The organism is Bradyrhizobium sp. (assembly GCF_035484855.1).
Classification (GTDB): domain Bacteria; phylum Pseudomonadota; class Alphaproteobacteria; order Rhizobiales; family Xanthobacteraceae; genus Bradyrhizobium.
The window spans coordinates 1-52795 of the sequence record NZ_DATHOP010000144.1; the positions used below are offsets into that span (position 1 = coordinate 1).

At 62.8% G+C, this 52795-nt stretch carries 53 protein-coding genes and 1 pseudogene; 32 read left to right on the forward strand and 22 right to left on the reverse strand.

The genetic code is table 11. From position 1 onward, the window contains the following. A partial coding sequence (locus tag VK804_RS15945) for a winged helix-turn-helix domain-containing protein (RefSeq protein ID WP_325371889.1) occupies nt 1-992 on the reverse strand: 992 nt, incomplete at its 3' end. A 143-nt stretch (nt 993-1135) separates the two neighbouring features. Between VK804_RS15945 and mddA the strand changes: the two genes are divergently transcribed. Then, nucleotides 1136-1912 (forward strand): methanethiol S-methyltransferase, encoded by a 777-nt coding sequence (gene mddA, locus VK804_RS15950; protein ID WP_325371891.1) that lies wholly within the window; start codon nt 1136-1138, stop codon nt 1910-1912. Between the two features lie 393 nt (nt 1913-2305). Here the strand turns inward: mddA and VK804_RS15955 are convergent, their stop codons facing one another. After that, nucleotides 2306-3478, reverse strand: a complete 1173-nt coding sequence (locus VK804_RS15955) for an OpgC domain-containing protein (RefSeq protein WP_325371893.1) — start codon at nt 3476-3478, stop codon at nt 2306-2308. Between the two features lie 422 nt (nt 3479-3900). On the opposite strand from VK804_RS15955, the gene VK804_RS15960 reads away from it, so the two are divergent. Further along, on the forward strand, nt 3901-5202 hold the full coding sequence (locus VK804_RS15960; protein WP_325371895.1) for an LssY C-terminal domain-containing protein: 1302 nt from the start codon (nt 3901-3903) through the stop codon (nt 5200-5202). Between the two features lie 310 nt (nt 5203-5512). Here the strand turns inward: VK804_RS15960 and VK804_RS15965 are convergent, their stop codons facing one another. Then, nucleotides 5513-7006: an FAD-linked oxidase C-terminal domain-containing protein gene (locus tag VK804_RS15965; protein WP_325371897.1), complete on the reverse strand. Its 1494-nt coding sequence runs from the start codon at nt 7004-7006 to the stop codon at nt 5513-5515. 251 nt (nt 7007-7257) lie between these two features. On the opposite strand from VK804_RS15965, the gene cycA reads away from it, so the two are divergent. Continuing rightward, nucleotides 7258-7650 carry a cytochrome c-550 CycA gene (gene cycA / locus VK804_RS15970; RefSeq protein WP_325371899.1) on the forward strand — a complete coding sequence of 131 codons (393 nt, stop codon included), beginning with the start codon at nt 7258-7260 and terminating at the stop codon, nt 7648-7650. A gap of 48 nt (nt 7651-7698) precedes the next feature. Here the strand turns inward: cycA and VK804_RS15975 are convergent, their stop codons facing one another. After that, entirely contained in the window at nt 7699-10242 is a 2544-nt protein-coding gene (locus tag VK804_RS15975; protein WP_325371901.1) for an autotransporter outer membrane beta-barrel domain-containing protein, read from the reverse strand. A gap of 272 nt (nt 10243-10514) precedes the next feature. Here VK804_RS15975 and VK804_RS15980 point away from each other — a divergent pair. Further along, nucleotides 10515-10703: pseudogene (locus VK804_RS15980) on the forward strand (c-type cytochrome); the annotation flags it as partial. Between the two features lie 4 nt (nt 10704-10707). Here the strand turns inward: VK804_RS15980 and VK804_RS15985 are convergent. Next, on the reverse strand, nt 10708-10893 hold the full coding sequence (locus VK804_RS15985; RefSeq protein WP_325371903.1) for a hypothetical protein: 186 nt from the start codon (nt 10891-10893) through the stop codon (nt 10708-10710). A gap of 225 nt (nt 10894-11118) precedes the next feature. On the opposite strand from VK804_RS15985, the gene VK804_RS15990 reads away from it, so the two are divergent. The 4 genes from VK804_RS15990 to VK804_RS16005 all read left to right on the forward strand — a co-directional run bounded on the left by VK804_RS15990 (nt 11119) and on the right by VK804_RS16005 (nt 14251). Beyond that, the gene (locus VK804_RS15990) at nt 11119-11526 is read left to right on the forward strand and encodes a VOC family protein (RefSeq protein WP_325371905.1); all 408 of its coding nucleotides are present in this window, start codon (nt 11119-11121) and stop codon (nt 11524-11526) included. Beyond that, nucleotides 11526-12116 (forward strand): TetR/AcrR family transcriptional regulator, encoded by a 591-nt coding sequence (locus VK804_RS15995; RefSeq protein WP_325371907.1) that lies wholly within the window; start codon nt 11526-11528, stop codon nt 12114-12116. The genes VK804_RS15990 and VK804_RS15995 overlap by 1 nt, the downstream gene beginning before the upstream one ends. Before the next feature lie 141 nt (nt 12117-12257). Then, on the forward strand, nt 12258-12734 hold the full coding sequence (locus VK804_RS16000) for a hypothetical protein (RefSeq protein ID WP_325371909.1): 477 nt from the start codon (nt 12258-12260) through the stop codon (nt 12732-12734). 65 nt (nt 12735-12799) lie between these two features. Further along, nucleotides 12800-14251 carry a caspase family protein gene (locus tag VK804_RS16005; RefSeq protein WP_325371986.1) on the forward strand — a complete coding sequence of 484 codons (1452 nt, stop codon included), beginning with the start codon at nt 12800-12802 and terminating at the stop codon, nt 14249-14251. Nucleotides 14252-14445: 194 nt separating this feature from the next. On the opposite strand, the gene VK804_RS16010 is transcribed toward VK804_RS16005, so the two are convergent. Together VK804_RS16010 and VK804_RS16015 are read right to left on the reverse strand one after the other, a co-directional pair. Further along, complete coding sequence (locus tag VK804_RS16010; RefSeq protein WP_325371911.1) at nt 14446-14922, reverse strand: hypothetical protein; 477 nt, start codon at nt 14920-14922, stop codon at nt 14446-14448. Between the two features lie 66 nt (nt 14923-14988). Next, complete coding sequence (locus VK804_RS16015) at nt 14989-15951, reverse strand: alpha/beta hydrolase (protein ID WP_325371913.1); 963 nt, start codon at nt 15949-15951, stop codon at nt 14989-14991. 262 nt (nt 15952-16213) lie between these two features. Here VK804_RS16015 and VK804_RS16020 point away from each other — a divergent pair, with 262 nt between their 5' ends. Further along, nucleotides 16214-16396, forward strand: a complete 183-nt coding sequence (locus VK804_RS16020; protein ID WP_325371915.1) for a hypothetical protein — start codon at nt 16214-16216, stop codon at nt 16394-16396. 73 nt (nt 16397-16469) lie between these two features. Here VK804_RS16020 and VK804_RS16025 read toward each other — a convergent pair whose 3' ends face one another. The 3 genes from VK804_RS16025 to ykgO form a co-directional block, all read right to left on the reverse strand. Then, the gene (locus tag VK804_RS16025; protein WP_325371917.1) at nt 16470-16709 is read right to left on the reverse strand and encodes a hypothetical protein; all 240 of its coding nucleotides are present in this window, start codon (nt 16707-16709) and stop codon (nt 16470-16472) included. Nucleotides 16710-16843: 134 nt separating this feature from the next. Continuing rightward, nucleotides 16844-17488 carry a tetratricopeptide repeat protein gene (locus tag VK804_RS16030; RefSeq protein ID WP_414642797.1) on the reverse strand — a complete coding sequence of 215 codons (645 nt, stop codon included), beginning with the start codon at nt 17486-17488 and terminating at the stop codon, nt 16844-16846. A 94-nt stretch (nt 17489-17582) separates the two neighbouring features. Beyond that, entirely contained in the window at nt 17583-17708 is a 126-nt protein-coding gene (gene ykgO, locus VK804_RS16035; protein WP_325371919.1) for a type B 50S ribosomal protein L36, read from the reverse strand. A gap of 328 nt (nt 17709-18036) precedes the next feature. Here ykgO and VK804_RS16040 point away from each other — a divergent pair, with 328 nt between their 5' ends. From VK804_RS16040 to VK804_RS16055, 4 genes are all read left to right on the forward strand, one after another. After that, the gene (locus VK804_RS16040; RefSeq protein ID WP_325371921.1) at nt 18037-19041 is read left to right on the forward strand and encodes an acyl-CoA desaturase; all 1005 of its coding nucleotides are present in this window, start codon (nt 18037-18039) and stop codon (nt 19039-19041) included. Between the two features lie 167 nt (nt 19042-19208). Further along, nucleotides 19209-19796 carry a hypothetical protein gene (locus tag VK804_RS16045; RefSeq protein WP_325371923.1) on the forward strand — a complete coding sequence of 196 codons (588 nt, stop codon included), beginning with the start codon at nt 19209-19211 and terminating at the stop codon, nt 19794-19796. Nucleotides 19797-20011: 215 nt separating this feature from the next. Continuing rightward, nucleotides 20012-20413, forward strand: coding sequence for a hypothetical protein (locus VK804_RS16050; protein WP_325371925.1), 402 nt, complete (start codon nt 20012-20014; stop codon nt 20411-20413). A 67-nt stretch (nt 20414-20480) separates the two neighbouring features. Next, entirely contained in the window at nt 20481-21362 is an 882-nt protein-coding gene (locus tag VK804_RS16055) for an alpha/beta fold hydrolase (RefSeq protein ID WP_325371927.1), read from the forward strand. Nucleotides 21363-22206: 844 nt separating this feature from the next. On the opposite strand, the gene VK804_RS16060 is transcribed toward VK804_RS16055, so the two are convergent. Both VK804_RS16060 and VK804_RS16065 read right to left on the reverse strand, forming a co-directional pair. After that, on the reverse strand, nt 22207-22644 hold the full coding sequence (locus VK804_RS16060) for a MaoC family dehydratase (RefSeq protein WP_325371928.1): 438 nt from the start codon (nt 22642-22644) through the stop codon (nt 22207-22209). A gap of 12 nt (nt 22645-22656) precedes the next feature. Then, a complete protein-coding gene (locus VK804_RS16065) occupies nt 22657-23133 on the reverse strand; it encodes a MaoC family dehydratase (protein ID WP_325371930.1) in 477 nt (158 codons plus the stop codon). Between the two features lie 105 nt (nt 23134-23238). Between VK804_RS16065 and VK804_RS16070 the strand changes: the two genes are divergently transcribed. Genes VK804_RS16070 through VK804_RS16085 form a run of 4 tightly spaced genes read left to right on the forward strand, consistent with a single transcriptional unit; the run spans nt 23239 to nt 26235 of the window. Beyond that, nucleotides 23239-24123, forward strand: coding sequence for an amidohydrolase family protein (locus VK804_RS16070; protein ID WP_325371932.1), 885 nt, complete (start codon nt 23239-23241; stop codon nt 24121-24123). A gap of 46 nt (nt 24124-24169) precedes the next feature. Next, a complete protein-coding gene (locus tag VK804_RS16075) occupies nt 24170-25009 on the forward strand; it encodes a dienelactone hydrolase family protein (protein ID WP_325371933.1) in 840 nt (279 codons plus the stop codon). Then, nucleotides 25006-25752 carry a haloacid dehalogenase type II gene (locus tag VK804_RS16080; RefSeq protein WP_325371934.1) on the forward strand — a complete coding sequence of 249 codons (747 nt, stop codon included), beginning with the start codon at nt 25006-25008 and terminating at the stop codon, nt 25750-25752. Before VK804_RS16075 ends, VK804_RS16080 begins: the two co-directional genes overlap by 4 nt. 15 nt (nt 25753-25767) lie before the next feature. Beyond that, on the forward strand, nt 25768-26235 hold the full coding sequence (locus VK804_RS16085; protein ID WP_325371936.1) for a YbaK/EbsC family protein: 468 nt from the start codon (nt 25768-25770) through the stop codon (nt 26233-26235). A gap of 26 nt (nt 26236-26261) precedes the next feature. Here VK804_RS16085 and VK804_RS16090 read toward each other — a convergent pair whose 3' ends face one another. The 4 genes from VK804_RS16090 to VK804_RS16105 all read right to left on the reverse strand — a co-directional run bounded on the left by VK804_RS16090 (nt 26262) and on the right by VK804_RS16105 (nt 29307). Next, nucleotides 26262-26558 carry a hypothetical protein gene (locus tag VK804_RS16090; RefSeq protein ID WP_325371938.1) on the reverse strand — a complete coding sequence of 99 codons (297 nt, stop codon included), beginning with the start codon at nt 26556-26558 and terminating at the stop codon, nt 26262-26264. Nucleotides 26559-26690: 132 nt separating this feature from the next. Next, entirely contained in the window at nt 26691-27680 is a 990-nt protein-coding gene (locus VK804_RS16095; RefSeq protein WP_325371940.1) for a tripartite tricarboxylate transporter substrate binding protein, read from the reverse strand. A gap of 121 nt (nt 27681-27801) precedes the next feature. Then, nucleotides 27802-28329, reverse strand: a complete 528-nt coding sequence (locus tag VK804_RS16100; protein ID WP_325371942.1) for an REP-associated tyrosine transposase — start codon at nt 28327-28329, stop codon at nt 27802-27804. A gap of 66 nt (nt 28330-28395) precedes the next feature. Then, entirely contained in the window at nt 28396-29307 is a 912-nt protein-coding gene (locus VK804_RS16105) for a LysR family transcriptional regulator (protein WP_325371944.1), read from the reverse strand. Nucleotides 29308-29422: 115 nt separating this feature from the next. On the opposite strand from VK804_RS16105, the gene VK804_RS16110 reads away from it, so the two are divergent. The 5 genes from VK804_RS16110 (at nt 29423) to VK804_RS16130 (ending at nt 32898) form a co-directional block, all read left to right on the forward strand. Next, nucleotides 29423-30175: an SDR family NAD(P)-dependent oxidoreductase gene (locus VK804_RS16110; protein ID WP_325371946.1), complete on the forward strand. Its 753-nt coding sequence runs from the start codon at nt 29423-29425 to the stop codon at nt 30173-30175. Nucleotides 30176-30241: 66 nt separating this feature from the next. Next, nucleotides 30242-30940 carry a pirin family protein gene (locus VK804_RS16115; protein WP_325371948.1) on the forward strand — a complete coding sequence of 233 codons (699 nt, stop codon included), beginning with the start codon at nt 30242-30244 and terminating at the stop codon, nt 30938-30940. Between the two features lie 142 nt (nt 30941-31082). After that, entirely contained in the window at nt 31083-31682 is a 600-nt protein-coding gene (gene wrbA, locus VK804_RS16120; protein WP_325371950.1) for an NAD(P)H:quinone oxidoreductase, read from the forward strand. Between the two features lie 60 nt (nt 31683-31742). Next, nucleotides 31743-31886, forward strand: coding sequence for a hypothetical protein (locus VK804_RS16125; RefSeq protein WP_325371952.1), 144 nt, complete (start codon nt 31743-31745; stop codon nt 31884-31886). Nucleotides 31887-31950: 64 nt separating this feature from the next. Beyond that, nucleotides 31951-32898: a DUF5996 family protein gene (locus VK804_RS16130; RefSeq protein WP_325371954.1), complete on the forward strand. Its 948-nt coding sequence runs from the start codon at nt 31951-31953 to the stop codon at nt 32896-32898. On the opposite strand, the gene VK804_RS16135 is transcribed toward VK804_RS16130, so the two are convergent. Beyond that, entirely contained in the window at nt 32895-34085 is a 1191-nt protein-coding gene (locus VK804_RS16135) for a GNAT family N-acetyltransferase (protein WP_325371956.1), read from the reverse strand. The two genes, VK804_RS16130 and VK804_RS16135, sit on opposite strands and share 4 nt — an antisense overlap. Before the next feature lie 186 nt (nt 34086-34271). Between VK804_RS16135 and VK804_RS16140 the strand changes: the two genes are divergently transcribed. Beyond that, nucleotides 34272-35429 carry a glycosyltransferase gene (locus tag VK804_RS16140; RefSeq protein ID WP_325371958.1) on the forward strand — a complete coding sequence of 386 codons (1158 nt, stop codon included), beginning with the start codon at nt 34272-34274 and terminating at the stop codon, nt 35427-35429. On the opposite strand, the gene VK804_RS16145 is transcribed toward VK804_RS16140, so the two are convergent. The 4 genes from VK804_RS16145 to VK804_RS16160 all read right to left on the reverse strand — a co-directional run bounded on the left by VK804_RS16145 (nt 35368) and on the right by VK804_RS16160 (nt 40807). Beyond that, a complete protein-coding gene (locus tag VK804_RS16145; RefSeq protein WP_325371960.1) occupies nt 35368-36681 on the reverse strand; it encodes an O-antigen ligase in 1314 nt (437 codons plus the stop codon). The two genes, VK804_RS16140 and VK804_RS16145, sit on opposite strands and share 62 nt — an antisense overlap. After that, nucleotides 36678-37676, reverse strand: a complete 999-nt coding sequence (locus tag VK804_RS16150) for a glycosyltransferase family 2 protein (protein WP_325371990.1) — start codon at nt 37674-37676, stop codon at nt 36678-36680. The genes VK804_RS16145 and VK804_RS16150 overlap by 4 nt, the downstream gene beginning before the upstream one ends. Nucleotides 37677-37920: 244 nt before the next feature. Continuing rightward, nucleotides 37921-38922, reverse strand: a complete 1002-nt coding sequence (locus VK804_RS16155; protein ID WP_325371962.1) for a hypothetical protein — start codon at nt 38920-38922, stop codon at nt 37921-37923. Next, complete coding sequence (locus VK804_RS16160) at nt 38909-40807, reverse strand: acyltransferase family protein (RefSeq protein ID WP_325371964.1); 1899 nt, start codon at nt 40805-40807, stop codon at nt 38909-38911. Before VK804_RS16160 ends, VK804_RS16155 begins: the two co-directional genes overlap by 14 nt. Before the next feature lie 386 nt (nt 40808-41193). On the opposite strand from VK804_RS16160, the gene VK804_RS16165 reads away from it, so the two are divergent. From VK804_RS16165 to VK804_RS16185, 5 genes are all read left to right on the forward strand, one after another. Continuing rightward, complete coding sequence (locus VK804_RS16165; RefSeq protein WP_325371966.1) at nt 41194-42150, forward strand: DUF6492 family protein; 957 nt, start codon at nt 41194-41196, stop codon at nt 42148-42150. Then, entirely contained in the window at nt 42144-43586 is a 1443-nt protein-coding gene (locus VK804_RS16170) for a lipopolysaccharide biosynthesis protein (protein ID WP_325371968.1), read from the forward strand. The genes VK804_RS16165 and VK804_RS16170 overlap by 7 nt, the downstream gene beginning before the upstream one ends. A 6-nt stretch (nt 43587-43592) precedes the next feature. Then, nucleotides 43593-44423, forward strand: a complete 831-nt coding sequence (locus VK804_RS16175; RefSeq protein ID WP_325371970.1) for a class I SAM-dependent methyltransferase — start codon at nt 43593-43595, stop codon at nt 44421-44423. Between the two features lie 361 nt (nt 44424-44784). Next, nucleotides 44785-47064: an exopolysaccharide transport family protein gene (locus VK804_RS16180; protein WP_325371972.1), complete on the forward strand. Its 2280-nt coding sequence runs from the start codon at nt 44785-44787 to the stop codon at nt 47062-47064. Further along, entirely contained in the window at nt 47057-47881 is an 825-nt protein-coding gene (locus VK804_RS16185; protein ID WP_325371974.1) for a WecB/TagA/CpsF family glycosyltransferase, read from the forward strand. Before VK804_RS16180 ends, VK804_RS16185 begins: the two co-directional genes overlap by 8 nt. 40 nt (nt 47882-47921) lie before the next feature. On the opposite strand, the gene VK804_RS16190 is transcribed toward VK804_RS16185, so the two are convergent. Beyond that, complete coding sequence (locus tag VK804_RS16190) at nt 47922-48698, reverse strand: methyltransferase domain-containing protein (RefSeq protein WP_325371976.1); 777 nt, start codon at nt 48696-48698, stop codon at nt 47922-47924. Nucleotides 48699-48842: 144 nt separating this feature from the next. Here VK804_RS16190 and VK804_RS16195 point away from each other — a divergent pair, with 144 nt between their 5' ends. The 4 genes from VK804_RS16195 to VK804_RS16210 all read left to right on the forward strand — a co-directional run. Continuing rightward, the gene (locus VK804_RS16195; RefSeq protein WP_325371978.1) at nt 48843-49814 is read left to right on the forward strand and encodes a glycosyltransferase family 2 protein; all 972 of its coding nucleotides are present in this window, start codon (nt 48843-48845) and stop codon (nt 49812-49814) included. Further along, nucleotides 49811-50572, forward strand: coding sequence for a methyltransferase domain-containing protein (locus VK804_RS16200; protein WP_325371980.1), 762 nt, complete (start codon nt 49811-49813; stop codon nt 50570-50572). Before VK804_RS16195 ends, VK804_RS16200 begins: the two co-directional genes overlap by 4 nt. A gap of 133 nt (nt 50573-50705) precedes the next feature. Next, complete coding sequence (locus tag VK804_RS16205; protein ID WP_325371982.1) at nt 50706-52211, forward strand: hypothetical protein; 1506 nt, start codon at nt 50706-50708, stop codon at nt 52209-52211. A gap of 125 nt (nt 52212-52336) precedes the next feature. Further along, nucleotides 52337-52795 (forward strand): cupin domain-containing protein (locus tag VK804_RS16210; protein WP_325371984.1); only part of this gene is annotated, 459 nt, incomplete at its 3' end.

Here is a 52795-nt window from a genome sequence, read left to right on the forward strand (position 1 = left end):
GCCCACCCCATGTGCGCGCTGAAAGTATAGCTGGTGGCGAGCACGCCAAGAGCCTGGCCGTAATTCGGATCGATCGTGATCGCCTTCTCCAGTAGCGCTTGTGCGACAACATTATCCTGTCGCGTCACCCGCCAATAATGCGACAATGCCCGCATTACTAGGTCCCACGCATCCATGTTTTCCGGCGGCTTGCGCCGGGCACGAAAATTCTCTGCGGCATAGAGTTGAGGTTCGATCGCAGCGACAATGGCCTCGGTAATTTCATCCTGCACCGCGAACACGTCCGCCATGCTGCGGTCGTACTTTTCCGCCCAAAGATGACTTCCCGTTGCCACATCGTTGAGCTGCGCCGTAATGCGCACGCGGTCGCCGCCCTTGCGGACGCTGCCCTCGACAACGTAGCCGACGCCGAGTTCCTTGGCGACCTGCTTCAGGTGAACGGCTTTGCCCTTGTAGGTAAATGACGAGTTGCGCGCGATCACGAAGAACCAGCGCAATTTGGACAGCGCAGTGATGATATCCTCGCTGATGCCGTCGGAAAAATACTCCTGCTCGGGATCGCCGCTCATGTTGGTGAAGGGAAGCACGGCGATGGCGGGCCGGTCGGGCAGTGGCATCGCCGGGCGCGGCTGCTCGTGGATTCCGTCCGGAGCTGCCGCGTGAGACGGCTCGGCACCGTTTGACCTTGTATCGACGACACCGACAAAACGCACGCCCTTGCGGGCAACGGTGCGTATCAGCTTCTGGTCTTCCCCGCTGTCGCCGACCGCCTTGCGCGCGGCGTTGATACGGCTGGTCAGCGTCGACTCCGACACGATGCGCCCGCCCCAGACCGAAGCGAACAGATCATCCTTGCTGACGACACGATCGCGGTTCTGCAGGAGGTAGATCAGCAGGTCAAACACCTGCGGCTCGACACTGATGCGCGCCGAACCCCGATGCAACTCGCGCCGTTCGGTATCAAGCCTATGATCGCCAAAGATAAACTGCAACGGCGGTGCTCCCAAACCCAAAACGCGTCTCAAGAAATAATCAAGCTCATCTCAAGCAAAAATCGGGCTCCGGGCAAAGCCTTTTGATCTCACCTCCCTGCATCTTCGTGGCTTCAGACGCAGTCCGACGAAGGAGAGAGATCATGACCCAAATCCAGGCCATAGGCGAGGAAACGAAGGGCGGTCCAGTCGGCAGGTTGCTGGCTTTCGTCTACGGATTTGCCTCCTACGCCATATTCTTTGTGACATTCCTCTACGCCATCGGCTTCGTATCGGGCCTGATGGTGCCCAAGACCATCGACTCCGGCGCGGTCGGGCCGATGCCGGAGGCGATCATCGTCGATCTTGTCCTGATGTCGGTTTTCGCCATTCAGCACAGCGTCATGGCGCGCAGGCAATTCAAGCAATGGTGGACCCGATTGGTGCCGAAGCCGGTCGAGCGCAGCACCTACGTGCTGTTCTCCAGCCTCGCGCTTGTCCTGCTGTTCTGGCAATGGCGTCCGATCCCTGCCGTGGTTTGGGAAATCACCAATCCGGTGATCGCCATGGCTATCCTGGGCCTGTCATTGATCGGCTGGCTGATCGTATTGACGAGCACGTTCCTGATCAATCACTTCGAATTGTTCGGGCTGCATCAGGTCACCAGCAACCTGACCGGCCATCCGATGCCGGAACCGCGCTTCCGCACTCCGCTTTACTACAAGTTCGTGCGTCACCCGATCTACCTTGGTTTCATCATCGCATTCTGGGCCGCCGCTGTCATGACGACAGGGCATCTTCTGTTCGCGGCGGTGACCACGGCCTACATCTTCGTCGGAATCTTCCTGGAAGAACGCGATCTGGTCGATCTCTTCGGCGACGACTATCGCCGCTATAAAGACCGCGTCTCGATGATGCTGCCCTGGCGCAAGTCGGCTTGATCGATGAATGCCGGCGCAAAGGACCGTTCGCGATGGTAGACGAAGCGCAGGCCGCAGCGATCATGATGAATGCGGATCCGGCCCTGCGCTCGTGCTGCCGCCTGGATCATGCAGCACCGGCGCGGCTTGGCGACCCAAAATCGCCGCTGGGGCAACCAGTTTCGCAGCGCTACCACCGCTCTACCCGGTTATGGTAGAACCAGCGAGCGGCGCACCGCAGGCGATCCCTCCAACTCACGCAGCACCGAAGCAATGGACTCGGTTAGAGGAAATGTCGGTTCCGGGTCAAAGGCGAAATACTCGCAGCGGGCAGATGTTTTCCGCTCTGCCCCCAACAACCGACATCGCTTAATAGGATAGGGTCGGAATGTCCGTTTCGCACCAGAAGCGAACTTATGCACCTTTGCTCTCGCCAGCAATCTTGGTGCAGAGCGGCGAGGGGCGTTTGATGGCTTTGTCGACCCGCTTCGACCAATCACCGTAGTAGGCGACGGCGCACAAAGTTGCAATTCCGCCGGCACTGGCGAGCACCTGCTCCAGAACTGTCCCGTAACTGATCGTCAGCAAAAAATAGCCGAGGAACGACAGAAATACGCCTACGCAAAATACACGCAGCGACTGCTGTCCGCATTTAATGAGTGGATCGAATGCCGCCCAATTCAGCCCCTTCCAGTCTTTGGGGAGAAAGCGTGCCACGAGCAGAGCGAGTACAACGAAATGCAAAACACGATAGGGTGCGAGATTTGTTTTGTCGTTTGGATTGAAGGTGCCATACAGCCACCCGGGAATGAGTTCGCGAAGGCCTTCGAAAGTTACCGCCAACGTCATGATCAGTGCAAAAAACAGATATGCGCCACCGAGATAGACCAGCCATTGCGAATTGATGACGGGCTGCAACTTCCTGCCCCCACCCAGTGCCGCCCACGCCCCCAGGCAAAACAACAGCTGCCAGCAGAACGGATTGAAGAACCACCGGCCTTCTGGCCATGCCGCAAGATTCCAGCCAAACTGGCGAGCCGCGAAATAAAGCGCAAACGAGCCCAGCATCGTTAATCCCGGACGTCGCAGCACGCTCCATAGTACGAATGGAAACAACATCATCAGCACGATGTAGAGGGGCAGTACGTCGAGGTTGTAAGGTTTGAACCGCAAGACGAGGCCTTCTATGATCGTCTCGATCGGATCGTGGATCAAATTCACCACATTGAATTCGTGCAGCAGGTTGTCATATTGGAAACGGAGGGCGACGTATCCAACCGCCGCGGCATAGATGACGAACAGCATTACATGCGCGACATAGAGCTGCCAAATCCGCTTCGCCAGCCGAGTTGCAGCGATCAAGAAGCCATGGTCTGCCATCATGCGACCATAGACGATGGCGGCGGTATATCCCGAAATGAAGACGAATAGATCGGCGCCGTCACTGAAACCGTAATTCCGTGTCGTGATCCAGTTGACTGCATTGTTTGGAATATGATTGAGGAAGATCGCCCAGTTGGCAATCCCGCGGAACAGATCGAGGCGCAGGTCTCGACCGTAGACTGGTAAGATGGCCCTGATTTTCATGTTCTATTCGCCGGATAGAGACTGCGTCCGGGCCGCCACCCGAGCAACCGAGAAGCGTAATGAACTCGCACCACTTCGTTGCAAGAGCGTACCATAGTTCGGGTTCTGAAGGTCGGCACGAAACAGCCCGGCTAGGGTTTTTCCAGGAGGTCGGGTAATTCCCCTGGGGGCTGATGTCCGAGAAGGGTCTTGGCTGCGTAAAAACGCAATGGCGCAGCGGTGGCATAGAACAGGCTTTCCACCAAGTATCCTATCTGGCCGTCGAAACTTCTCACTTCTGGCGGACATATGGGGCCTCGATAACCCTTCATTCTAGACACAGGCGCGGAAGGAGATATGGTCGGGCGCGCTGAAAGCGCCGAAGTACTCTTTTTGAGTAATGCTCGGTCTATCGCCGCTTCGATAGACTGCTGAGGCCGATGATGGCTGAAACGGTTCTGCGACGAATTCGGCAGGCCATGGAACGATCGCGCTGGCGGGCCGTGGCTTTGGCGGCGGCGATGCTTTTGGCGATCGCCTTGTTTAGCTGGTTCGGCGTCACGCCCCCCGATCGGACAGCAGAGCAATCATTCATGGCCCGCGCCGAAGCTCGCCGCCAGGGCGCGGTAACCCTTCGCGCGGCGGTTTTGACCGACGACGAAAGCCAACGCTACTTCGGCGCGTCTCTGGCCGACCATGGCATTCAGGCGATCTGGCTGGGCGTGGACAACGCCAGTGAATCCCCCTTGGAGTTTCTGCCGATCGTCACGGACCCGGAATACTTTTCGGAAGCGGAGGTGGAACAGATTCTTCAAGGATGGTGGCGAGGCAGCGCCAATGCGTCCATCAAGGCCGCCGTCGCCGGGGCTCGCATGCCCGATGTCGTCCTGCAGAGGCAAGCCGCGGCCGGCTTCGTCTTCACGCACCGTGAAGGTGGCTTGAAATTGTTTGGCGTGGGGTTCGAAACCGGCAGTGAGGAACTGCTGTTCAGGTTCGCCCTCCAGGTTCGCGGCGGGTCCTATGCGATCGAGAAAGTCGATTTCAGCAACATCTATCCGCCCGGATCGGTCGAGGATATCGATCTGGCGACGCTGCGCGAAAGGCTGGCGAAGCTGGCATGCTGCACCACCAACAAGAGCGGCACGGATAACGGTGATCCGCTCAATATCGTCGTCGTCGGGCGTGGACTCGACGCACTTTTCTCATTCATCGGGCGCGGATGGAGGCTCGACGAGCCGTTCGATCTTCACAGCGTTTATCGGACGATTCAAGCTTTCCTGTTCCGCAGCGAATATCTCAACGCACCGGTCAGCCCGCTGCATGTCTTCGGGCGCCAGCAGGACGTCGCATTGCAGAAGGCGCGCAACACCGTGAGCCTTCGCAATCATCTACGACTGTGGCTCGCTCCGTTCACGGTCGGTGGGCAGCAGGTCTGGGTGGGCCAAATCAGCCGCGACATCGGCATCAAGCTGACCACGCAAGTCTGGTATCTGACCACGCATCGGATTAGCCCGGCCGTCGACCAGGACCGCTTCTATCTGCTACAGGACCTGATCATGTCCGGGACCGTATCGCGCTTCGGCTTTGTGCAGGGCGTGGGTGCATCGTCCATGCCGGATCCGCGCGTCAATCTCGGTGGAGACCCGTATCTGACCGACGGCCTTCGGCTCGTTCTGTTCCTCGGCACGCCGCGACGGGCCTTCGATCAAATCGAGTTTCTCGACTGGGAGCATCCGCGCCCGTAGAAGGAAATCGAATAGATTCACAGCCTCTGAAGCGCGCCCTGCGGCGGCTCTCGCATCGGCGAACAAGTTCGGACCTGTCGTCCAGTCTCTTTCGTCAGACCCGGCTCGAGCGTCTCTAGATACACGGGACGGTTTTTTTCGCATCAACGCCCGCCCTGCTTTCAATCTCTTTCTACCGATTTTCAGGCGAAAGACGCTAAACGAGAGCAGTGCGAGGTCCGCATTACGTCAAAACCGGCAATGCTCGCAGCGGGCAGATGTTTTCTGCCCCACCCAATAGCGAACATCCATCGGTTTATGAGCAAGCGCCCTAGAACCGTGGCAGATCCGGAAACGCCAGCTTGCCGCCGTGGACATGCATGCGGCCGAGTTCGGCGCAGCGGTGCAGGGTCGGAAACACTTTTCCCGGATTGAGCAGGCCCTGCGCGTCGAAGGCGCATTTCAGGCGCTGCTGCTGGTTAAGGTCGATCTCATTGAACATTTCGCCCATCAGGTCGCGCTTCTCGATGCCGACGCCATGTTCGCCGGTCAACACGCCGCCGAGTTCGACGCAGCAGCGAAGAATATCGGCGCCGAACGCCTCGGCCCTCTCCATCTCGCCCGGCTTGTTGGCGTCGTACAGGATCAGGGGATGCAAATTGCCGTCGCCGGCATGAAACACGTTGGCGCAGCGCAGACCGTATTTTGCCGAGAGATCGCGGATGCGCGCCAGCGCCTTCGGCAACGCGCCGCGCGGAATGGTGCCGTCCATGCAGAGATAATCGGGCGAAATCCGCCCGACTGCGGGGAATGCCGCCTTGCGGCCGGCCCAGAACAGGTTGCGTTCCCGCTCCGTGGTCGAAATCTGCAGCGTGGTCGAGCCGCACGCCTTCGCGATCGCCTCGACGCGGCCGATCAGTTCGTCAACCTCGATCCCGGGACCGTCGAGTTCGATGATCAGCAGCGCCTTGACGTCCAGCGGATAGCCGGCGTGCACAAAAGCCTCGGCGGCATGGATCGCGGGCTTGTCCATCATCTCCATGCCGCCCGGGATGATGCCGGCGCCGATGATTTCGGCCACGCATTGGCCGGCGGCCTCGACTTCTGCGAATCCGACCATCAGCGCGCGCGCCGTCTCCGGCTTCTGCAGGATCCGCACCGTGATCTCGGTGATCACGCCGAGCAGCCCCTCGGAGCCGGTGATGATGCCCATCAGATCGTAACCGCTCGTTTCCGCGGACTTGCCGCCGACCCGGATGATCTCGCCCGTGATCAGTACGATCTCGCAACCCAGCACGTTGTTGGTGGTCATGCCGTATTTCAGGCAATGCACGCCGCCGGAATTTTCCGCGACATTGCCGCCGATCGAGCAGGCGATCTGCGACGACGGATCGGGCGCATAGTAGAAGCCGGCATGCGCCACCGCCTGGCTGATCGCGAGATTGGTGACGCCGGGTTCGGTCACCACCGCGCGGTTGTCGAAATCGATTTCGCGGATGCGCTTGAACTTGCCCAGGCCCAGCAGCACGGCATCCGCGAGCGGCAGCGCGCCGCCGGACAGCGAGGTACCGGAGCCGCGCGGCACCACCTTGATGCCCTGCTCGAAGCAATATTTCAGAACCTGCGACACTTGCTCTGACGTGTCCGGCAGCACCACCACCATCGGCGGCTGGCGATAGGCCATCAGGCCGTCGGACTCGTAAGGGATCATTTCGGCCGCGCTGTCGATCACGCCCTCGCCCGGCACGATCGCGCGCAAGTCAGCCACGATTTTCTCGCGGCGGTCGAGGACGGCCCGATCCGGCGCCGGCATCATGACGGCCATGTGATTTTCTCCAGAAGCGCCGCTCAAGTCCGGGCGCGGATTCCTGCTTGCTGATTTATCATGGCAAATCAAGCATGTTTGGGCCGCTTTGGGTAGCTGGTCGACGCACGAGCGGGACGAATGCCAGCCATCCGAAAGATGAAGGCGGCCGAGATGAAACCGCGACGCATTTGGCGGCTTGTCGATTGCGACCGCCCCATGCGACAACGGCGGCACCGTCATCCCTCCCCCGGAAAACCAAGAGCCCCGCCATGACAAAACTGACCCTGAGCGCGCTGGTCGTCATCGCCGCGTCGGCAGCCAGCACGGCCGCGCCGGCGCAGGACGCCGCCGCCGGCAAGACCTCGTTCAACAAATGCCTGCCGTGCCATTCGATCGGCGACGGCGCCAAGAACAAGGTCGGCCCCGAACTCAACGGGCTCGACGGCCGCAAGTCCGGCACGGCGGAGGGTTATAACTACTCCGATGCCAACAAGAATTCCGGCATCACCTGGAACGAGGCCGAGTTCAAGGAATACATCAGGGATCCGAAGGCGAAGATTCCCGGCACCAAGATGGCTTTCGCCGGCATCAAGAACGACAAGGAGGTCAACGACCTCTGGGCGTTCATTTCGCAATACGACAAGGACGGCAAGGCCAAATAGCGGCCCCCACGGACGGCTCTCGATCGCTGCAGATCAGGGCGTCTTGGGTTACCAGGCATACCGCACCACGCCCTTCCCGGCGTAGGAGTTGGTGACTTGCGAGAATTCGCCCTCGAGGGTCGCGGCCGCCGACCAGCCGTTCAGCCATTTCATCTCGGCGGACACAGTCGTCAGTGCAGAGTCATGCGCCTGCATCGCGCCGTTGACGACGAAGGAGGCGCCGGGCAGCGTCTGGAAGGTCGCGCCAATGTTGCGGTCGGGGTTGAAATCATGCGCCCAGGCAAAGCGGCCGCGCAGCGTCAGGATGCCGCTCGCCATCGCCCATGATCTGTCGGTGCGCAGGCCGAGCTCGCTACGCGTGTCGGTGACGTCCCTGGCGCCATAAGCCAGCGCAAAGGTATTGGCGCCAACGATCGCCTGCTCGGCGTAAGCCGGTAGATCAAAAGTCGTGAACTGCGCGGCCGCGTAAGGTGTGATGCCCATCCACGGCGTCGCGACGCGATAGCCGCCTTCGGCGCGGCCCGAATACGCATTGGCGTTGAACCGCGCCTGTAGCTGGTCGATACCGGCGATGGTGACGATGCGGTTGGTCGTGATGTCCTGCCAGCCATAGGCGAGCGCGGCCGAGATATAGGCAGGTCCGGCGGTGTGGCGCACGAAGCCGCCGGCCTGGAACAGGTCGGAACGCCCGGTACCGCCATCGGCGACGCTGAAATTGGTGCCGCCGCCGGCGACTGCAAAACCGGCGATGGTCGACGGCGAGAAAATGTAATCTGCGCCCACCGCGGTGCCGAACACGCGGCTCGCGGTGTTGCTCGATCCAACGGCCGCACTGCCGTCTGTCGTCTGCGATCCGCCGAATCCCGCCGCCCACACGCTCCAGCGCGGGTCGTAGCTCTGCGCCAGCGGCGCCTTGCGATAAAGCGCGGCGTAGGCATCGCGCTCGGCACCGCTACGCTGGCGGCTGGAAGAGGCATAGGCACTCGAGCCGTCGGTCTCCTCCGCATAGCCCGGCGCGCCACCCGAAGGTGGTGTCGGAATTCCGCGGCCCGCCACGAACGGGTCTGTCAGCAGGCCGAGAAATTGCGACATCGCGTCGTAGGTGGTCTGTTGCGTTCCCGTCGCCAGCTCCCCCGAAGCTTGCGTCAGACCCGCCGGCGAAAGTGCCGCGAACGCCATCGGGATGCCGCCGGTCGTATTGAAAAAATTGGTCAGGGCGTTGCCGACATTCTGCTGGTTCTGATTAAGGCCGGTTGGCACGCTGAAATTCAGCGTCAAATCGAGAAAGGCATCGTTGGCGTCGTAGCTTAGGCCGACATGAACATTCGGCGGCAGGTTGGTATCGACGAGCGCGCCGAATGTCCCGCTGACGCCGCCGGTCGCCTGCAGGATCGTATATCGCTTCGAGAGATAGCTGCCGTTGGCGTAGACGGCATCGACCGTGGCGCCGTTGAGCGCCGCCGTCCCGGTCACATTGGCAAATGACGACGTCGCGGGATTGATCTGGACTAGATATTGCGCGCCCAACTGAAATGCGAGATTGCCGGCCACCGTCATGAATGACCCCGGCGTGCCGCTGCCCGGCGCGAAAATGCCGCCGTTGTTGATCTGGGTATTGCCGACGGTGCCGCTGCCGCTGAGCGTGGCGCCGGCGTCTACCGTCGTCAGCGCCGACGCGGCGATCGAGCCGCCGACATTCAGCGTGCCGCCGTTCACCGTGGTCGCGCCGGTATAGGTGTCGACCCCGGAGAACGTCAGCGTTCCCGTACCGATCTTGACCAGCGAGCCGCTGGTGCCGCCGCCTCCGCCGAAACCGCCATCGGAAATGATGCCGGTGACGGTCGTCGACAGATTGTTGCCGCCGACGGTCAACTCATTCTGCCCGAGATAGAAGATGCCGCCTCCGGCGATCGAGCCGGCGCTGAGCTTGTGGTCGGCATTGGGCCCGCTGGATTGGCTGAAATCCGTGACCACGGGAACACGGTCGCCGTTGACGATGGCGAAGTCGCCATTGGTAATACTGGCGTTGCCGCCGGTGCTATTGTTGTGAAAATCGAGGAAAAAGTTGTTGGCAATGCTGGCGCTGCCTGCGGTGCTGGAACCCGTGAACGAGATCTCGCCAAGGTCCACCGTGACGATGCTGGCGTTGCCGGCCGTGCTCGTGTTGTTGAATTGCAACAAGCCGGCGATGCTGATGCTGGCGCTGCCGGCGGTGCTTGAATCGTTGAACCGCACCGTGCTGAGGTCGTTGGTGCCGATGCTGGCGTTACCAGCCGTGCTCGAATTGGAGAATTGCACATCGGCCAAGAACTGGGCGACGATGGTGACGCTGCCGCCATTGGTGACGATGCCGGCCCCGGTAAAGTCGATGCCAGAGCCGACCGAAAAGGTATAGGCCGGTGCCCCGGGGTTGAAGGTCCAGCCACCAACGGTAGCATTATTGAGGATGACCACCGTGGTGTTGGCCGATGCTCCGAAAAAGGCCGTGCCGCCTGGCGGTCCGGTCGGTGTCCAGTTCGCGGGGATATCGTACTCGCTTTGGAAGGGTCCGACCGGCAGGCCGCCGACCCAGGTGGCGTCTGCGGCCTGCATGGGGCCGGCTTGGATCAAGCCAGCAATCGCGACCAAAGCCGGCAAAAAGCCGCGGCCATATACCAAGGCCAGCAACCTTGTCGACAGGTCCATGCGATACCCCAGGCAATCGGCGTCTCGCCGCAACAATAAGACACATTCGGCACGGGTAGCTGCATCGTAGAGGTTCTGGAATCCGAAACCGGCCATGTGTTGCATGTCAAACACACGTTTCGCGATTGCCGATCTCAGCTTCGCGGACGCCGCGACGGCCTCAAGTCCGGGACTATCGAGGTCATTGCGACGCCAACACGAATTCCGGCATCACCTGGAACGAGGCCGAGTTCAAGGAATACATCAGGGATCCGAAGGCGAAGATTCCCGGCACCAAGATGGCTTTCGCCGGCATCAAGAACGACAAGGAGCTCAACGACCTCTGGGCGTTCATCTCGCAATACGACAAGGACGGCAATACCAAATAGCGCGTTATTCGAACGTCTTTTCCGGCTGCACCGTGAGGCGGATGGCGATTTCGGTCGAGCCGTCGAACACCTCAATGAGATGATTGCAGAGCAGGCATCGGAACTCGCCCTTCGGTCCCGGCTTGGAGACCAGCTCGATCCGGCGATAGCCGGCCCTGCATTCGGGACAGATGATATCGGATTTCTTCATGGGCAAACGATTATCACCCCGTGCCGATGATTCCAACCGAAGCGGCTGCGAACAAATCGCCGGTCTGTCGCGCTGTCGTGACATGGCGCGACGGGCGAGCAGCGATCCATCGCCCCGCACGATCGCCCTTCGCGCCGGATCGACGGCTGCAGAAACGAAACGTTGACGTATCGCTGCGATACAGTTACGTTTTACAGGTAATTTAGAGGCACGGAGGATCGTCTGATGGCAACGGTTCAGGTCCGCTACATCGTTGATGACGTCGATGCGGCGATCGCGTTCTATACCGGCCAACTGGGATTTGATCTTGTCATGCATCCGGCGCCCGCCTTCGCCATGCTTACGCGCGGCGACCTTCGGCTGGTGCTGAGCGCGCCGAATCCATCTGGCGGCGGCGGTCAATCGATGTCCGACGGTAGGCGTCCGCAGCCGGGCGGCTGGAACCGCTTTGCCATCGAGGTCGGGGATCTCGCGGCGATGGTCGAGACGCTGCGCAGCGCGGGTGCGCGATTTCGCAACGACATCGTCACCGGCGTCGGCGGCAAGCAGATCATCCTGGAGGATCCTTCCGGCAATCCGATCGAACTGTTCGAACCGCTGCTCGCCGAGGCCCGCCTTGGCTCGCGCCCATAATGGCCGGCAAGCCGCGCAAGACGGAAATCGACCCCCGGATTGAACGGTCGCAGCAACTGATCCTGCGCGCCGCACTCGACGAACTCGGCGATGTCGGCTATGGCGCGTTCGCGATCGAATCGGTTGCCGCCCGCGCCGGCGTCGGCAAGTCCACGATCTATCGGCATTGGTCCGACAAGCTTGCCCTGATCAGGGACGCGTTCATGACGTTCCACAAGCAGCAAGGACCCGACCTTTCGAGCGGCGGTCCGCGCGACCGGGTCGAGCGGATCATGCGTCACGTGGCCGAGGTGGTGGCCGGCTCGACCTTCTCTGCCTGCATCCCCGCGCTGATCGAAGGCGCCGAACGCGACCGCGATCTCAGACGATTCCACCATCGTTTCCAGGCCGAAGCGCGCAAGCCGCTGATCGCCGTGATCGCCGAGGGCATCGCCAGCGGCGATTTCACCGGCCCTGTCGATCCGGAGCTCGCTGCGCAGGCGCTGCTTGGCACGATCTTTTTCAAGCGCTTGATGACGAATACGCCATTCGAACCGGAACGAGCTGGCGAACTCGTCGACACCGTTCTCGGCCGGCCGCCGCGGGCATAGTCCTCGCGCGGGACGGCCTTGGCGAAACCCGTTTGCAACGGGGATCAGGTGGCTTATCCTCTGCGCCATCGGCTTCTTGCCGCGAGGGGGCAGCAGGTGCTGCAGTGGGGTCATCCGCTTCCGGCTCTGGCGGCAGCCGTCATGCTGACGGCGGCAGGCTGCCAGCAGGCGCGCGCGCAGCTTTCGCCCCCGCTCCAAAAGCGGACCGTCCTGGCCCAGGCCGGCAGTACCGGCGGAAGTGTCGGCAAGCGCAACAAGTCGATCTCGGGCGAGGAGGAAAGTTCTCCCGACGCCGGATCCGGCCGCTCGACGCATGCCGGCCGGGAGGACGCGCTGCCGAAAACCATTCAGCTGAACGAGCATTGGCACGGCATGAACTGGACGGTCAGCTTGCGCAATATCGGCGGCAGCAATTATCAGGGAACGTGGAGCAACGGTTATGCCACGACCTTCGCCGTGACCGGTTTTGCAGGGAACTCGATGAAGATGGAACGCAAAGACACGCCCGGGTTTGGCGCGGTGACCGGCAGCTACACCGGAACGCGCACCGGCAACCGCGCCGCTGGCGACGCGTCGATTTCAAACGGAGCAAATTCCAAATGGGACGCCTCGTGGTGAAGACGCCTTCGCGGTTGGCCGGTCGCGCGCGCCTGGCCGTCAAGCTGTCGTCGCTATTCGTCGCGATGACATGCTTTTCGCTCCTCCTCACCGCGCCCGCCGCCGCCGAGAAGCGGTTTGCGCTGGTGATCGGCAATTCGGCCTATCGCAGCGTCACGCCGCTCGACAATCCGAAGAACGACGCAGCCCTGATGGCGAGGACACTGGCCGATCTCGGCTTCACGCTGATCGGCGGCGGCGCCCAGCTCGATCTCGACAAGTCGGCCCTCGACACTGCCGTGCAAAATTTCGGGCAGCAGATTCAGGGCGCCGACGTCGCCTTGTTCTACTATGCCGGCCACGGCGTGCAGATCGGCGACGTCAATTATCTGGTGCCGATCAACGCCAATCCGACGCGGCAGACCGACGTCGATTTCCAGATGATGGACATCAATCTGGTGCTGCACCAGATGCAGGGCGCCGGCACGCGGCTCAACCTCGTCGTCCTCGATGCCTGCCGCAACAATCCGTTCGGCGGCCGCGCCTTGCGCGCGGCCAGCGGCGGACTGGCGCAGATGCGCGCGCCCGAGGGCACGCTGATTTCCTATGCCACCCAGCCCGGCAACGTCGCCCAGGACGGCAGCAACGGCGACAGCCCCTATTCGATGGCGCTGGCTGCGACCATCGTCCGTCCGGGGCTCGACATCTTCACCGCCTTCAACGAGGTCGGGTTGATGGTGAAGCGCGAAACCGGCGGCGCCCAGCAGCCGTGGGTTTCCAACTCGCCGATCGACGGCAATTTCTATTTCAAGTCGCCGCCGGCCGCCGCCTCGTCGAGCGGGCGCGCCGACCAGGACAATGTCGAAGTCACGTTCTGGAACTCGATCAAGGACAGCAAGAACCCGCAGCTGTTCGATGCCTATCTCAAGCGTTATCCCAACGGCGCGTTCGCCGACATCGCCAGAATCGATCTCGAGCAGTTCAAGGTCGCGGTGGCCCGGCCGATGGCGTCGGCGCCCGACGAAAAGCTCGCGATCGACGATCCCGGATCGTTGCGCGAAATCAGGGATCGGCTCTATGAGCTGAACTTCGATCCGGCCTCGGCCGCTGCCGGCGACATCAAGACGACGATCCGGGAATTCGAAACCCAGAGCAAGCTGCCGCCGACCGGCGAAATCACGCAAGGCCTGCTCGCGCGGTTGCGCGAGATCGGCGGCCTGAAGCCGTGGGGCGCCATCGTCTACGACAAGGCCGCCGGCCAATGGGGCATGGCGTGGGGCGAGCCGTCGCGCAAGCAGGCGGTCGCCAGCGCCCGCTCGCAATGCAAATCCGCAGGCTGCGCCGCCGAGATCAGCTTCTTCGGGACCTCCTGCGGCGCCTTTGCGCTGTCGACGGCGAGCTGGTCGATCGTGTCGCGCGACGACATCCAGAAAGCCAGGGCGAATGCGCTCGACGAATGCGGCAAGCGCGGCAAGGCCTGCCACATCGTCGGCGCCTCCTGCGCCGACGGCACCGCGCGCACGGCGTCGAGCAATTGAACTTCCGCTCTTCTCCCTCTCCCCGTACTTCACGGGGAGAGGGTCGGGGTGAGGGGCTCTCTCAGCGAACTCGACTCGCCGAGAGTCCCCCTCACCCGGATTGCTCCGGACGATGCTACGCATCGCTCGGCGCAATCCGACCTCTCCCCGCAAGCGGCCGCAAGCGGGGCGAGGTGACCAAAAGCCATCCTGGGCTAATCCTGCCCGCGGCGCGCGCCCGTGAACTTGATGCCGCCGCCCCATGGGCTGTCGACGAATATGCCGTTGCCGTCCTGCGAGACGGTGATGCGGTCGGTGCGGCTCGATCCGCCATTGCCCCAGACCACACTGACGGTGTCGCCGGCGCAGGTCCATTTGCCGTTGGTGCCGCTGGCAGGGTGGAAGGCGGTGCCGTCCTTGTGGAACACCGAGTCGCTCACTCCGAGATACCATGACCACCTGCCGACGATCCGGCCACAGCCATGACTGGAGGCGCTCTCCTGCGTCTTTGCAGCCGCCCGCTTCGGCTGCGGCGCCGTGCGAGGCGTGCCCGGCTCCGCGCCACCCGAGATCGATTTGTCCAGCTTGCCGACGCTGCCCCCAATGCTGCCGGACTGGGCCAGTGCCGAAGGCAAAGTTGTGAATTGCGACATCGCCAGCAGGGCAATCCCGATCCACGCGCACTGCCTCATGCCGCCCCCCAGACTTCGTCACCGGCAGTGTAACCGTCGAACAGGGGTGCGGAAAGACCTCACGTCCTAATTCGCCGCGGCGGCCGCGCGGTGCGCGATGCTTGCGCTCATCGCCTCGATCTCCGAGATCACGAGGTCCGGCGCGGCGTTCTGGATCATGTGGCCGGTGCCGGGCAATACGATCAGTTTTGCATCCCGCACCGCTTTCGCGAACGGCCGCGAGTGAATGCCGGTCGACACGGTCTTGTCGACGTCGCCCGAGATCACCACCACCGGCAGCTTGATCTCGCCATAGCGCGGTGCCTGCGCGATCACGGCTTGCTTCAACGTCACCAGATCGTAGGCGTTGGCGAGGAACTCGCGCGGCCGCAGCAGCAGGCGGGTCGCGGTGCTGCCCACATAATTCTCCGGCATGGCCTGCGGCAGGAATACGTTTCGCGCACCGGGCTCGGTGAGCAAAAGCCCGAGCGGCAGCGTGACGGTATAGGCGAGCAGCTTCCCGATCAGGGGCGTGGTGACGAGCGTGTTGTACCAGCCGACCCCGCCCGGCCAGGGATAGGCGACCGGGGCCAGCATCACGAGGCCCGCGACGCGGCCGGGATAGTCCAGCGCCATGCGCGCGCCGAGCGCGCCGGCCCAGGAATGCACCACCAGGATCACCGGCCCGACGCCGAGTTTTTCCAAAACCTCGTCGATCATCCGGCCCTGGATATCAGGCGTCGAATCCTGCAGCCGCGCGCGCGTGCTCCAGCCGTGCCCGGGACGGTCGATCAGGATCACGCGATGTGTGGCGGCGAGTTTGTCGCCGAGCGGCTGACGCATGGCCTCGAGATTGGAGCTCGCGCCATGGATCATCACAATCGGCGGGCCTTTGGCGTCGCGCGGCCCGAGGTCGAGGACGTGCAGCGTTGCGCCTTCAACCTCGATCATGCGGCCTTGCGCAGGATGGAGCCGCTGCAGCGCAAAAACTCCCGCTTGCGTGACCAGCGCCAACAGCGCGAGCGCGGCCACGACGACGATGGCTATCATGTTGAAGGTCCGGATGGGCCTGGGCATCCCCGAGGTACGGTTTTACAGCCGTCTGGTTTCGAAAGCCAAAAGGCAGTTATCCCGCATGACGGTACGCACCGTCATATAAGCATCATCGTGAGCTTCATATAACGACATATCCTCAACGCAGTTTTGCCATGTGGCGAGGGCACCCCATCGAGGCCGTCGCCTGTCCACGCAATCCACAGGAACGCGGATCAGACGCCAAGAGTTTACGTCACATGAAATTGGAGGTTTTTCGATGAGTTCCAAACCGGTCGAAGCTGCCATCGACCAGATTGTGGCGAGTTGCAATGGCGACGTCCACAGTGCGCTGAAAGCGCTGCTGCTGGTCAACGAGCATCTGGAGGCGGAGTTGCAACAGCTCTATGCGGCCGTGGCGCTGGGCGGGACGTTCGAGCGCGGCGACAACGTCCTGCATTAGATTGACGCATTTTCTTCACGTGAACCGGTGCCCACTTCGCTCTAAATCGCTTCAGGCCCGCACTCCGCCTGCCTCATTTGGCGGTCGGGTCCTTTTCAGGACAGACGGTAATGGTCGAGCGGGCGAGCTTGGCGTCGGCGAGCGAATTATAAGGGCCATCCTCGAACCAGATGTCGCCTGTGATGACCGGATTGCTGGTGACGATATCGCACTTGCCGGTCGAAAGATTGCCGACCACCCAATAGAGCCCGTCCGCAAGACAGGCGGTCGCGGCGCCAAACATCATTACGCCGGCCAAAATCAGGGATCTCATGTTTTCGCTCCCATGAAGCAGGGTACCGGCGAATAAGTCGCGGGCAAGCGAAAAGCGTTCCCGTTGACGATGCGTCGTCTGCGATTGTGGTTAATCAGCGCGCTGCGGGATCGATCGACAACGAGATAGATCGATCAGATGTCGCGGCCTTCGACCTTCTCGCTCAGGGTCTTGACCAGTTCCGGCACCTTTTCCAGATGCGGATCGATCGCGAGCGCCCGGCGGAACGCGTCGAGCGCGCGCTTTTCGTCGCCGAGGTCCTGCATGATCATGCCGAGTCCGGCCAGCGCGCCGAAATGCCGGGGCTCGCGGACCAACACCTGCTCGATATCCTCCAGCGAACGGGCGTAGTCGTTGCGCAAATAATACAGCGTCGCGCGCCGGTTCCAGGCCTCGATATAATCGGGCCGCAGTTTTATGACGGCATCGAGCAGTTTCAGCGCGACGTCGGTCTGCTGGGCGTCCATCGCCGCCTTGGCGCGCATCATCAACAATGCCGCGGTATCGCTCGGGGTCTGCAGCCAGATCGCCCAGATCCGCGCCTCGACGTGCCTGGCGCTGGCATCATCGGGCGCGGCCTTCAGCGCGCCGAACAGGAAGTCGAGCCCCTTCGTCTTGTCGCCGGCCTTCGGCAGCTTGCCGGGTTCAGGCGGTTTCTTCTGCCTGGCGGGCGCGACCTGCGGATCCTGCGCCAGCACTGCGGTCGGCGCCGCAGCCGTCACCATGGCGAAAAGGATCGCGGTCAGGCCAATGCCGAAGGGCGGGAATCTCTGTGCCATCGGCAAAGTCTAGACGCGACAAAACGCGCTGCAAAGCAGCAAAAGCGTCAAACAGCCGTGAAGGCGCTAATTTTCGTGGCCGGCCAGCCGTGAATCAACCCTGCCGCGCCTTGAAACGGCGCTTGACCTTGTTGATCACATAGACCCGGCCCTTGCGGCGGACCAGGCGGTTGTCGCGATCGCGACCGCGCAGCGATTTCAGCGAGTTACGGACTTTCATGAGACAATCCTGATGCGTCGAAAGGCCGTTTTGGCGCTATCGTTTGGGGGCCCGAAGCGTTGGCGAAATGAGCTTTATCCCTGAAAGCGGCCACGCCGCCCGAGGACGCGCGGTTTCTAAGCCATGGGGCCGGCGAATGTCAATCGAAACGGGCGTTTTTCACGGCCAGAAGGCTAATCCCGAGGGAACCGATCCTCGTTCCGTCCATCAAAAATAAATGAATTTGGCCAAAGGTTTGCACCCACGGCTCGACGAATCCCTGTATCAGGAAACGGGCTTTCAGCCGACAGACTGCGTCTGGCGCAGAGACGGGTATCTCGACCTCGCCATGACGATCATTCCCCTGGCGGTCGTCGAGACCGCGGCGCCGCTTGCTTCGACCGAGCGGCTGAAATTGCCCGAAGGCGTGAGGCCGTTTCGGCTGAACTGGCCCAACATCCTCGTGATATCGGCCTATCATGCGGCCGCGGTTACGGCCTTTCTGCCCTTCTTCAGCTGGAGCGGTCTCCTCATTGCCGTGCTCGGCACGCATATCTGCGGGCTGTTCGGCATCAACCTTTGCTATCACCGGCTTCTGACCCACCGCGGCCTGACATGCCCAAAATGGCTGGAGCACGCCATGGTGATCGTGGCGATGTCCTGCCTGCAGGAAACCCCCGCGCGCTGGGTCGCCGTGCACCGCAGGCATCATCAATATGCCGACGAGCAGCCCGACCCGCACAGCCCGCTGGCAAACTTCTTCTGGGCCCACATGGGATGGCTGCTGGTCGATCAGCCTGAACTCGCGCGGCTTGGCATTTACCAGCGCTACGCCCGGGACATCCTGCGCGATCGCTTTTACGCCGGCCTCGAACGCAACCATTGGCTGGTCTGGATCAATCTCGGCCAGATGCCGCTGTTCTTCGCCGCCGGTTTTGTCGCGGGCCTGCTGTCCGGCGAGCCGCTGGCGGATGCGGCAGGGACCGGGCTCAGCATCCTGATGTTCGGCGTGTTCGTGCGCACGGTGCTGGTGTGGCACATCACCTGGGCGGTCAATTCGGTGACCCATCTGTGGGGCTACCGCAGCTACGAGACCGACGAGGACAGCCGCAACAACATCCTTGTCGGCCTGATCGCCAACGGCGAAGGCTGGCACAACAACCACCACGCCGATCCGCGCTCGGCCCGCCACGGCCACAGCCGCTGGGAAATCGACAACACCTGGCTCACCATCCGCGCGTTGGCGTGGCTTGGACTCGCCAGCGACGTGGTGGCGCCGAGCGTGCATCTCGCGGGATGGCCCGCGGGAAGCAGGTTGACGACCCTTGGGGCGACCGGCGTTCCGGCCGAGTAAGCGCAGTCCTGATTTGCCTCGACGGGCCGTTCGGTGACGCCACGGGCGGATTGGCGACAGCGCAATCCGCCGTTAGTGTCATCAAGCCGACGGATTACGCCGGAGCCTGTCATCGGGCCGCGCCTTGCTCGGACCCGTTGGGCTCGATCCCCCCGGGCTGGCTAAGCATGCAAGAGTTGGCAGACATGGGAGGTGGTCCATCCGCGATTGGTCCGAAAGTACGACCCGACCTTCTTGAGCATGTCGTCCCGAATCGAGAATGCGGCGATTGCGTCGCATGTTGCGACATACTTGAAATCCGCAGCCCCGATCTTCAAAAGCCCGCGCACGTGCTGTGCCCGCATTGCGTGAGCGGTGGTTGCGGGATTTATGAAAACCGACCGAATGTATGCCGGGACTGGTTCTGTCTGTGGCGCCGGATCGAGGCATTGCCGGACGAGATGCGGCCGGACAAATGCGGTGTCGTCCTTTCCATCGGTCAGCATAATCCGCCGCGTACAGTCTTTGAGCACGCCTACATAGTGGCCCGTGCCATCGACGATCCGTCCGTCTTTCGGACGAGAATCGTGAAAGACGCGCTTGAAATGTTCGCGGAAGAAGGGTCGCTACCCGTCTGGGTCGGCTTCGAAGGCGCCAAAAGATTGTATTTTCCGGCGAATGCTTTCGCCGATGCAATTATGCGCCCCGATACCACACCCTGGGACAGCCTTGTCATCCCGGCGCTGGCCTGGCGGAAACGCTACGGTTTGGATTGAAATCAATTTTCGTCGCAGGCGAGAATCGTCAAGCCCACGGATGGCGCCGGAGCCTGTCATCGGGCCGCGCCTTGCGCGACCCGCTGAGCTCAATCCCCAATCCAGGCTCCATAACCGATAAAATCTAAACTTTTCCGATAATCGGACCTTAACAGACGCCGGCTTATCTGGAGCCCTCAGCAATCGCGTGACGCGTCCGGAGGCGCCCAACCATCATGTCAGTTCAGATCGATTGGGATTTCTCGGGCGAGGAAGATGCAAAGGCCGAGCTCGGCGCGGCGGTCAAGTATCTGCTCAGAGATGCCCGCGGCGCCGTGCGCGACGACATCGTCCGGGAAATCATCGAGACCGTTCATGACATCGCAGGCGGGCTATCCCCGCTGCAGCAGCAAAAGCCAGCCATGAGCCGGGTGACCTACAAGGCCTATGTCATCGACGCCTTCCAGCACGACACCGACAACTGGCGCGCGACCATCCGCCGGCTGGACGGCAAGAAGATCCGGGTGGCCTTCCCGCCCGCGGTGCTCGACGAAGCCACCACCTCGGCCGATGCGCTCACCGCCGGGAAAGCGGTCGAGTTCGCCAAAAGGTCGATCGATGGCGGCGCGGTGACTTGATCGGCCTGCCGTTTGCTGGATAGCTTCCGTCCGCTGGCCCCTGCCGCACGCGGAACCGGAGTTGCCCATGGCTTTTGCGACCACTGACGACGGCGTACAACTCCATTACGAGGAGACCGGCAGCGGCACGCCGATCATCTTCGTCCATGAATACGCCGGCGATCATCGCAGCTGGGAACAGCAGCTGCAGCATTTCGGCCGGCGCTACCGCGCCATCGCCTATGCCGCGCGCGGCTATCCGCCGTCGGACGTGCCGGAGCATCCCTCCTCCTACAGCCAGAACCGCGCCGCCGACGACATCCTGGCGGTGCTCGATCATCTCGGTATCGACAAGGCGCATGTCTGCGGCCTTTCGATGGGCGGCTTCGCAACCTTGCATTTCGGCTTTCGCCATCCGTCCCGCGCGCTGTCGCTGTGCGTGGCCGGCTGCGGCTACGGCGCCGAATTGGACATGCGCGAGCAGTTTCGCGCCGAGGCCGACGCCGTGGTGGCGTCGCTGCGCGCCGACGGCATGGCCGCGTTTGCCGAGCGTTATGCCTACGGCCCGACCCGCGTGCAGTTCGAGGCCAAGGACCCGCGCGGCTTTGCGATCTTCAAGCAGGCGCTCGCCGGGCACTCGGTGCTGGGAGCGATCAACACCCAACTCGGCTGCCAGAAAGAGCGCCCCTCGCTCTATCATCTGCAACAGGAGATGGCCGGCCTTAACGTGCCGACGCTGATCCTCACCGGCGACGAGGACTGGCCCTGCCTGACGCCGGCGCTGCTGATGAAGCGCACGATTCCCTCAGCCGCGCTCGCGGTGATGCCGAACTGCGGACACGCGATCAATCTCGAGGCGCCGGGCCTGTTCAACGATATCGTCGGCGACTTCGTGGCCCAGGTCGATGCCGGCCGCTGGCCGGTGCGCGACCCGCGCGCCATGTCGAGCTCGATTACCGGCATGCGTTGACGGCAGCCCGACCGCACCGGCCCGGCCGATTTGCCCGTCGGGTTATTTTGTCGCAGCCTTCCGGACAAGATTCCGCTTTACCGAATATTCTGATTATCCTATATTGCATCCGTCCCGCCCCACCAAAGGGGCGTTGCGCAACGTCAACAACGCGGGGCGGGATGCGGTGGACGCGGGAAGTGCTTCTGACGAGGGCACTTTTCCTGCGGACGGAAAAGTCGTGTGGGCCTGGCACCCCGACGCTGGTGTCAAGTTCGCGCTTAGGCGCGCGGATGACGGTGGCTAACAAGCCCGGTACGCCGGGGCGAGCACGAGATAATCCGTAAACCATTGCGTGGGGAATGCCGGGTGATTCCGGTGTGACCTGACAACGCGTGTGCGTTTTTTACTACCCGTTTGCACACGCGGCTATCGGGCGCATCGAGCGCCCGGCATTCCCTGCGCCCTTTGTTTGCAGAGGGTGGGAAATAAGCGAATACCTCGCGCAAACGCATGCGGCGAGATCGCGAAGTCATGTCTCAACGTCATTGCGAAGTTATGCGCGGTGCTTGCGCTCCCCTCCTCCCACGCGCACTTCGCGCGTGGCGGGGAGCTGGGCTCTTTGAAATTCAAATCCAAAGATTCGTAGCCCGGACGGAGCGCAGCGAAATCCGGGGCCGGTGTCTCGTTGACTCCCCGGATTTCGCTTCGCTCCATCCGGGCTACGATGTTCGCGCGAAAACGCGCGGCGAGATCGCGAAGATGTGTGTTGCCGTCATTGCGAGGAGCCCTTGCGACGAAGCAATCCACAGTTGCTTCGCAGAGAGATGGATTGCTTCGCTTACGCTCGCAATGACGGAATGCCTCACTCCCCCGGAAACTCCACCATCGCCTCCCCGGTCGCGACCTTTTCGCCGGCCTGGTTCTTCACCACCACGTCGATCAGCACCCAGCGCGAATTCGCGGTCGTCTGCTTGGATTTGACGATGCCGGTGGGCTGGATGGTATCGCCGGGGCGGACCGGCTTGACCCATCTTGTTTCGAGGCGGCGATGAACGGCGCCGGCGGGATAGGCCCAGTCGGTGATCATGCGCGAGATCAGCCCGAAATTGTTCATGCCGTGCATGATGATGCCACCGAAATGGGTCTTGCCGAAATGGCCCTTCATGTAATCGTCGTCGAGATGCAGCGGATTGTAGTCGAGCGAGGCGTCGCAGAACAGGCGGATGGATTCGCGAGAGACCGCAAAATGCGGTCCCTCGATGGTGTCGCCGTCACGCAAGTCTTCGAAGGTCGTGGTCATGTTGTCAGCCCCTCACTGCGGCCGGATGGTCCAGCCGCGGCCCGAGCAGATCACCTGGCCATGCTGGTTGAAGAAGACATTGTCGTGCACCACGAACAGCCGCTCGCGCTTGATGAATTTGTCGAGCGCGCGCGCCTGCAAGGTGATGACGTCGCCGGGGCGCGCCGGGATGTTGTAGCTCCAGGATTGCCCGGCATTGACGGTGCCGGGCGAGCGCATCCAGTCGTCGGCCGGCGTGCAGGAGAACATCAGCAGGATGTGGATCGAAGGCGGCGCGATCAGCCCGCCATAGCGGGTGGTCTTCGCGAAAGCCTCGTCGAAATAGATCGGGTGGGTTTCGCCGACCGATTTGCAGTACAAATCGATCGCCTCTCTGGTCAGGGTATAGGGTATGGTCGGGCGCGGCTCGCCGGGAACGATGTCGTCCCAGACCTTTCGCAGATTGGCGTGCTTCCAGAAGTCGGTCTCGAACGCCTCGCTCTGCGCCATGCCATGCTCCCTGTTGCCGCGGGTTTTTCAGCCGCCTTGCGGAATTTGTTATAAGGTATAATCAATTTATCGAACCACAAAATCAAGCCGCCGGGAAACGCAAAAATGCCCAAGCTGAAACTGCCTGATCTCGACGACGCCGTGGCGATCGACATCCACACCCATGCGGAAGAGCCCTGCGGCATGCATGGCGACGACGGCTACGACGATTTCCAGGCGCAGATGGCGGAATACTTCAAATCGCCGAACAAGCACCCGCCGACGGTGGCGGAGACCGCGGCCTATTACCGCGCCAAGAAGATCGCCGCGGTGATCTTCCCGGTCGACGCCGAGCGCGAGACCGGATTTCGCCGCTACAACAATTACGAGATGCTGGAAATCGCCGCCGAAAATTCCGATGTGCTGATCCCCTTCGCCAGCATCGATCCGCACAAGGGCAAGCTCGGGGTGCGCGAGGCGAGGAAACTGATCGAGGAATACGGCGTCCGCGGATTCAAATTCCATCCGACCATGCAGGGATTCTACGCCAACGACCGCTTGGCCTATCCGCTCTATGAGGCGATCAGCGAGGGCGGCGCGATCGCGCTGTTCCACACCGGGCAGACCGGCGTCGGCTCGGGCATGCCCGGCGGCATGGGGATGCGCCTGAAATATTCCAATCCGATGTACATGGATGATGTGGCAGCCGACTTCCCCGATCTCAAGATCATCCTGGCGCATCCCTCCTTTCCCTGGCAGGAGGAAGCGCTGTCGGTCGCGACCCATAAGCCGAACGTCTATATCGACCTCTCCGGCTGGTCGCCGAAATATTTCCCGCCGATCCTGGTGCGCTATATCAATTCGATCCTGCAGGACAAGATGCTGTTCGGCTCCGACTGGCCCGTGATCACGCCCGACCGCTGGCTGTCGGATTTTGCAAAACTCGAGATCCGCGACGACATCCGGCCGAAGGTGCTCAAGGCCAACGCGCGAAAACTGCTGGGGATTTGAAGGCGCGGAGAACCGGTGGGTGGTGTGCCAAGCGAGTGGTGATCCCTTGACGAAACTTGCCGAAGCCACAGCCTTGCTTGCCGCGCTCCTGATCGGAGCCGCGACCGAGCGCGTTGCCGCTGCTGAGCCGTCCGCGATCGTCGTCGACCTGGAAAATCCGCTGGCGAACCCGCAACCGCTGCAGGGCTATCTGCGACAGACCGACAGCCCGGGCCCCTCACCCGCCGTCGTGCTGCTGCATAGCTGCAACGGCAACTGGCTGCGGCTCGACGAACGCTGGGGCAAGCGCATCGCGGCCTGGGGTTACGTGACGCTGTCGGTCGACAGTTTCGGGCCGCGCGGCCTCAAGAACACCTGCGACAGCAACGGGCCGGTCGATCTCGGCCTCGATGCCTATCGCGCCCTGAAATATCTGGTGCGGCAGCCCTTCGTCGATCCCGCGCGCGTCACCGCGCTCGGCTTTTCGCAAGGCGGCTGGCTCGCGCTCGTCTCCGTCGAGCGCGGCATCATCGAGCAGACGTCGCAAACCAAATTCCGCTCCGCCATCGCCTTCTATCCGCCTTGCCGCGCATTCCGGGGCGACATGACCGTTCCCACCCTGGTGCTGGTCGGCGAACTCGACGATTGGACGCCGGCGGAGGAGTGCCGCAGCATGGTGGATGGCCGCGACGATTGGGGCACCTCGCGGCAGAAGGGCCAGGGGATCCCAACCCGGCTGGTGGTCTATCCCGGCGCCTACCACGCCTTCGATGCGCAAGGCCTCAAGACACCGATGCAGTTGCTCGGGCATCACCTCGAATTCAACCAGGCGGCGACGGATCGATCGATCGACGCCGTTCACCAATTCCTCGACGCGACGATCGGGGGGAAAGTGCAGGCGCAATGACCATCAAAGCCGTTGTGTTCGATGCCTATGGCACGCTGTACGACATTCAGTCGGTGGCATCCGTCACCGAGGAGGCCTTTCCCGGCTACGGCGAGATCATCACGCAAGTGTGGCGGATCAAGCAGCTCGAATATACCTGGCTGCGATCGCTGATGCGGCGCTATCAGGATTTCTCCGTCCTCACCCGGGATTCGCTCGCCTACACCCTGCGGGTGCTCGGGCTGAAGCACGATGCCGCGGCATTCGAACGCATCATGGACAAGTATCTGCATCTCGAGCTTTATCCGGACGCCATGGCGGCGCTGACGGCGATGCGGGATCGCAAGCTCGCGATCCTCTCCAATGGCTCGACCGCGATGCTCACCGCGCTGGCGGCCAATAGCGGCCTCGACCGCGTGCTCGATGCGACTATCAGCGTCGATGCGAAAAAGATCTTCAAGCCGGCGCCCGAGGCCTACAGCCTGATCGAGGAGCGGCTCGCCGTCACGCCTTCGGAAGTGCTGTTCATCTCGTCGAACCCGTGGGACGCCTGCGGCGCCAAGGCGTTTGGGCTCTCCGTCGCCTGGATCGAGCGGTTGACCCCGGAAGCGATGGCACAGCTCTGCATCAAGAGCGACGTCCTGCCGCCGCTGACGATGTTCAAGGCGCTGCGCACGCAGATGGACGAGCTCGGGATCGTGCCCGACCATCGCATCCACGCGCTCGCCGAACTTCCGGCGCTGGTCGCCCGCCAAACATCCTGAACATGGATACCCAACATGAGTCTTGAATCGGTCCGCGCCTACTTCGCGGAGAAAGCTCCCGATATCGCCGTGATCGAGTCGCCATTGAGTTCGGCGACGGTGGCGCTGGCGGCCGAGGCCTATCGCGTCGAACCGGGCCGGATCGCGAAAACGCTGTCGCTTCGGGTCGGCGACCGCGTGGTGCTGATCGTTGCCAGCGGCACCGCGCGGATGGACAACAAGAAGGTCAAGGCGCGGTTCGGCGGAAAGCCGAAGATGCTGGGGCTGGAGGAGGTCGCGGAAATCACCGGCCATGAAGTCGGCGGCGTCTGTCCGTTCGGCCTGAAGACGAAGCTTGCGATCTATTGCGACGTCTCGCTGAAGGCGTTCGACGAGGTGGTGCCGGCGGCGGGCTCGACCCACAGCGCGGTGCGGATTGCGCCGTCGCGAATGGCCGAGCTGACCGAGGCCGAATGGGTCGACGTGTGTCAGGACCAGCGGTAACGATGGCCTGTCTATCGGTCGCCGGATTAGAACCTCGGACGATTGCCAGGGCTTTTCGGCGTCTGCTGCGGGTCGGGCACGCTGTCATTCGATTCGAATACCGCGCGGCACGAATCCGAAAGTTGCGGTGTGTTCTGCCGCAGGCACGCCACGATCCTGTTGACATCAGGAATTTGATTGCCGCAGAGCCGCCAAACGTCGGGCGTGCAGGCCAACTGCTGTTCAAAGGTCCCCCGATATTCGTCGGAAGCGGCGGGCGAAAGGCCGGCGATGCCGAAGACGGCCGACATCGCCAGGCTCAGGACTACGCGGTTCGTGTGCATGTCCGGTCCTTCCCTGGGTTCGCAAACGTCACATGTTCCGCGAAGCGGAACGGCTCGATCGCAGGCTCGAGAATGAATGCGGCTTGGGAAGGTTCAGCAAATTCAAAACAATGTGAATACGCCATTCCTCCCTCACTCCACCTTGCCGATCTTCTTCACCGCCGCGATCAGGCGCGTGGAATCCTCGGCGACGAATTTGGCGAATTCCGGCGCGTCGAGGTAAGCGACCGGGCTGCCCGCGGTCTCGAAGGATTTTGTGACTTCCGGACTGTTGACCGCCTGCGCCATCGCCTCGCGCAGCCGCGTCATGATCGGCACAGGCAGTGCGGCCTGCGCGAACAGCCCGGCCCAGATGTAGAACTCGACATCCTTGTAGCCGAGTTCCTTGAACGTCGGCAGGTCGGGAAAGCTCGCGATCCGCTCCGCGCCCCAATTCGCCAGCACGCGCATCCTGCCGTCGTCGACCTGCTGCTTCAGCGTGCCCGGCGCCGACGCCAGCGCCTGCACCGTGCCGCCCATCAATGCGGCCAGCGCCGGGCCGGCACCGCGAAACGGGATGTGCAGCAATTTGATGCCGGCGGAAGCCGCAAACATTTCCATCGCCACATGCAGCGTGCCGTAGGGACCGGAGGAGCCGTAGGGAATCTGGCCGGGACGCTTCTTGGCGTCGTCGACGAAATCAGCAAGCGTCTTCCATGGCGCCGAAGCCGGCACCGCGAGCAAAGTCGGATCGGCGAGCACGCGCGCGACGGGAGCGAATTGCGAGACTTCGTAGAGCGGCGGACGATCGAACAGCCGGTCGGCTTCGGGCAGCACCGCCAGCGACGACAGCGTCATCAGCAAGGTATAGCCGTCGGGCTCGGCGCGCGCGGCCGCCGCGTTGCCGATCGATCCGCCGGCGCCGCCGGCGCGGTTGTCGACCACGAACGGTTTGCCCAGGATTTTCTCCAGCGCCTGCGCCACCGGCCGCGCCGCGAGATCGGCCTGTCCGCCAGCCGGAAACGGCACGATCATGGTGACGGGCCGCGCCGGCCACACTGCTTGCGCGGAGGCGCGGTTCAGGAGCGCAGCCTGCGCCAGCGGCAATGCGGCGGCGGTTTTCAGAAGTTCACGACGGTTCATCGGCAGTTTGCTCCCCGGAGATTCTTGATTGGTTATTGGGTGCTGGCTATAGCCCGAACCGCCGGATGGGCAAAGAAAATCGTAGGGTGGGCAAAGGCGCTCTTCGCGCCGTGCCCACCATTCATTCGCCGAATGCTCCCTGAACGTCGCACCTATCCCCTCCCCAATCCGCAGCAAGCAGTCCGCGTTCAACATAGCGATGGAAGCTGCTGTGTGGCCAATCGACTACACGCGTGACGTGGCCATGCTTCACTGGGTTGAAATGAATGTAGTCAACATGGCGCTCAAGATCGGCGTCATCGCGAATCGCATGCTCCCAATATCGACGCTGCCAAATACCCTTCTCTCGCTTATTTACCTTGCTCGCGGATCGCGACCTTGGAGCGAGGCCGCGCGAAAACCCGCTCTTGATCAGGCTCCAGCGCGCCGAGAAGTCGGCGTCACCCTCCGGGAGCGCCCAAACCGCGTGAATGTGATCGGGCAAGACGCAGATCCCGATCGTTTCGAAGGGACGCCGTTGGTAGACCGTCCGGTAGACCTGCCTCAGGCGATCGATCTCATCGACCAGAAGACTGCTCGGCCGTTCGGCGAGAACGACCGTGAAAAAGAAAACGCTGCCTTTTATTTTAGCTCGAACGTATCGTGGCATGATGCATCATATCATGGAGAATGGTGGGCACGCTTCGCTTTGCCCACCCTACGGAATCTCTTTTCGCTAATTCCGCTTCCTGCCCTTGGCAAAATGCTTCGCCAGAAAATCCGCCAGCACCTCGACCCGCACCGGCCGTGGGCCGCCGGGCGGCGTCACCAGGTGCACGGCGCCCTCGCGCTGCTTCCAGTCCTTCAGGATCACTTCGACCTCGCCCGAGGCAATCGCGTCGCCGACGATGAAATCCGGCAGGTCGGCGATGCCGAGCCCGGCGAGCAGCGCCGGCATCAGCGCTTCGCCATTGTTGACGCGCAGGGGTCCGGCGGGGCGCACGCTTGCCTCTTCGCCCTTCGAATTGGTGAAGTGCCAGACCCCGGGCGTGGAGAGATAGGAATAGCCGAGGCAGCGATGCTGGGCGAGATGCATCGGATGGGTCGGCCGGCCGTAACGCTTGAGATAGGCCGGCGCGGCGACGGTGTGGCGCGGCATTGCGCAGAGCCGCCGCGCGATCAGCGAGGAATCCGGCAGGCTCGCGATCCGCAAGCCGGCGTCGAATCCCTCCCCGATCAGGTCGACCATCGCATCGCTCAGATGCAGGTCGATCGAGACATCGGGATATTCCGCCAGAAACTCCGGCAGGATCGGCGCCACCGCCTTGACCCCGAACGTCATCGGCACCGCGAGCCGCACCAGCCCGCGCGGTGCCACCGACTGCGCCAACGCCTCGTTCTCGAGCGTCTCGCCATCGGCGAGCAGCCGCGCCGCGCGCGCCGACAGTTTCTGCCCGGCGTCGGTCAAGGCCAGCCGCCGCGAGGTGCGGTTGAACAGCCGTGCGCCGAGCCGTTCCTCCAGCCGGGTGACCGCCTTCGACACGGTGGCCTTGGACAGCGCCAACTCGCTGGCGGCCGCGGCGAACGAGCGCAATTCCACGACTTTCGCGAAAATCGCGAGGCCTTCGAAATCCGGGAGCTTTGCCATCGGCGAATTCCATGAGATCAAAAATGGAAACAATGCATTTCGTTAGTTTCTATTTATAGCCGATCAGGAAACACATATCCAGATGTCATGGGAATTCGAACGATGGAGAAATCCAATGACCAAGACCCTCACAGGCAAGGTTGCCCTCGTTACCGGCGGCTCGCGCGGCATCGGCGCGGCCAGCGCCCGCGCGCTCGCCGATGAAGGCGCCAATGTCGCCATCAGCTATGTCGCCTCCCCCGACAAGGCCGAAGCGGTCGTCAAGGAATTAAAAGCCAGCGGCGTCGAGGCCCGCGCCTACAAGGCCGACCAGGCGTCGTCCGCCGAAGTCGATCAGCTGGTCAAGAGCGTCGCCAGCGACTTTGGACGGCTCGACATCCTCGTCAACAACGCCGCCGTTGCCGTCGGCGGGCCGGTCGATGATGCCAATACCGACACCGCCGCGCTCGCCCGCCAGGACGCGATCAACGTCCATGGCGTGATCAGCGCGATCCGCGCGGCGTCGAAATTGATGGGCGAAGGCGGCCGCATCGTCACCATCGGTTCGGGCATCGCCACCCGCGCCTCGTTCCCGGGCCTGGCCGATTACGCCGCCACCAAGGCTGCGATCGTCGGCTACAGCAAGGGTGCGGCGCGCGACCTCGGCCCGCGCGGCATCACGGTGAACGTGCTGCAGCCGGGCTCGATCGATACCGACATGAACCCGAAGGACGGCGGCGCGTTCGCCGAAGCCCAGCGCACGCAGCACGCGCTGCAACGTTTCGGTACCGCGGAGGAAATCGCCGCCGGCGTCGTATTCCTCGCAAGCCCCGGCGCGTCGTTCGTGACCGGCACGGTGCTCAATGTCGATGGCGGTTTCGGCGCCTGACCCAATCCAGGGAAGCCGGGCGCGTTGCTCCCGGCTCACCCCACAATCAACTCAAAGGAATATCCCATGATCGAACTCAGACCCTTTGCGACACTTGGCGCCGCCGACCACGGCTGGCTGAAGGCCAAACACCACTTCTCATTCGGCAGCCACTATGACCCCGAGAATATGGGCCACGGCTCTTTAAGGGTGTGGAACGACGACGAGATCGCTCCGAACACCGGCTTTCCCGCCCATCCCCATGCCAACATGGAAATCATCACCTATGTCCGCGAGGGTGCGATCACCCACCAGGACAGCCTCGGCAACAAGGGCCGCACCGAGGCGGGCGACGTCCAGGTGATGAGCGCCGGCAGCGGCATTCGTCACTCCGAATACAATCTCGAGCCGACCAGGACGAGGATTTTCCAGATCTGGATCGAGCCCGACACGCAGGGCGGTGCACCGACCTGGGGCGCCAAGCCGTTTCCGAAGTCGGATCGCTCCGGCAATTTCGTCACCATCGCCAGCGGCTTCGAAGGCGACACCGACGCGCTGCCGATCCGCGCCGAGGCCCGCGTGCTCGCCACCACGCTGAAGGCCGGTCAGAGCGCCGAATATGCGCCCGGCAAGGCGCGCCATCTCTACCTGGTGCCGGCGGCGGGCGCGGTCGAAGTCAACGGCGTACGCGTCAACGCCCGCGACGGCGCCGCGATCCGCGACGAAGCCAAGCTCAGGATCACCGCGCTGGAGGATTCCGAACTGGTGCTGGTCGACGCGGCCTAGCGCTCAATAGCTCAAACTCGTCATGCCCGGGCTTGACCCGGGCATCCATCCCTCTCCGGAAAGAGTCTTTCGAAGGTGATGGCTTGCCGGGTCAAGCCCGGCAACGACGATCCCTAGAACCCCAAACTCACGGAGACCCGTCATGACAAAAGTTCTCGTTCTCTATTATTCCGCCTACGGTCACATCGAAAAGATGGCCAATGCCGTAGCCGAAGGCGCGCGCGAAGCCGGCGCCACTGCTGACATCAAGCGGGTGCCCGAACTGGTGCCCGAAGCCGTCGCGAAAGCGTCACATTACAAGCTTGATCAGCCGGCACCGGTGGCGAAGATCGAAGACCTCGCCAATTATGACGCGGTCGTCGTCGGTACCGGCACGCGCTTCGGCCGGATGTCATCGCAGATGGCGAATTTCCTCGACCAGGCCGGCGGCCTCTGGATGAAGGGCGCGCTGCACGGCAAGGTCGGCGGCGCCTTCACCTCGACCGCGACCCAGCATGGCGGCCAGGAGACCACGCTGTTTTCGATCATCACCAACCTGCTGCATTTCGGCATGACCATCATCGGCCTGAACTACGGCTTCTCCGGCCAGATGGAGCTCAATGACGTCACCGGCGGCTCGCCCTATGGCGCGACCACGATCACCGGCGGCGACGGCAGCCGCCAGCCCACCGAGAACGAACTCGCCGGCGCGCGCTATCAAGGGCGCGTGATCGCGGAGACGGCGAAGAAACTGCATGGCTGACAGGAAATGGGGCGGCATTGCTTTCGCTGAATGCCGTCCCATTTTGCTGGCGGGACCCCGATGGACTTCGCCATGCTCGAATTTCTCTTTATGTATCAACTGGCGCGCAATCCGATCGAAGCCATCGCCCGGCGCTGGTGGTGCCGCAGGCTGTTCCGCGCCACGCGCGGCAAGCGCGGATGCCCGGAGGCCACCAATTCGTGAGCGGGGCGTGACGATTTGTGATAGGTAGTGGGCCTGTCACGATTTCACGCTCCAGAGTTCAGGCATGCGCAGCGCCCCGCTAGTCCCCTGGCCGGAATTGCCGACCGCGGCGTGGCGCGAGACCTATGAGACGCTGCATCTGTGGACCCAGGTCGTCGGCAAGATTCGCCTGGTGCGCTCGCCATGGCTGAACCATTCCTGGCATGTCGTGCTCTACGTCACCGCGCGGGGGCTCACGACCTCGCCGATCCCCGACGGCACCCGCAGCTTCCAGATCGACTTCGACTTCATCGACCACGCGTTGCGGATTTCCACCAGCGACGGCGCCAGGCGCCAGCTTGCGCTGGCGGGACAATCGGTCGCGAGTTTCTATGCAGCCGTGATGGCCGATCTCGCGGACCTTGGCATCCCCATCGCCATCGACGAGATGCCCAGCGAATTGCCGGAGCCGATCCGGTTTTCGGAAGACAACCGTCACGCGTCGTACGACCCGAGCGCGGTGCGGCGCTTTTTTCAGATCCTGCTCGACGCCGATCGCGTGTTCAAGCAATTCCGCACCGGCTTCCTCGGCAAGGCAAGCCCGGTGCATTTCTTCTGGGGCAGTTTCGACCTGGCGGTGACGCGTTTTTCCGGCCGCCGCGCGCCGCGCTATCCGGGCAGCGTGCCGAATCTGCCCGATGCGGTGGCTTGCGAGGCCTATTCGCACGAAGAGTCGAGCGCAGGCTTCTGGCCCGGCAGCGGCGCGATCGACTATCCCGCGTTCTATTCCTATGCCTACCCGGAGCCTCCGGGCTATCGCGCCACCAAGGTGCGCCCTGAGGCTGCGTTCTTCAGCGAGGGCCTGGGCGAATTCATTTTGCCCTATGACGCCGTGCGCACGGCGGCAGAGCCCGAACAGGCGCTGCTCGAATTCCTGCAAAGCACCTACGAGGCGGCAGCCAATGCAGCGAAATGGGACCGCGACGCGCTGGAATGCCCGCTCGGCCGGCCGGGGGTGGTGCGGGAAATCTAGCTTTCTTCGCGGTTCGGCTGCTTGCCGAGCAGGCGGCCGAGCCAGGCTGCGAACCGTGGATAGCGACGGAGTTCGCGCACCGCGCGATCGCGCAATTCGTATGGAATTCCGCGCCAGCTCAGCGCCGCCGTGATATCGGCCAGCGGCATCGCGACCACGCCGAACCGGCGCTTATAGGCATAATTGCCGATGCTGAAGTCGAAGCTCCTGACACCATCTTTGTGCAGCGCCGCCATGGTGCGTTCGATGATCAGCCGGCCCGGCGAACAGTTCGACCAGTTCTCGCCGGCATTACTGCTGCGCAGCATCACGTAGCGCGAGCCGCAACGTATCCCGAGCAGGGTGGCAACGACTTCCTCGCCCGAGGTCAGCGCCGACAGCACGGCATAACCGCTGCCAAGACCGGTGCTGACCAGATTGTGGTAGAAGGCCGCCGACGTCTCGTCGTTGAGAATGAAATTCAGCCCCAGGGCCCGCATCCGCGCGCCCTGCTGGATCTCCATGGTCGAAAGCACATGCCGCGCCCGGTCCTGGTCGGTGACGATCTGCAAGCCGGCGGTGGGATCGCGGGTGAACACGCGCCAGCTGCGCGCCAGATTCTTGCGGACGCTGCGCTCCAGCGAACGAAGATAGGCGTCGAAATCATCGCCCGTGGTGACGAGGTTGCCGTTCAGCGGACATGGCGCGGCGGCATCGAGCAGCGCCAGCGGATTGGGCTGGCCCGCGAGATCGACTGGCATTTTGCGCAGTCGAATGAGATCGGCGCCTCCGGGCAATCCTCGCAACGCAACCTTCAGGTCGCGCCACAGCGAGGCGGCCGCCCTCGCATCGCGTGGGGCCGCTGTCGTCACCAGCGGCGCGTTGTAATCGGTCAGATTGAGATCGGCGAATTCGACGATCCGGACGCCCTTCCGCGTCCGGCGCAGCAGCGGCAGCAGCGCGACCTGCTCCGAGGTCGCCGCATTCGAGACGATGGCGATCAGCGGCTCGACATCGGGAAAAGACGCGAACGCCGCATACCACGCATCGAGCCAACGGCGATCCTGGAACGGCGTCGAGGCACCGGCATCGCCCCAGCGCGCCGCGGCCTGTTGCCAGTCGCTGACGAACTCGACACCAAAACGCGCCGCGCCGCGGGAATTTTCCCGCGCGCTCGGATGTCCTGCCTCAGTCAGCAAAACCGCCATCGTCCCTTGCCCGGAATCATCCGATGTCCCGATATGAGACGATGGACCGATCCTTACCGATTATATGGCAAGATGGGTACCCAGGCAGCCGTTGCCGCTTACGGTAAGATAATGTTCGCGTTGTATGGCTAATCGGGAACCTTGAATTTTTGTTTGACGCGTTGGCTCTCGCGCGAAACCGGATTGATGGCTTCAGAACCCGCTTATCAGGTGCTGTTTCTCGGCGCCGGCCCGCAGATGCAATGCGGCGTCGGACAGTTCACCCACCTGTTGGGCGAGGCCATTGAAGATCTCGATCCCGGCCAATGCGCGACATTAACCCTGACACGGTCGGAAGGAACCATCGCCGAGATCTGGCGCGCGGTGGGATCTGCAAGCAGCGTGGTCTGCAATTTCCCGATCGTGGCCTGGAAGCGCGTGATGGTGCGGCCGCTGCTGGCGCTCGCCATCGCGCGACTGCGCGGCCGGCGCGTCATCCTGATCCAGCACGAATGGGCCGGCCTGCACCGGCTGCGGCGCATCACCTATTTGCCGGCGCTGTGGCTGGCCGACACCATTGTGATGTTCTCGCCGTTGGTGCGGCGGGAACTCGCCGCCGCTCCGCTGATCGGCTGGACGGCGCGCAAATGCATACTCGCCCCGCTGCCGCCGAACATCGAGGCCCCCGCGGGCATCGCGGATTCCAAATTGCGGCAACGCCTTGCCGCCGCGCGGGAACAGGGACGGCTGGTGATCGGCCATTTCGGCTCGATCTACCCCGGCAAGCAACCGAACGCGCTGCTCGATATCTGCGCGACGCTGAAGGCGCGCGGACAGCAGCCGCTATTGGTCTATATCGGATCGTTCATCCGCGGCGTCGACAAGGTCGAGCGGGAATTTCGGGCTCATGCCGCAGAGCTTGGAATTTCAGACGATGTGATCGTCAGCGGTTATGTCGCTTCCGACCATGAAGTGTTCGGCCTGTTCAGCCAGGTCGACGTGTTCTGCTATCCGCTCGAGGAAGGCATCACCGCGCGGCGTTCCAGCATTCTCGCCTGCGTGCAATCCGGCCGGCCCGTCATCGTCACCGGCCCGGCCGGCACGGATGAGTTCGACCATCATCCGCGCTTCAAGGAAGAGATCGATCGCGGCGCCATCGTGCTGGTCGCGCGCGGCTCGGACGATGAGGCCTACGCCGAGCGGATCGTCTCGGCGCTGAAATGGCCGTCGGTGCAGATGCCATTCGATTTCGACGGCTGGTGGCAGGAGGTCGCGCAGGCGATGCACGCACTGATCTCAAACCCTACTCCTGGACCCGGAAGCGCGCCAGATAGTGCAGGCCGAATACCGCCAACAGGAACGTAAACCAGGTGGGATCGGCGCGGTCGAGGAAGAAACTCTCGAGCGACGAGAGATAGAGACCGAACAGCCAGATCCGCAGCAACGCCATTGTCAGCGGGCCGTTATTGCCGCCGCGGTCGGCGGCCTGAAAATTCCGCAAGGGCACGATGATCAGCACCACGATCAGCAGCGCCAATCCCGGCAAGCCCATCGACAATGCGGTGTCGAGATATCCGTTGTGGCTGTGGGAAGCATATTCCGCCCATTCCATTCCCTCCGGCACGTTCCGGATCGCGTCGGTGCCCCAGAACGCCTCAAAGCCGTATCCGGTCGGCAACCGCAGCTGCAGCGACTGCAACGCAAAAGTCCAGATCTCGGTGCGGCCGGTGAAGCTCGAATCCAGCGGCAGCATTTTGGCGATCTCAGCGAGGCCGTCGCTCATGACAGTGCCGATGCTGAGCAGCACGAGCAGCACCAGCGGGCTCAGCAGCATCAGGGCGCGCAGCCAGAAGGCGCGCACCACGCCCGTCAGCGACGTCAGCGCCAGTACGACAAAGGTCAGCGCCAGCGAACTCTTTCCGGCCGAATAGAACAGGAAAAGCGACGCCAGCCCGATGACGGTGCCGCCGGACAGCAACGCGCCGGAACGGACGATATAGATGCCGAGAAACACCAGCATCGCCATCACCGACGCCGCCACGTTCTTGTGCCCGAACGCGCCGCGCCAGTTGCCGGCGAGCTGCGGTTCCTGGATATCGGTCGCGAGGTGAACCGACAGATGCGGCGCCAGCATGATTCCGAGATAGCAGACGGCCAGCAACGCCAGCGCGGCGATGCTGAACCAGCGCATCAACTCGTGCTGCGATTTCGCCAGCAGCATCAGCGTCGCGGTCACCGCCATGACACAGGCGGTCAGCGCAAAGCGCTTGATCGAGGTCGCGGGGTCGACCGACAACACGACGGTGGCGGCGATCCAGCCGCCGAACAGGAGATAGGCCGGCGTCAGCAGCGTCGCGAGGCCTGGTAGATTGTCGCGCATCGCCAGCGCGAGCGTCAGCACCGCCAGGCCGCCAAACACCAGATAGGTCATCGTCTCGTTGCCGGTGGTGGTATCCTTGAGCTGCTGGTTGCCGAGATCGACGAACGGCCGCAGCGATATCCAGGCCAGCAGCAGCGCCCCGATGAAGGTAGCACCGCGAATGACGTCCATGACCTGCTGGCGCCGCAAGCCGAGGGCGACGACGCGCAGTTGCGTGGTGGTAACAAGCTGGCTCAAGACGCGATCTTCGAGGCTTTGTAGGGTTGCGGTTCGATGCCGATCGCCGCCAGCGCGCTGCCGATCGCGACGATAACCGGGTGCAGCGCGATCAGCGCCTTGTGTTCGGCAACCAGCAGGCGGAGTGCGAAGAACAGCGACAGCGGCAGCAGAGCCAGCATCTTGGCGACCAGCCTCGTCCGCGACCACGGCGACTGCGCCGCCTTGCGCTGGACGTGGTAGTTGATCGCGCCGATACGCAACGCGCGCAGCGCGAGCCAGCCCGGATGGGTGCGGCTGGCCGGCACGGTTTCGGTGATCACGGCCTCCTCGGCCCAATGAAATTTCATGCCGATCCTGCGGCAACGGTAGAAGAAGTCGGTATCGCCGCCGCCGAGAAAATTGAATCGGAGATCGAAGGCGGGCGTTCCGGCGCGGGCAAACACCGGCCGACGGATCAGGCAATTGCCGCAGCCATAGATCACCGGCACCGGGCCGCTCGAATCATAGGCCGGCCGGAACGCCGGATGGCGGTGAAGCCCGCGCTTCATGCCGCCGTCGAAATTCTGCAGCACGGGGCCGCCGATCACATCGGCCTTGGTGGCTTCGGCGGCACGCAGCATCAATTCCAACCAATCGGGCGAGGCGATCTCGTCGTCGTCGATCATCAGGAAGTTGACGGCCGTGGGGAACGTCGCCAGCGCGGTCTCGAACGCGGCGTTGATGGCGTGGCAATTGCCTTGCCGCGGCTCGACCACGCAAACACCTTGAAATCCGCCCGGGGCCAGGAACTCGGCGGCGACCGGCACGCTGCCGCGCGCCGCGCCATCGTTTTCGACGATAACGACCGCAAAGCGCCGCTCGGTGCGCTGAGCGACCAGCGAGTCCAGCGTCAGCCGCAGATGCTGCGGCCGACGAAAACAGGGAATGCAGACGACCGTCTCGACCGATGCATCGAGCGAAGCGGATATGGCGACTTGCTCGCGGGAGGCCTGCGCTGTCGCAAATCCGGACATGCCCGACGATGCGGCTGTGCCGAAAACGTCCAGTGCCTCGGCCTCCCCCGTGCAGGCAAGGAAATCATGCCGGGAATTCGGCTCTATCGACATGTCCAGACCTGGCTCCGCCGTACAAACGCAAGGATATGCAAAGCTCATTGCAATATCCGGTCCAGCGCCGCACTCCGCGGCACTGAATTATCGCGACGGTTAACGGGAGAAAGTTAACCGTCGTTAAGATTCGGTCCGCAAAAGGCGAGGTTCAGGACGCTCGGCGGAATAGCTTTCTGAAGAGGGCCTGCGATTGGGGAAACTGGCCGTTGTCGATCTGCGTCGGCCACAACCCGTCGACGTCGAAATAGGCGGCATAGGCGATGCTGTCCTTGTTCTTCACGAACCAGTCGTGCATCTGCTGGATGAAGAAGGGATTGTCGCCGAAGTTGCCGACCCCCCATTCGGGGTAGCTCATGGCCTTGCCGTGGCGAGCGGCAAAATCCCCGTGCCATTGCAGGCCGAAGGGCGCGTTCAGATAGAAGTTGTCCCATCGCTGCTCGACCGAACCGTCATATTTGAAATCGTAGACGTCGAGGCCGATGTAATCGACGACGTCGTCGCCGGGATAGGCGCGATCGGCAGCACTGTCCTGCGGGCCCCAGCCCGGGCACCAGTCGTATTTGAAGCCGTTCGAATGCCGCCTGAAGATTTCGACGACGCGCCGGAACGCCTTGATGTAATCGGCCTCATGATCCCCGGCAAACCAGGCCATGGTGCCCAGATTCATCTCCCAACCGAGGCGAATGATGGCCCTTGGCTGCGCTTCCGCGATCGCGGCAGCGGCTGTCTCGAACTCGGCGTCATGCAGGCCGTTGGCGACTTCAGCCAGTGGCGTCCCCTTCACCGTCAACGGAACCGACCAGACCACATTACGCTCCGGATTGAGCTTCTTCCAGATACCCGGCACCCAGCTCAATTTGTGAAAATCCTCCCAGGTCGTCTCTGCGTAGAAATCCACGCCGACTACGGATGACGGCGCCTGATTGAGCCAGGCTTCCCAGGCCTGCAGCATGCGTTCACGGCCGACCGGCCCCCAATTCACGAACGCACCGGCGAGCTTCGAGGAATTCGAGGCGTCGCGCGATGCGACGGTGGTCTGTCCGTAGGCTGCGAGGAGTCCGGCCAGCAGCAGAGACGCCAGCACGACGAGTCGCGTGGCGATCCACCGGCCGCCGCCCCTACCCTCTGCTGCACGGTCAGTTCGGAACATAATCCGCCCTCGCGAGCTTCCCGACAAAGAAGGCCGACAGTTTTCGGCCCACTTCGACCGAGCCCTCCGCGGTGAGATGGCCGGCGTCGAACTGCATGGGAACGTCGCCTTGGGCGAATTCCTCGCAATGGCCGGCGCGGCACACCGCATCGTAGACCGACAGATAGCTGGCGCCCAAGGCCATGACGATCCCGCGCATCGCGCGGTCACGCTCGCGGATTCCTGGCGTTCGCGTCGCGCTCGCAATGGAAGGGTTCTTGCGCAGGATTTCGTCGGCCAGAAGCCGCGGCAGCGCGCTGTCATATTCGACGATCGGTCCGAGCACGGTGACGTCGAGGCCCCTCGCCTTCAAGGTCTCGATGGTCTGGGACAGAACCGGAATGTCCTCGTCCTTCCAGGAGGCGGCGAGCAGAACCTTGTCGACCCTGTTGTTCAAGAGAAAATCGTTGAAGACGTAACCCATCAGCCGCGGACAGGCGCGCGTATCGAGCAGCGAGACCGGTACGACGGCCGGCCGGCAGGCGCTGGCGGTCGCCTGCATGATATTCACCTCCGGCATGGCGGACGACAGGCCGAACCACAGATGCGCCGCGTGGCTATCGCCGACCAGAAGATAGTTCGGCCGCGTCAGATCCGGTGTCATGCACCGTTCGACATCGAGCCGCTGCCGGTTGGTCGAGAGATAACAGTGTTCCGAGCGGAATGCCGCCGACGGATCGTAGCCGAGATAGGCGGCGATCGCGACCACGCGATCCGGAAAGCGAAACGGCGCCCCGTCCTCGACCAATACCAGGCCGCAAAGTGCCGCGACCGAGATCATCGCGGTCGAAGCGAAGCTGAAGACGGCGGCCGTGGAGACATCCTTCGCCTTCGAGCGGAACGGGATTTCGACGAATTTCCACGACAGCCACGCAACGCCGATGGAAGCTGCGATCAGCACGAGCTTCGCCGTCGCTCCCGAGGTGCCCGGAACAAGCATGGCATCGGTCCTCTGAAAGACAATCAGCGGCCAATGCCAGAGATAGAGCGAATAGGATATCAGCCCGATAAACCCCAAAGGCCGCAACGACAGCAATCTTCCCACTGCCGAAGGCCCGCGCTCGCTGGACGCGATCACCAACGCGGCGCCGATGCCGGCAAGCGAGGTCATCAGCAATAGCGGCGCGGTCGACGACCCCAGCAGGATGGCGCCGAGCAAAAGCAGCATACCGGTCGCGCCGCACGCATTCTTGACAAAATTGCTCTGCGGCGCCGGAATGAACCCGATCGACAGCAACGCGCCGAGCGCGAGCTCCCATGCGCGAAACGGCGTGAGATAGAACACAAAGGTCTCGTTTCGATAGCTGACCGCAAAGGCCGCCGCAAAGGACAGCACGGCGGCGCCGGCAAACAGCAGCCCGGCGCGCTTTGGCATCATCCGCCAGGCCAGCAGCATCAAAAGCGGCACGATCAGATAGAACTGCTCCTCCACGCCGAGCGACCAGGTGTGCAGCAGCGGCTTGGTCTCGGCCGGCGCATCGAAATAGCCGGCGGTGCCGGCGAAATAGACGTTGGAAATCGAGCCTACCGCGCTCGCAAGACTCTTCGCATAGTCTTCAAGCTCGACCGGCAGGCAGTAGAAATAAGCGAGAACGCTGGTGACCAGGAACATCACGAACAGCGCCGGCAGGATCCGCAAGGCGCGGCGCTTGTAGAAATTCGAAAGCGAGAACGACCCGTTGCGGATGTCTCCGTCGATCATGCCGCAGATCAGATAACCCGAGATGACGAAGAAGATATCCACACCGACGAAGCCCCCCGGGAAGCCGGGGACGCTGGTGTGATAGAGCAGCACGGGGACCACGGCCAGCGCGCGCAGGCCGTCGATGTCGGCACGATATCTCATCGATCAGACCTCGCCCCAGACGGCGGTCGTCCCGACATTAACCTTGCGGCGGCCGGGGCGGTCCGCGCCGTTGCAAAAGCGGACAGTGCGGACAGCCGAACTGTGCCAAAAAAGCGGGGTCGCGCGGACATAGCGCAGTCCGCGAGCAAATCGTGCCGGCAACAGGCTTGCATGGTCATGTTCACGCTATCTGACGTCTCGTGATTGTGTGCCGACACTGCAATAACCGGTCCAACATCGCGCGCTGCCGCTGCATCAACAACCGGCATGGTTACCGGGGAAGCGAATTAACCAATCGAATACGCGCCCGCGTGAAGTGGACCCATCCGGCACCGATCTTGCTCATTGCCTCCGCAAGAACGAGTCCGTCCGCGGTGGACGGCCTGATGCGACTGTCTGACGAGACCCACAAGATGAATTCGCTGGCGCTGTTAACCCCAACCTACGGACGCGATCTGGAGCTGTGCACCCTGCTCTGCGAAAGCGTCGATCGTCACCTCAGTGGGTTTTCGAAGCATTATCTGCTGGTACCCGATTGCGACCTGCCGCTGTTTGCGCGCTTCGAAAGCCAGCACAGGAGCGTATTGCCCGCGTCCCAATTTCTCCCCACCTGGCTGCGGCCGTTGCCTCGCTTCGTACAACGCAAGCGGCGGCACTATTGGTGGTCGTTTCGAACCAAGCCGGTCAGCGGCTGGCACGTGCAGCAATTCCTGAAGATCGCGGCGACCATCGCGTTGCCACATCAGCGATACTGCATCCTGGATTCCGACGTCGTGTTCTTCAGGGATTTCGACCTGTCGCGCTTCCAGCATCCGAATCCAATTCCGCTCCTGACCATCCCCAACGAGGTCACGTCCGACCTCGCCCGCCATTCGCACTGGGTCGAGACCAGCCATCGGCTGCTCGGTTTGCCGATGCCGCCGCTTCCGGCGTCCGACTTCATCGGACACATCATTTTCTGGGATCAGCAGACGACGCGCGCGATGACGGAGCGGATCGAGGCCGCCACCGGGCGCGACTGGGTCGAAGCATTGTGCCGGACCCACGGATTCTCGGAATACATGCTGTACGGCTATTTTGTGCAGAACGATGCCAGATTTTTCGGGCGGCACGCGCTGGCCTCCAGCACGCCCTGCGTCAGCTATTGGGATCCGGAAAAGCTCAGCCGCGGTGAATTGAACCAGCTGCTTGGCGGCGCGAACAAGGATGACGTCGCTTTCTCGGTGGCGTCGTTCTCCGGGACTCCGGTGGCGACGATCCGGGCCGCGATCGAGGAGATCGCCGTCGGCCGCGCGTGCTTTATTTGCTCCAGAGAAACCGCGGGGCTTGCGGCGCTATGCTGATTGGGCAAGCCAGCATCTATCTCTCCGCCAATATCCTCTCCGCAGGCTTGGGACTGTTGAGCGTGTTCGTCTTCACGCGGCTGTTCTCGCCGCACGACTACGGCACCTATCTGCTCGGCATTGGGTTTGCGTCCGTCATCAGTGTTTTCCTGGTCGGCTGGTTTCGCAACCTGATCCTGAGCGGGCACGCGAAGAACGACGGCACCGACGTTCGTGGCCTCGTGATTTCGGGCTATGTCGTCTGCTGCCTCGCCGCGCCGCTTGCTTACGGATTGGGACGCTTGCTCGGGCTGGACGCTACCGCGGCACTGGCCGCCGTCGTGCTTTCGGTCGCGATCGGCCTGTTCGAGCTCACCCAGGATCTGGTTCGGGCGCGGATGATGGCGCTGACAGTGATGAAAGGCGCGCTGGTCCGCGCGATTTCGCTGCTTTGCCTTGGCGCCGTCGTGGCCCTGCTCAGCCCGACCGGATTGCTGCTGCTGCTGTCGTCGGCATCAGCCTATCTGCTGGCCGTGTTGGTGCAGTCGCGCGCGGCCTGGCGGGGAACGATCGTCAAATTCGATCGCACCGGCCTTGCCGCGGTGGCGAGACAGGGCCTGCCCTTGACGCTGTCGCTCACCCTGCTCGCCGTCTCCAGCGTCACCGACCGGTTCGTGATCGCTGGTCTCGTCGGCGCCGCGGAGGCCGGGAAGTATGTCGCAGGCCTCGACCTGGTGCGGCAGACCCTGATGATACCGGCGATGAGCGCGGCAGCGGCGTTCTTTCCGCTCGCCGTGCAGATCCATGCCAGGCAGGGCAATGCAGCGGTGCGCTTGCATCTCGCCGAATGCGTGGAGTTGTTGCTCGGCATTACGCTGCCGGCTTGTCTCGGCTTTGCGGTCATTTCACCGCACGTCGCCAATGTCATTCTCGGCGCCGACTTCCGGGAGGTCGCCGCACAGGCGATGCCGATCGTCGCCGTCGCCGTGATCTTCCAGGTCCTGACCCAGCAATACCTGCATGCGAGCTTCCTGCTGTCGGGACGCAATTCGCTCTATCTGATCAACACCGCCTCGATCATCGCGGCCAATGTGATCCTGTCCTATGTGCTGGTCAGCCACCACGGCACCATCGGCGCGGCCTGGGCCCGGCTCGGCGCCGACATCATCGGATTTGCCTGTGCGCTGATGCTTAGCCGCTGGGCGTTTCGCGTTCCATTCCCTCTCGGCCGGCTCGCGCTGGTCATGATCGCAGGCCTGGTCATGGCGCTTGCGGTCGGAACCCTCGATCGCAGCCTGCATGTTTCGGATCTGACGGCATGCGTCGTCCTGGCCGGCACCGGCTTGGCCAGCTACGTGGCGATGTGCTGGCTGCTCGACATCTCACGCGCACGTGGCCGCCTGAAATTCGGTCTGGCGTTGTTCAAGACCAAGCTTGCAAACATCAACATCGGATAGAGAGCTGTGAATAAAACGATGACGATCGATCTTGCTTCCACGGCTGCCGTCGATATGAACGGCGATGCGCGCGTGCTGATGCCCGGCGAAGCGCCGGCCGAGCATCCGCAGTCGCTGCTCGAACTGCCCGCGGGCGAGGCGCGCGAAAGCCTGTTCGCCGTCCATGGCATCCTCGGCAAGGAACTGCCGCCGACCAGGCTTGCGGTCTATGAAGCCGGCGGCGGCTCGACCAGCTTCCTGCCGCTCGACGTGTTGCGCCGCGCCCATGTCACGGTGGTCGACATCGACGAAGACCAGATCCGAAACAACGACTATGCGCAGGAGACGATCCTCGGCGACGTCCAAAGCTATCGTTTCGCTCCCGGCAGCTTCGACCTCGTCATCTGCTACAACGTCATCGAGCACCTCGCCGATGTCGGCGCGGCGCTGGAGGGCTTTTGCGAGTCGCTGAAGCCGGGCGGGCTGATGCTGATCGGCGCGCCCAACCCGAGATCGCTGTCCGGCGTCGTCACCAAATACACGCCGCACTGGTTCCATGTCTGGTTCTACCGCCATGTGCGCGGCGACGGGAACGCCGGCAAGCCCGGCCACGCGCCGTTCCCGACATTCTTCCACCCGCTGGTGACGCTTTCCAATCTCGAGACCTTCGCAAGCACCCATGGGCTCGAAGCGATCTACTGGAACGAATATGAGAGCCCGCGCTTCCCTGAGATGCGGCTGCGCAAACCGGCGCTGGCGGCGCTACTCGATGCCGCCGCTGCCGTGATGAACTTTGTTCTGCCGGGGAAGGTCGACGTGCGGCGCGGCGACTATCACGTGATCCTGCGAAAGCGCTGAACGATGAACGCGGTGCAATCGATAGCCAAAGCGATCGTCGGCCATCGGCCGGCGGCGGCTCTGCGCGGCGGCCGCGACCAGATCACGTTCGCAAGGACGCCAATCAATAACGGAACGTTAACTTATCGCGGCTTCGGGAGCGCTTGCCGGCGTGCAAATGCCCGTTTTGGACATGACCGAGGCGTCGTCATGCGCAGCCGCTTAAACGCTTTTTTTGCCATTTCGGTGAATAGTCCCTCAATGAGTATGGTTAATTTTTCCTGTTGCGTTGGTTCCGCGCCGAAGGCGCGTGCGCGTGGCGTAACCCGAAGAGTGACCCCTCAGCCGATGCGTGCTGCAGTTCGAACGGAAGCTGGGGCCGATGTTTGCCTATGATCAACCCATAAGCCGTCCTCGGCCGGACGAGCGCAAGGCCCAGCCGCGAAGCCCCGCGGGCTTCAGCGTGCTGGAACTCGTTCGCCTGTTGTGGCGGCGAAAGGTCGCGATCGCATCCGCCGCCCTGATCTGCGCCTGCGCCGCGGTAGCGGTCGGCAAGAGCCTGACGCCGAAATATTCCGCGACCGCCCAGCTTTACGTCGACCCCCGCGAATTGCAGCTGGTCGATCGCGAACTCACGCCGCGCACCCAGGATCTTTCCGGCCTCGCCATGGTGGTCGAAAGCCAGGCGCGCCTGATCACCTCGAACAGCGTGCTGCTGCGCGTGATCCGGGACGCCAGCATCGACAAGGATCCGGAGTTCGGCGGCGAATCCAGGAGCCTGATGGCGTCGCTGCTTGGCCTGTTTGGTCTCGCCATCCGGCCGAGTGGCGATTCGACGCTGAGCCAGACGCCCACGCTGGAGGCGTTGAATCGGCACATCAACGTCAGGAAGACCGATCGCAGCTTCATCGTCGACGTCGAGGTCTGGTCCTATGATCCGGCCAAGGCCGCCATGCTCGCCAATGCGGTCTCCGCCGCCTATCTCGCGGAATCAAAGACGTCGCAGGCCACCGCCGCGCGGCGCGCCACCACCGATCTTTCGGGCCGGCTCAAGGAACTGCAGGTACGGCTGCGCGACGCCGAGAATACACTTGCCACCTACAAGGCGCAGAACAACTTCGTCGGCACCCAGGACACACTGATCAGCGACCAGCAGCTGTCGACGAGCAACCAGCGGCTCGCCGCTGCACATGCCCTGACACTCGACGCGCAGGCCAAATACGACCAGATCGAGGCCAGCCGTCGCGCCGCGACCGATGCCGGCGCGCTTCCGGAAGCGCTGCAGTCTCCGACCATCGCCAATCTGCGCGCGCAGTATGCCGAGGCCCGCAAGCGCTACGCGGAGCTCGCCAGCGAATTGGGGCCGCTGCATCCCTCGCTGCGCCAGATGGAAAAGCAGGTCGAGGATCTGCGCCGTAATATCAATGAAGAGGTCGACCGCTTCGTGCAGTCGGCGAAGAACGACTTGGCCCGCGCGCGCGATTACGAAGAATCGCTGAACAAGGCACTCGATGCGCAGAAACGGCAGAGCGTCGAGCTCAGCCAGGCCTCGGTGCGGCTGCGCGAGCTGGAACGCGAAGTCGACGCCAGCCGCGACGTCTATCAATCATTCCTCAAGCGCTCGCGCGAAACCGAGGAGCAGGAGAGCCTCAACACCTCAAGCGCGCGGATCATCGGCGAAGCCACCGTGCCGCAGCGGCGCACCTTCCCGCCGGCGATGAGCCTTTTGGCGATGCTCGGCTTCGCCCTCGGCGCGCTCGCCGCTTCCGGCTGGGCTGTCGCGGCCGACCGGCTGTCAGCCGGCACGGCGGAGCCGCGGCCGGCCGGCGCCAGGCCACAAACCCCGGCGCCGCCGGCGAAACCGCCGAGCGAAATTCCGCCGCCGCCGCCGGCGCGCGCCGCGGCCATCGAAAAGCCCTTGATCGCACGCCTGCAGGAAGCCGACGTGATGCGAACCCTGGGCGGAATCCTGGCCATTGGCGGGGTCCCCGATGTCACGCGAATGGGCTGGCCGACGCTGCGCGCGGGCTTGCCGCTGATGAGCTTCCTCAACACCATGCGCGACATGCGCTCGACGCTGGCGAAGCGTTTGCCTGCCGGGACGATCCCGGTGCTGGCGGTAATCGGCGCGGCAGAGGGCCGGGATCGCAGCATCGCCGCGCTGAACGTGGCGCTTGCGGCCGCGCGCGACGGCGCCAGCGTGCTGATGATCGATGCCGATTACGCAAGCCACGCGCTTTCGAGCAAGATCAACCGTCTCGGCAAGCGCGAACCCGCCCGCCTCGGCTGGCTCAGCATCGGCACCAAGGCTTCGCGCGCGATCAAGACCGTCAACGGCATCTCGATCCTGCCCGCGGTCAAGGCTGCGCCCACCAAGGCCGCCGACGCGATCTCCAGGGCGATCGCGCAGGCGCGTTCCGCCGGCGGCTACGATCTGGTGATCCTCGACGGCCCGGCAATGCCCTCAGCCGCTGCCGACCGCAAGCTGCTCGATGTCGCCGACGGCCTGATCGCGATCCTGCCGGTCGATCTCGATATCAACGACCGCATGGAAGACATCATCGCCGGGCTCGACGGCGCGGAGCGCAAGCTGGTCGGCGTCGTCCTCAACGAACTCAAATCCGCTTCCGTCAACCGCCCGCGAGACAAACAATATGCTTGAGCGCCGCACCAATTCGCTCGGCAGGGCCGCCACATCCGGCATTCCCAGGATCTCGCTGGGGGGCTTGCGGCTTGCCGTGCTCGATATCGAGCAGACCGCAAATTTCATGATCGAAATGGTGTTTCCGCAACGGCGGCTCGGCCGGCCGCTCTATCTGACATCCGCCAATGGCGAGGTGCTGGCACGCTGTTCGACCGAGCCGATGACCGGGCGGCTGTTTCGCGCCGCCGACCTCATCAACGCCGACGGACAGCCGCTGGTCACCGTGTCGCGATTGAAATCCAAGACGCCGCTACCGGAACGGGTCGCGACCACCGACCTGTTTCATGTCGTCGCCCGCAAGGCGCAGGCAGCGGGGCTGACGTTCTACATGTTCGGTGCCGATGAAGCCGAAAACGCCACTGCTGTCGCCAACGTCAGGCGAATGTATCCGGGCTTGCGCATCGTCGGACACTCGCACGGCTATCTGCGGGCCGAGGCGCTGCGGCAAAAGGTCGACGAGATCAACGCGCTGGCGCCGGATTATCTGTGGGTGGCGCTCGGCGTTCCCTATGAGCAGGCCTTCGTCGATCAATTCACGCCGCAGCTTGCCAATGTCGGCGTCATCAAGACGTCGGGCGGATTGTTCAACTTCCTGTCGGGCAGCCGGCCCCGCGCGCCGCGATGGATGCAAAAGATCGGCCTGGAATGGGCCTGGCGAATCTGGCTCGAACCGCGCCGATTGTTCTGGCGCTACTTCACCACCAACCCGCGCGCGCTCTATCTGCTGTTCAACAAGAGCCGGCCTTCAGGCGACGAAGGCGCGCCGCGCGGCTGACACGAGCGACGCTCCGCGGCGCGCGACGGCGCCGCGCGGCTCAACTCGCCGGCTTGCATACGCACACCAGCGACGTGCCGTAAAAGCCTTTCGGAACCAGTTTGCTTTCGAGCCAGAACAGATAACCGAGCCATTTGTGCAGCCGGGGATTCTTCGGCGCGGCAAAAACAGTCGGCCTGTCCAGTCCGGCCCGCTTCAACAGCCACGCCGGCAGGTAAAGCGCGTGAAAGAAATAGCCCCAGGCATGTATCGAAAGCCGGGATTTTCGGGCTACCTCGCGCAGCTGACCGATGTCGTAGCGAAGGAAATGACGAAAATGCTCGTCATAGTTCGACCATAGCTCCTGGCGCGCCGGCACCGTGATGATGAGCGAGCGAACAGCCGGCAGCGCCCGGAACAGCGCAGCAATCAAGTCGCACGGCCGCTCGACGTGTTCGATCACATCGAGCAGCAGAACGGCGCTCACCCGCTCGCGCAAGGCGGCTGTCAAATCCGCGAATTCGGTTTGACCGAAGACGAAGCCGCGCACCTCCTCATGCACCTTGGGGTGTCCGGTATCGCAGCCATAGGCGTCGAAACCATCGGCGCGCAGCAAGCGAACGTAATGACCTCGTGCCGCCCCGATCTCGAGGATCGTGTCACCCTTGCTGCAAAACGCGCGGACGAGGTCCCTGATAATTCCGCTGCGAGCGCGGTGCCAGTAGTGAAGCTCGTAACCCGGAGGGTAAGCCTCGTCGAATTCGTCGCCGCTGAATTCGGTGCTGCCGTCGGCATGATCTATCGAAAGATTCAATTGTTCTCTCCGACGCGCCGTCATCCTTCATGGCCGCCGGAGAATAGGGGCAAGCGAGGGGTTTCGTAAACTCAAATGAGCGCACCGCCAGTTTCCGGTTGAATCCCGATCTCGATGAGGCTTAAGTGCGCCGCACAAGCGCACCGAACGGGTTTACGTGAAGCGATCATGCAACAGAACGACCAGCAACAACCGACGGATATATTGCCGCTATCGATTGTTGTTCCATGCTTCAACGAGGAAACGGGAATAAAGGAACTGGTTCGCCGCTGCTGTGGAAGCGCGCTCTCCGCGGTCGGCGAGGGATACGAACTGATCCTGGTCGATGACGGGTCGACCGACGGTACCTGGGCCGCGATCACTGCCGAAATCGCGCATCGTGCGAACGTCGTCGCGATCAAGCTATCGCGCAATTACGGCCATCAGGTTGCGCTTACCGCCGGGCTGGCGGCGGTCCGCGGACGGGTGGTTTTCGTGCTCGACGCGGATCTGCAGGATCCGCCCGAATTGCTCGGCGCCATGCTCGAGGCCATGCGGGAGAGCCGGGCCGACGTCGTCTACGGCCAGCGCAGGAGCCGCGCCGGGGACAGCTGGTTCAAGACCACCACGGCCAGTCTGTTCTACCGGCTGCTTGAAATTTCAACGGATATCCTGATCCCGGTCGACGCAGGAGACTTCCGGCTGATGTCGCGGCGAATATCCGACATCGTCGCGCAAATGCCCGAGCGCGATCGCTTCATTCGCGGAATGATCGCCTCCGTCGGATTCAAGCAGATTCCGTTTCCGTACGACCGGCAGCAGCGTTACGCGGGTTCGACGAAATACCCGCTTTCGAAGATGATCCGCTTCGCCGCGGACGCCTTTCTCGGCTTCTCGATGGCCCTGCTCAGGTTCTCCTCGCTCGCCGCTTTCGGACTGCTGCTTGCGCTGATCGGCGTTGCGATCTATTCGATCTATGCCTGGGCCTCTCTCGAGGTCGTGCCCGGATGGACCAGCATCATGATCTCGATCATCGTGGTCTCGCTGTTCCAGCTGATTGCGCTGAGCGTCATCGGGGAATATGTCGGGCGAATCTATCTGAGCACGAAAAATCGACCGTTATTCATCATCGACGCCATCGAACGCGGTACCACGCAATGACCGACCTGCACGAATATACCGACGAGTTTTTTGAATATATCGAACGCGGCTCGATCATCTCGGCCAGGAAATTCAGTGGATTTCTCGTCCCCCTGCTCGGCGTGAATTCCATCCTGGATGTCGGATGCGGACGCGGCGGCTGGCTGCGCGAATGGAAGAACGCCGGCGTCGGGATCGCGCAAGGCGTCGATGGCCCCTATGTCCGCCGGCAATCGCTGCTGATTCCGGCGCAGGATTTCACCGCCGTCGACCTATCGCAAAAATTCGATCTGGGACGGCGTTATGATCTCGTCGCCTGCCTCGAAGTCGCCGAGCACCTGCCGCGTTCGTGCTCGGAGACGTTTATTTCTTCGCTGGCCGCACATGCCGACCTGGTGCTTTTCTCCGCGGCGACACCCGGCCAGGGCGGTGAAAACCACATCAACGAAAAACCCCCGTCATTCTGGCAGGCCATTTTCGAAGCCAAGGGCTTTGAGGCCTACGACGTGGTTCGGCCGGTTTTTCGCGCCGACAAGAGCGTCGAGCCCTGGTACCGTTTCAACACCGTGCTTTATGCAAACGCGCGCGCTCGCGCCTCGCTGCCGGAGGCGGTCGCGCGTACGCGGGTCGAGCCGGGACAGTTGCAGGAGATCGGCGACATTGGATGGCATGCCCGGAAATCGATATTGCGGCTATTGCCGAACACCGCCGTGACGCGCTTGTCGAAGTGGAACTATCGGCGCTTGAACCGCGCGCACAAGCGGCGGTCGACGGTCTGACTTCCGACGCCGAATTCCATTTCAGCACCACTGGACCGCCTGCATGAGGAGATTGGAACGATGGCTCTTTCCACGTGGTGAGTCTCTGAATCTTCTCCTGATCGCGTGCCTGTCAGGCGCCATTTCATTTATTTTGATCGGGCGGCAGATTTACCAGGCCAATTGGGGCCTGATCGACGATCACGAGATTTTCCATTTTCTTGGACCCGGCCTTCACCTTCCGCTGACCGATATCTGGAGCACGCTGCTGGCGAAAACCGAGGTCGGGTCCCTGCAGGGACGTTTCCGTCCGGGCTACTACACGGTCAAACTGATCGAGACCTCGCTTTGGGGCACCAACGTCCATCTCTGGTACCTGGCGCGGACTTTCGGCTTCGCCCTATTCCTCGGCTCGATCTGGTGGTTCATGCGGCGGTTCGTCGGCATTTGGCTCGGCGGCGTCCTGACCATCTGCATTGCGCTGCTTCCGCTATGGGCCGGCATCTGGTCGCGCTTGGGGACCTCGGAGGCCTATGGCGCTGCTTGCGTCGGCCTCATGTTGTTTGCCGGCTATTTCCTTTTCTTTTCTAGCGGCTCCCGGGCCAGAATCGTCAGCGCGGTCGCCCTTACGTTCGCCACCATCGCGCTGATCGGCATGAAGGAGACGTTCCTGCCCTTCGCCGGCGGCACTGTCGCGGCATTGCTGTTGGCAGGCATTGCAAAGCGGCTTACACCGTCCGTCGTCGCCATTCTGATGCTGACCGTGTCCGCTTCCGCTTGCGGCATCGTCGCGGTCGTCGCAAAGGAGGTGCGCGTCAGCGGCGCGGACTACTATGCCAATTCCGTGCAGGCCTGGTCGGTGCTGGTGTTTGCCGCCAAGGGCGTGTACTTCGCGGTCAGGCAGACTTGGTGGATATGCGTAGCGCCGATCCTGTTTTATGCCACGCTGTTGAAGCTCTCGGCGCGGCCGCTCGCGGGCTGGCTGACAGCTTCCGGAATCGTGATCCTGGCATACGGCTTTATGATCGCGATGTATGCCGCGCAATCGGCGCTCTATCGTTCGAATTTCCCGCTGAACACGCGTTACGATTTCCCGGCCATGCTGCTGGTGCCGTCCAGTCTTTGCATTTCGACCTGCTACGTCTTTTATCTGGCACGCGGCTTCCTTTCGGAAGGAGCCGTCAGCTACGCACAATTGGCCGCGGCATTTCTGCTTGCGCTGGGACTCGCGTTCGGCGTCGGCTATCCGGATAACGGAAAGGCGCTGGCTGCCGCCGTCCGGACCAATATTGAAATGACCAACGCGTTCTACGGCGAACTGCAGCGTGCACTCGGCACCGCGGAGAAGTCACCGGACAGCCCCATCATCCTCGAAGCCTATGGTCCCGGCGCCTATGAGCCGGTGTTTTCGCTGTCGATCTATTTGCCTGCGCTGGGAGCCCGAAATCGCATCTCGGTCCGTCTTCATCCGGAAGAAAAATCGGAAGGAAAACTCTACGACGGTCTGCAGCAGGAATTGTCCGATCTGGAGCAGGCCGGCGGCCACGGCTTCACCCCCTTGCGGGATGGCCTCGCCCATCACCCGGAGGGCTGCGTCAGCATCGGCATCAATGGGACTCCCGATGCCGCCTGCTCGGGATTTCAGGTGAAGACCCCATGACACCAGACACGCTGCGCGATATGCGCGCCCTCGCCCGCCATGCCATGCGCCGGCGTATCTTGCACCGTAGGAAGCAGACCGGCTAGCATCGAGCGACAATCAGCTAAACGCAGCGGAGGAACCCCATGAAAGCCACCCACCGGTTCTGGCGATACCTCGTGATGCCCCTGTCTCTCGCCGGCATGTTGAGCATCAGTTCGGCGGCCGAACTCAATCCCGCCGCAGTCGCCTACAAGCTGCCGGATCAAATTCCCTGGGGCCCGGTCAATGCCGCGGGCGCGCAGAGCGCTGTCGTCGTCGGCGATCCGACCAAGCCCGGCTTCTACATGGTCTACAACAAGTGGACCAAGGGCAATCATTTCAGCCGGCCGCATTTCCATCCCAACGACCGTTACATTGTCGTGCTGCAGGGCACCTGGTGGGTCGGCACCGGCCCGAAATTCGATCCCGAGCACGGCACGACGGCGATGCCGGCGGGCAGCTTCGTCACGCATTTCGGCAAACAGGTGCATTGGGACGGCGCGAAGGATGAAGACGCCGTGTTGCTGATCATGGGCGAAGGACCCGCGACCGCGACCGAAGTC

Coding starts and splice junctions, on each gene's coding strand:
- VK804_RS16110 (WP_325371946.1), top strand. CDS start 29,423: ATGACCAAGACCCTCACAGGCAAGGTTGCCCTCGTTACCGGCGGCTCG.
- VK804_RS16070 (WP_325371932.1), top strand. CDS start 23,239: ATGCCCAAGCTGAAACTGCCTGATCTCGACGACGCCGTGGCGATCGAC.
- VK804_RS16020 (WP_325371915.1), top strand. CDS start 16,214: ATGAGTTCCAAACCGGTCGAAGCTGCCATCGACCAGATTGTGGCGAGT.
- VK804_RS16085 (WP_325371936.1), top strand. CDS start 25,768: ATGAGTCTTGAATCGGTCCGCGCCTACTTCGCGGAGAAAGCTCCCGAT.
- VK804_RS16180 (WP_325371972.1), top strand. CDS start 44,785: ATGTTTGCCTATGATCAACCCATAAGCCGTCCTCGGCCGGACGAGCGC.
- VK804_RS16115 (WP_325371948.1), top strand. CDS start 30,242: ATGATCGAACTCAGACCCTTTGCGACACTTGGCGCCGCCGACCACGGC.
- VK804_RS16100 (WP_325371942.1), bottom strand. CDS start 28,329: ATGCCACGATACGTTCGAGCTAAAATAAAAGGCAGCGTTTTCTTTTTC.
- VK804_RS16055 (WP_325371927.1), top strand. CDS start 20,481: ATGGCTTTTGCGACCACTGACGACGGCGTACAACTCCATTACGAGGAG.
- VK804_RS15990 (WP_325371905.1), top strand. CDS start 11,119: ATGGCAACGGTTCAGGTCCGCTACATCGTTGATGACGTCGATGCGGCG.
- VK804_RS15955 (WP_325371893.1), bottom strand. CDS start 3,478: ATGAAAATCAGGGCCATCTTACCAGTCTACGGTCGAGACCTGCGCCTC.
- VK804_RS16065 (WP_325371930.1), bottom strand. CDS start 23,133: ATGGCGCAGAGCGAGGCGTTCGAGACCGACTTCTGGAAGCACGCCAAT.
- VK804_RS16190 (WP_325371976.1), bottom strand. CDS start 48,698: ATGACGGCGCGTCGGAGAGAACAATTGAATCTTTCGATAGATCATGCC.
- VK804_RS16150 (WP_325371990.1), bottom strand. CDS start 37,676: ATGTCCGGATTTGCGACAGCGCAGGCCTCCCGCGAGCAAGTCGCCATA.
- VK804_RS16200 (WP_325371980.1), top strand. CDS start 49,811: ATGACCGACCTGCACGAATATACCGACGAGTTTTTTGAATATATCGAA.
- wrbA (WP_325371950.1), top strand. CDS start 31,083: ATGACAAAAGTTCTCGTTCTCTATTATTCCGCCTACGGTCACATCGAA.
- VK804_RS16015 (WP_325371913.1), bottom strand. CDS start 15,951: ATGATAGCCATCGTCGTCGTGGCCGCGCTCGCGCTGTTGGCGCTGGTC.
- VK804_RS16160 (WP_325371964.1), bottom strand. CDS start 40,807: ATGAGATATCGTGCCGACATCGACGGCCTGCGCGCGCTGGCCGTGGTC.
- ykgO (WP_325371919.1), bottom strand. CDS start 17,708: ATGAAAGTCCGTAACTCGCTGAAATCGCTGCGCGGTCGCGATCGCGAC.
- VK804_RS16095 (WP_325371940.1), bottom strand. CDS start 27,680: ATGAACCGTCGTGAACTTCTGAAAACCGCCGCCGCATTGCCGCTGGCG.
- VK804_RS16005 (WP_325371986.1), top strand. CDS start 12,800: ATGACATGCTTTTCGCTCCTCCTCACCGCGCCCGCCGCCGCCGAGAAG.
- VK804_RS16125 (WP_325371952.1), top strand. CDS start 31,743: ATGGACTTCGCCATGCTCGAATTTCTCTTTATGTATCAACTGGCGCGC.
- cycA (WP_325371899.1), top strand. CDS start 7,258: ATGACAAAACTGACCCTGAGCGCGCTGGTCGTCATCGCCGCGTCGGCA.
- mddA (WP_325371891.1), top strand. CDS start 1,136: ATGACCCAAATCCAGGCCATAGGCGAGGAAACGAAGGGCGGTCCAGTC.
- VK804_RS16130 (WP_325371954.1), top strand. CDS start 31,951: ATGCGCAGCGCCCCGCTAGTCCCCTGGCCGGAATTGCCGACCGCGGCG.
- VK804_RS16060 (WP_325371928.1), bottom strand. CDS start 22,644: ATGACCACGACCTTCGAAGACTTGCGTGACGGCGACACCATCGAGGGA.
- VK804_RS15995 (WP_325371907.1), top strand. CDS start 11,526: ATGGCCGGCAAGCCGCGCAAGACGGAAATCGACCCCCGGATTGAACGG.
- VK804_RS16165 (WP_325371966.1), top strand. CDS start 41,194: ATGCGACTGTCTGACGAGACCCACAAGATGAATTCGCTGGCGCTGTTA.
- VK804_RS16050 (WP_325371925.1), top strand. CDS start 20,012: ATGTCAGTTCAGATCGATTGGGATTTCTCGGGCGAGGAAGATGCAAAG.
- VK804_RS15965 (WP_325371897.1), bottom strand. CDS start 7,006: ATGGCCGTCATGATGCCGGCGCCGGATCGGGCCGTCCTCGACCGCCGC.
- VK804_RS15975 (WP_325371901.1), bottom strand. CDS start 10,242: ATGCAGGCCGCAGACGCCACCTGGGTCGGCGGCCTGCCGGTCGGACCC.
- VK804_RS16080 (WP_325371934.1), top strand. CDS start 25,006: ATGACCATCAAAGCCGTTGTGTTCGATGCCTATGGCACGCTGTACGAC.
- VK804_RS16170 (WP_325371968.1), top strand. CDS start 42,144: ATGCTGATTGGGCAAGCCAGCATCTATCTCTCCGCCAATATCCTCTCC.
- VK804_RS16185 (WP_325371974.1), top strand. CDS start 47,057: ATGCTTGAGCGCCGCACCAATTCGCTCGGCAGGGCCGCCACATCCGGC.
- VK804_RS16000 (WP_325371909.1), top strand. CDS start 12,258: ATGCTGACGGCGGCAGGCTGCCAGCAGGCGCGCGCGCAGCTTTCGCCC.
- VK804_RS16090 (WP_325371938.1), bottom strand. CDS start 26,558: ATGCACACGAACCGCGTAGTCCTGAGCCTGGCGATGTCGGCCGTCTTC.
- VK804_RS16195 (WP_325371978.1), top strand. CDS start 48,843: ATGCAACAGAACGACCAGCAACAACCGACGGATATATTGCCGCTATCG.
- VK804_RS16030 (WP_414642797.1), bottom strand. CDS start 17,488: ATGGCACAGAGATTCCCGCCCTTCGGCATTGGCCTGACCGCGATCCTT.
- VK804_RS16135 (WP_325371956.1), bottom strand. CDS start 34,085: ATGGCGGTTTTGCTGACTGAGGCAGGACATCCGAGCGCGCGGGAAAAT.
- VK804_RS15960 (WP_325371895.1), top strand. CDS start 3,901: ATGGCTGAAACGGTTCTGCGACGAATTCGGCAGGCCATGGAACGATCG.
- VK804_RS16155 (WP_325371962.1), bottom strand. CDS start 38,922: ATGTTCCGAACTGACCGTGCAGCAGAGGGTAGGGGCGGCGGCCGGTGG.
- VK804_RS16140 (WP_325371958.1), top strand. CDS start 34,272: ATGGCTTCAGAACCCGCTTATCAGGTGCTGTTTCTCGGCGCCGGCCCG.
- VK804_RS16105 (WP_325371944.1), bottom strand. CDS start 29,307: ATGGCAAAGCTCCCGGATTTCGAAGGCCTCGCGATTTTCGCGAAAGTC.
- VK804_RS16045 (WP_325371923.1), top strand. CDS start 19,209: ATGCAAGAGTTGGCAGACATGGGAGGTGGTCCATCCGCGATTGGTCCG.
- VK804_RS16010 (WP_325371911.1), bottom strand. CDS start 14,922: ATGAGGCAGTGCGCGTGGATCGGGATTGCCCTGCTGGCGATGTCGCAA.
- VK804_RS16040 (WP_325371921.1), top strand. CDS start 18,037: ATGACGATCATTCCCCTGGCGGTCGTCGAGACCGCGGCGCCGCTTGCT.
- VK804_RS15985 (WP_325371903.1), bottom strand. CDS start 10,893: ATGAAGAAATCCGATATCATCTGTCCCGAATGCAGGGCCGGCTATCGC.
- VK804_RS16025 (WP_325371917.1), bottom strand. CDS start 16,709: ATGAGATCCCTGATTTTGGCCGGCGTAATGATGTTTGGCGCCGCGACC.